Source organism: Ferruginibacter sp., from assembly GCF_049840995.1.
In the GTDB taxonomy this organism is placed as follows: Bacteria; Bacteroidota; Bacteroidia; order Chitinophagales; family Chitinophagaceae; genus Ferruginibacter.
On sequence record NZ_JASGIP010000006.1, the window covers coordinates 692,058 to 749,728 of the forward strand.

42 protein-coding genes and 1 riboswitch (2 of these 43 cut by a window edge) are annotated in these 57,671 nt (G+C 42.6%); of the genes, 31 read left to right on the forward strand and 11 right to left on the reverse strand.

The genetic code is table 11. The features are described from left to right. Positions 1-1,537, reverse strand: partial view of a preprotein translocase subunit SecA gene (gene secA, locus QM738_RS18105; RefSeq protein WP_462278141.1) — the 5' end (the start) only. It extends 1,790 nt beyond the left edge of the window; 1,537 of the gene's 3,327 nt are visible here — the first part of the coding sequence; it begins with the start codon at positions 1,535-1,537; the stop codon falls past the left edge of the window. Positions 1,538-1,787: 250 nt separating this feature from the next. On the opposite strand from secA, the gene QM738_RS18110 reads away from it, so the two are divergent. After that, entirely contained in the window at positions 1,788-2,492 is a 705-nt protein-coding gene (locus QM738_RS18110) for a hypothetical protein (protein WP_462278142.1), read from the forward strand. A 95-nt stretch (positions 2,493-2,587) separates the two neighbouring features. On the opposite strand, the gene QM738_RS18115 is transcribed toward QM738_RS18110, so the two are convergent. From QM738_RS18115 to QM738_RS18130, 4 genes are read right to left on the reverse strand one after another with little or no spacing between them, the layout of a single operon-like run. Next, positions 2,588-3,550, reverse strand: coding sequence for an MFS transporter (locus QM738_RS18115; protein WP_462278143.1), 963 nt, complete (start codon positions 3,548-3,550; stop codon positions 2,588-2,590). 2 nt (positions 3,551-3,552) lie between these two features. Further along, entirely contained in the window at positions 3,553-3,864 is a 312-nt protein-coding gene (locus QM738_RS18120; protein WP_462278144.1) for a hypothetical protein, read from the reverse strand. Beyond that, a complete protein-coding gene (locus QM738_RS18125) occupies positions 3,864-4,004 on the reverse strand; it encodes a hypothetical protein (RefSeq protein ID WP_462278145.1) in 141 nt (46 codons plus the stop codon). The genes QM738_RS18120 and QM738_RS18125 overlap by 1 nt, the downstream gene beginning before the upstream one ends. Then, positions 3,994-4,173, reverse strand: coding sequence for a hypothetical protein (locus tag QM738_RS18130; RefSeq protein ID WP_462278146.1), 180 nt, complete (start codon positions 4,171-4,173; stop codon positions 3,994-3,996). Before QM738_RS18130 ends, QM738_RS18125 begins: the two co-directional genes overlap by 11 nt. A gap of 188 nt (positions 4,174-4,361) precedes the next feature. Between QM738_RS18130 and QM738_RS18135 the strand changes: the two genes are divergently transcribed. From QM738_RS18135 to QM738_RS18210, 16 genes are all read left to right on the forward strand, one after another. Continuing rightward, the gene (locus QM738_RS18135; RefSeq protein ID WP_462278147.1) at positions 4,362-7,235 is read left to right on the forward strand and encodes an outer membrane beta-barrel protein; all 2,874 of its coding nucleotides are present in this window, start codon (positions 4,362-4,364) and stop codon (positions 7,233-7,235) included. Positions 7,236-7,680: 445 nt separating this feature from the next. After that, a complete protein-coding gene (atpG, locus tag QM738_RS18140) occupies positions 7,681-8,562 on the forward strand; it encodes an ATP synthase F1 subunit gamma (protein WP_462278148.1) in 882 nt (293 codons plus the stop codon). A 98-nt stretch (positions 8,563-8,660) separates the two neighbouring features. Continuing rightward, on the forward strand, positions 8,661-9,425 hold the full coding sequence (gene scpB, locus QM738_RS18145) for an SMC-Scp complex subunit ScpB (protein WP_462278149.1): 765 nt from the start codon (positions 8,661-8,663) through the stop codon (positions 9,423-9,425). 113 nt (positions 9,426-9,538) lie between these two features. Then, positions 9,539-10,747, forward strand: coding sequence for a diaminopimelate decarboxylase (lysA, locus tag QM738_RS18150; RefSeq protein WP_462278150.1), 1,209 nt, complete (start codon positions 9,539-9,541; stop codon positions 10,745-10,747). 102 nt (positions 10,748-10,849) lie between these two features. Next, a complete protein-coding gene (locus QM738_RS18155; RefSeq protein WP_462278151.1) occupies positions 10,850-11,245 on the forward strand; it encodes a hypothetical protein in 396 nt (131 codons plus the stop codon). 167 nt (positions 11,246-11,412) lie between these two features. Continuing rightward, positions 11,413-17,010 (forward strand): alpha-2-macroglobulin family protein, encoded by a 5,598-nt coding sequence (locus QM738_RS18160; RefSeq protein WP_462278152.1) that lies wholly within the window; start codon positions 11,413-11,415, stop codon positions 17,008-17,010. A 119-nt stretch (positions 17,011-17,129) separates the two neighbouring features. After that, complete coding sequence (gene pbpC / locus QM738_RS18165; protein ID WP_462278153.1) at positions 17,130-19,523, forward strand: penicillin-binding protein 1C; 2,394 nt, start codon at positions 17,130-17,132, stop codon at positions 19,521-19,523. A gap of 88 nt (positions 19,524-19,611) precedes the next feature. Continuing rightward, positions 19,612-21,405 carry a tetratricopeptide repeat protein gene (locus tag QM738_RS18170; RefSeq protein WP_462278154.1) on the forward strand — a complete coding sequence of 598 codons (1,794 nt, stop codon included), beginning with the start codon at positions 19,612-19,614 and terminating at the stop codon, positions 21,403-21,405. A gap of 131 nt (positions 21,406-21,536) precedes the next feature. Beyond that, positions 21,537-23,132, forward strand: a complete 1,596-nt coding sequence (locus QM738_RS18175; RefSeq protein WP_462278155.1) for a C1 family peptidase — start codon at positions 21,537-21,539, stop codon at positions 23,130-23,132. Between the two features lie 66 nt (positions 23,133-23,198). Then, positions 23,199-23,489: a hypothetical protein gene (locus tag QM738_RS18180; protein ID WP_462278156.1), complete on the forward strand. Its 291-nt coding sequence runs from the start codon at positions 23,199-23,201 to the stop codon at positions 23,487-23,489. Continuing rightward, positions 23,440-23,697, forward strand: a complete 258-nt coding sequence (locus QM738_RS18185) for a hypothetical protein (protein ID WP_462278157.1) — start codon at positions 23,440-23,442, stop codon at positions 23,695-23,697. Before QM738_RS18180 ends, QM738_RS18185 begins: the two co-directional genes overlap by 50 nt. 242 nt (positions 23,698-23,939) lie before the next feature. Next, positions 23,940-24,428: a PaaI family thioesterase gene (locus tag QM738_RS18190; protein WP_462278158.1), complete on the forward strand. Its 489-nt coding sequence runs from the start codon at positions 23,940-23,942 to the stop codon at positions 24,426-24,428. A 287-nt stretch (positions 24,429-24,715) separates the two neighbouring features. Further along, a complete protein-coding gene (locus tag QM738_RS18195) occupies positions 24,716-24,904 on the forward strand; it encodes a hypothetical protein (RefSeq protein ID WP_462278159.1) in 189 nt (62 codons plus the stop codon). A 150-nt stretch (positions 24,905-25,054) separates the two neighbouring features. Further along, positions 25,055-27,409 (forward strand): NADP-dependent malic enzyme, encoded by a 2,355-nt coding sequence (locus tag QM738_RS18200; protein ID WP_462278160.1) that lies wholly within the window; start codon positions 25,055-25,057, stop codon positions 27,407-27,409. A gap of 110 nt (positions 27,410-27,519) precedes the next feature. Beyond that, entirely contained in the window at positions 27,520-28,257 is a 738-nt protein-coding gene (locus QM738_RS18205; protein ID WP_462278161.1) for an MlaE family ABC transporter permease, read from the forward strand. A gap of 111 nt (positions 28,258-28,368) precedes the next feature. After that, complete coding sequence (locus tag QM738_RS18210; RefSeq protein WP_462278162.1) at positions 28,369-29,178, forward strand: ABC transporter ATP-binding protein; 810 nt, start codon at positions 28,369-28,371, stop codon at positions 29,176-29,178. A 12-nt stretch (positions 29,179-29,190) separates the two neighbouring features. On the opposite strand, the gene QM738_RS18215 is transcribed toward QM738_RS18210, so the two are convergent. The 3 genes from QM738_RS18215 to QM738_RS18225 all read right to left on the reverse strand — a co-directional run bounded on the left by QM738_RS18215 (position 29,191) and on the right by QM738_RS18225 (position 30,465). Further along, entirely contained in the window at positions 29,191-29,364 is a 174-nt protein-coding gene (locus QM738_RS18215) for a hypothetical protein (protein ID WP_462278163.1), read from the reverse strand. A 164-nt stretch (positions 29,365-29,528) separates the two neighbouring features. Beyond that, a complete protein-coding gene (locus tag QM738_RS18220; RefSeq protein ID WP_462278164.1) occupies positions 29,529-29,951 on the reverse strand; it encodes a hypothetical protein in 423 nt (140 codons plus the stop codon). 43 nt (positions 29,952-29,994) lie between these two features. Beyond that, positions 29,995-30,465 (reverse strand): hypothetical protein, encoded by a 471-nt coding sequence (locus tag QM738_RS18225; protein ID WP_462278165.1) that lies wholly within the window; start codon positions 30,463-30,465, stop codon positions 29,995-29,997. Between the two features lie 217 nt (positions 30,466-30,682). On the opposite strand from QM738_RS18225, the gene sucD reads away from it, so the two are divergent. Next, complete coding sequence (gene sucD / locus QM738_RS18230; RefSeq protein ID WP_462278166.1) at positions 30,683-31,558, forward strand: succinate--CoA ligase subunit alpha; 876 nt, start codon at positions 30,683-30,685, stop codon at positions 31,556-31,558. An 89-nt stretch (positions 31,559-31,647) separates the two neighbouring features. On the opposite strand, the gene QM738_RS18235 is transcribed toward sucD, so the two are convergent. After that, a complete protein-coding gene (locus QM738_RS18235) occupies positions 31,648-32,133 on the reverse strand; it encodes a hypothetical protein (protein WP_462278167.1) in 486 nt (161 codons plus the stop codon). A 241-nt stretch (positions 32,134-32,374) separates the two neighbouring features. Between QM738_RS18235 and QM738_RS18240 the strand changes: the two genes are divergently transcribed. Then, positions 32,375-38,548, forward strand: coding sequence for an alpha-2-macroglobulin family protein (locus QM738_RS18240; protein ID WP_462278168.1), 6,174 nt, complete (start codon positions 32,375-32,377; stop codon positions 38,546-38,548). 86 nt (positions 38,549-38,634) lie between these two features. Continuing rightward, positions 38,635-39,033, forward strand: coding sequence for a hypothetical protein (locus QM738_RS18245; RefSeq protein WP_462278169.1), 399 nt, complete (start codon positions 38,635-38,637; stop codon positions 39,031-39,033). A 32-nt stretch (positions 39,034-39,065) separates the two neighbouring features. Here the strand turns inward: QM738_RS18245 and QM738_RS18250 are convergent, their stop codons facing one another. After that, on the reverse strand, positions 39,066-42,815 hold the full coding sequence (locus QM738_RS18250; RefSeq protein WP_462278170.1) for a DUF3857 domain-containing protein: 3,750 nt from the start codon (positions 42,813-42,815) through the stop codon (positions 39,066-39,068). A 176-nt stretch (positions 42,816-42,991) separates the two neighbouring features. Between QM738_RS18250 and aspS the strand changes: the two genes are divergently transcribed. The 9 genes from aspS to QM738_RS18295 all read left to right on the forward strand — a co-directional run bounded on the left by aspS (position 42,992) and on the right by QM738_RS18295 (position 51,802). Next, the gene (gene aspS, locus QM738_RS18255) at positions 42,992-44,821 is read left to right on the forward strand and encodes an aspartate--tRNA ligase (RefSeq protein ID WP_462278171.1); all 1,830 of its coding nucleotides are present in this window, start codon (positions 42,992-42,994) and stop codon (positions 44,819-44,821) included. 105 nt (positions 44,822-44,926) lie between these two features. Continuing rightward, positions 44,927-45,394 (forward strand): hypothetical protein, encoded by a 468-nt coding sequence (locus QM738_RS18260; RefSeq protein ID WP_462278172.1) that lies wholly within the window; start codon positions 44,927-44,929, stop codon positions 45,392-45,394. A 164-nt stretch (positions 45,395-45,558) separates the two neighbouring features. Further along, positions 45,559-46,050, forward strand: coding sequence for a hypothetical protein (locus QM738_RS18265; RefSeq protein ID WP_462278173.1), 492 nt, complete (start codon positions 45,559-45,561; stop codon positions 46,048-46,050). A gap of 68 nt (positions 46,051-46,118) precedes the next feature. Continuing rightward, positions 46,119-47,024, forward strand: coding sequence for an alpha/beta hydrolase fold domain-containing protein (locus QM738_RS18270; RefSeq protein WP_462278174.1), 906 nt, complete (start codon positions 46,119-46,121; stop codon positions 47,022-47,024). A 91-nt stretch (positions 47,025-47,115) separates the two neighbouring features. Beyond that, complete coding sequence (locus tag QM738_RS18275; protein ID WP_462278175.1) at positions 47,116-48,375, forward strand: replication-associated recombination protein A; 1,260 nt, start codon at positions 47,116-47,118, stop codon at positions 48,373-48,375. Between the two features lie 23 nt (positions 48,376-48,398). Then, complete coding sequence (locus QM738_RS18280) at positions 48,399-49,691, forward strand: hypothetical protein (RefSeq protein ID WP_462278176.1); 1,293 nt, start codon at positions 48,399-48,401, stop codon at positions 49,689-49,691. A gap of 6 nt (positions 49,692-49,697) precedes the next feature. After that, complete coding sequence (locus QM738_RS18285) at positions 49,698-50,090, forward strand: group III truncated hemoglobin (RefSeq protein ID WP_462278177.1); 393 nt, start codon at positions 49,698-49,700, stop codon at positions 50,088-50,090. A gap of 119 nt (positions 50,091-50,209) precedes the next feature. Continuing rightward, positions 50,210-50,659, forward strand: coding sequence for a GNAT family N-acetyltransferase (locus QM738_RS18290; protein WP_462278178.1), 450 nt, complete (start codon positions 50,210-50,212; stop codon positions 50,657-50,659). A 144-nt stretch (positions 50,660-50,803) separates the two neighbouring features. Beyond that, positions 50,804-51,802 carry a hypothetical protein gene (locus QM738_RS18295; protein ID WP_462278179.1) on the forward strand — a complete coding sequence of 333 codons (999 nt, stop codon included), beginning with the start codon at positions 50,804-50,806 and terminating at the stop codon, positions 51,800-51,802. Positions 51,803-52,354: 552 nt separating this feature from the next. On the opposite strand, the gene uvrA is transcribed toward QM738_RS18295, so the two are convergent. Then, positions 52,355-55,222: an excinuclease ABC subunit UvrA gene (gene uvrA / locus QM738_RS18300; RefSeq protein ID WP_462278180.1), complete on the reverse strand. Its 2,868-nt coding sequence runs from the start codon at positions 55,220-55,222 to the stop codon at positions 52,355-52,357. A gap of 380 nt (positions 55,223-55,602) precedes the next feature. On the opposite strand from uvrA, the gene QM738_RS18305 reads away from it, so the two are divergent. Together QM738_RS18305 and QM738_RS18310 are read left to right on the forward strand one after the other, a co-directional pair. Then, positions 55,603-56,160: a hypothetical protein gene (locus tag QM738_RS18305; protein ID WP_462278181.1), complete on the forward strand. Its 558-nt coding sequence runs from the start codon at positions 55,603-55,605 to the stop codon at positions 56,158-56,160. A 67-nt stretch (positions 56,161-56,227) separates the two neighbouring features. Beyond that, positions 56,228-56,341: riboswitch (SAM riboswitch) on the forward strand. A 151-nt stretch (positions 56,342-56,492) separates the two neighbouring features. Continuing rightward, on the forward strand, positions 56,493-57,671 hold the 5' portion of the coding sequence (locus QM738_RS18310; protein WP_462278182.1) for a homoserine dehydrogenase. Its footprint extends 75 nt past the window's final position; only the first 1,179 of its 1,254 coding nucleotides appear in the window; it begins with the start codon at positions 56,493-56,495; its stop codon lies off the right edge, out of view.

Consider the following 57,671-nt stretch of genomic DNA (forward strand, 5'->3'; position numbering starts at 1 on the left):
TGATCACGTACTCCACATCCTTATCAAATAAAGTATAGGCTTTTAATAATTGCTGTACGGTATGTATCCTGTCTACTTTTAAAGCGTAATCGCTCAGTAGTATTTCTTTTTCATGTAATTTATCCTCGGCGCCCAAACTGCTTTTTTCTATATCCGACAATTTGGTGGCAATATCAGGAACGATGAAGAAATTAGGATCTTCACCCGCCCTTGTGATCAGCTGGATACCTTTATCCGTAAGATCCACCTGGTTGTTCTTTTCATCTATATTAAAGAACAATTCCGCATCCACTTTCGGCATTTCTTTCTGCTGATCGGCTAAATAATAATTCTCGCTCTTCTGCAGTTTTACCCTGATACCCGGTTCGCTCAGGAATTTGATCAAAGCGCCGTTCTTGGGCAAACCACGATGGGCACGCATTAAAGCAAGGCCGCCATCTTTTGGATCATCGTTGCCTTCTGCAATTTTCTTTTTTGCTTCTATCAGGTATTGGTTCACGGCTTTGCGTTGTGCATCCACCAGTTTTTCAATACGTGGTTTCAGGTCGAAGAACTGTTGTGTATTATCACTGTGTCCCACCGGTCCGCTGATGATCAACGGCGTACGGGCATCATCAATCAATACGCTATCCACCTCATCCACCATGGCAAAATGCGGCTTGCGCTGCACCATTTCGTCGGGTGAATGCACCATATTATCCCTCAGGTAATCAAAACCAAATTCGTTGTTGGTACCATAAGTAATATCTGCGTTGTAGGCATTGCGGCGGGCATCGCTGTTGGGTTCGTGTTTATCAATACAATCCACTCTTAAACCCAGCCATTCAAATATGGGTCCGTTCCATTCGCTATCCCTGCGTGCCAGGTAATCATTCACCGTAACCACGTGCACCCCTTCGCCTGCTAGTGCATTCAGGTAAGCGGGTAAGGTACTCACCAGGGTCTTACCTTCACCGGTTGCCATCTCGGCAATTTTACCGGAGTGCAGTACGGTACCACCTATCAACTGTACATCGTAATGCACCATGTTCCAGGTCACTGTTCCGCCGGCTGCCGTCCAGCTGTTCTTATAAATGGAGTTATCGCCGTCGATGGTGATATGATCTTTTTTAACCGCCAGTGTTCTGTCCAGTTCGGTGGCAGTGCTCACCATTGTTTCATTTTCTTTAAAGCGGCGGCTGGTTTCTTTTACCACGGCAAATGCTTCGGGTAAGATCTGTTCCAGTATCTCTTCAATTTTTTTATCCCTGCTCTTCTTCAGTTCATCCACTTCTTTATAAAGCACATCACGATTGCTGATATCCGCAACAGGCAGATCTTCTGCCGCCTGTTTTTTATCCGCTATCTCTTTATCAATGGCGTTAAGATGCGTAGCAATACGTTGTTTGAACTCAGCAGTTTTGCCCCGCAATGCATCATTGCTTAAAGACTGGTATTGGGCAAAGAACTGATTGATCTTTTCTACCTGCGGTGATATCTTCTTCACATCCTTCTCGCTCTTGCTGCCGCCAAATAGTTTTGAAATAATGCCTAACATAGATTCAGTGTTGTTGGGTATTGTATAAATAATTAATAATAAAGACTATTGTGTTGTCAAATATGGTGCTGAAAACCTGTTTAGAGCCAAATTGACAGCATCGATCACCCCCTTTTACCGGGTTGGCAAAGGTAGGCAATAGTTGGGAGTAATTTGGAGGGAGTTTGGCACCGGAAAGGAACCGGATAAAGCTTTAGGTTTTAGTTAACTAACCTTTGGCCATCAATGGTATAAAGTAAAAACCCATTATATGCTCAAAAGCAAATCAGCACTGGTTTTAATAGTTGCAGCAAGCAGTATTACAGCCTGTTCCAGCAACGAGATCGGCAATAGTAAAGACGTGGCCCAGGATAAGATTTACCAGCATTACAGCTTTAGTTACAACGAAGGCGATGCAAATGCCGAACTGTACTGCCAGTTCCGTTTTGCCGGAAAGAATGGCACAACCCTGGTGTTGAACAGCCCCGCCGGGGTGCAATTTGACGGCAGCAATTTACCGGTCGACAGCAGTAAATACGGCGGCGCCTATTACCGGAAGTATGTTGAAGCCAATAAGATCTATGGAAGTCACAGCATTGTTTTTAATACCATCGAAAATAAAAAACTGGAGAACAGTTTCTCTTTTGAACATTTTACATTGACAGGGGTGCCCGCTGCCGCCGCTAAAAGCAAGCCACTGGTGATAAATTTTGAAACAGCAGCGTTGAAGGATAATGATTATATAGAATTATCGACCAATAACAGCGACAGCAGTTTTACTGTTACCCATACTGCATCGGATAAAGGCAACTTCATCACAGTACCGGCAAAAGAACTGCAAAGGCAGAAAGGCAAAGTACTGGAACTGTCGGCCACTTTGTACCGCACCATCCCGCTGCAGCAAAATACCAGCGAAGGCGGCGATATATCAGTAAGGCATACACTAAAAACGGTCAACTTACCTTTAACGCAATAATGTTTTGCGCAGCAGCAACCTGTCTGCCAGCAACCAGCATACAAGCAACACTATAAAGACGATTGCAGTAAGCCAGTTGTTATTGAAGCCGTCTGTTAAAATTCTTTTTCGCTGACCAGGTAAACCGGCAGGCCTGCAAATACTATGGAAGTGCCCAGGCTTAAAGCTGTTGCGGTGGCGGGATACAAAGGCAGGCTCCTGCTCATTAATAATAAAGTGATGGGCACACTGCTTTGCAGGCAGGCAATACCGAATGCGAGGGCGTAAATATTTTCCTTACCAAACTGGAACAACAGTAATGCAATAGGCAGGCTGATGTATACAAATTTTTTCCAGCCGATCTTATCTGCAACAAAACCACCGATAATTTTTCCTGCAAAAGCGCTGATACCAATGATGGCAATACCATTTTCGTAATTGTAAGCTACCTGATTAATGATATCAAAAACAAAAGAGCGGAAACACATCAGCAGTAATATGCCCAGCATGATAAGATCGTGTGCATCCAGTTCGCTTGTTTTTTTGGCAGGAGACTGATAAGCGGGCAACTCATTTTTAAGAATGAGTACTGCGACAATTACTGTAGCAATAACAGCCATCCACAAATTGATGATGGAGAACCTGCCCAGCAAGCCGCCCAGCGTTAAACCCAGTACGCCCGGTGCAGTAAATAGTGCCAGCGGACCGGTTTTATTTTCATGTACCTGTAAACATACTGCGCCACCGGTTACATGCACCAATGCGGATGCGATGCCGGAAATAATGATCGCCGTTTCGGCATGGATAAAAAACAAAAGGATCGATAATGGTAATAAAGTAACGGCTGCCATTGCAAAAGGCTGCAATTGTTTTTTGTTATCTAACCACAAGCCAACGGGCAATTGCCCACCAAAACCAATGATCGAGTAAATAACAATGAATAAAAAGCTGCTGTTATTATCGTGGTGATAAGTATAATGGGCCAGCATAAAGCCGGCTGCAAAATCGTTTATGCCGTGCAGTAAGCCCCAGAGAAGGGGTTGAAGGTTGAAGGTTGATGGTTGATGGTTTTGACGCACTTTTAGATATAGTTGTTTAGAATTAAACCGATGCCATAGCTAAGGGCGTTGGCGATAAAACCCAGTGCCAGCGCTTTTTTCCAGTTGCATTGCATTAAAAGATAAAACCCGATACTTTCTGTTATGGCCACACCCAGCTCTAAAATATTTACATTGATACCAGTATAAAAAAGCAGGATATTCAGCAGCGGCCATGTAAATAAATTCAGTAAAAAACCGATCAGCAATGCATACTTCCATCTTTCTTTAAAGAAAACGCATACCACCGGCAACTCGATGATCAATGTAAGCAAAAAATAAAACCACACCGGCATCAGGGTTTCCTGTTTTTGTTTTTAAGAAAAAAATGTATCAATAATAACAAGGTCAGTATCACTACTGCAAAAAATACCAGGCCGATCGCTGTGCCCAATTCTTCGGGAATACCATCCAGTAAAATGGTATTAAACACCACTGCTCCGCTTTTTTCTTTTTTTCATCCATATAAAAATACCGATTATCGCCGCAAGCGCCGCCAATGCCATTACGGATAAAATTATAATATCCCTGCCGTGTTCAACGATCCATGGTTCGTCCACTACATCCAGTAAATGGTCCATCCTGCTATTCAATAATGATTGCATTCCTTAAAATTTTAAGTGAATATAACGCTATGCACTGCCGTAAGCAATACCCAATTATACGTAATTCAACCCCGAAAAAAATTGTTAATCATTCTTTAAACCCTTTACCATCCGTAAAAAAAATACGGTAAATAAATATCCGCACATTATTTTTACACGAAATTTTTCGTAATACCATAACTTCTTTTATGAGAAAACTTGTACTGGGCCTGCTTTTTATCGTATCCGTATTTGCTGCAAAAGCGCAGGTAAAGGGAACCGTTATTGATTCCGCAACAAAAAAGCCGATCGACAAAGCGGTGGTGGGCCTGGTGGTTAAAAGCAATACTGCCGATACCACTTATGGATTCACGAATGAAAAAGGTGAATTTAGTTTTGATATAGTTCCTGCTTCCAATTTTTCTGTAATAATCACTAACAGCGGTTTTTCGCCCGTTGCCAAATTTGTTCCTGTAAAGCAACAGGAAAAGACCATTAATATTGGCACCGTTATTTTAGCCAGCCGTGCAACATTACTGGATGAAGTGGTGGTGGAAAGCGCTCCTATTATTGTAAAAGAAGATACCGTGGAATACCGTGCAGATGCGTTTAAAACCAAAGAAGGCGCCGTGGTGGAAGACCTGTTGAAAAAACTGCCGGGCATTGATGTAGATAAAGATGGTAATGTAAAAGCGCAGGGCAAAAGTGTGACAAGGGTAAAAGTAAATGGCAAGGATTTTTTTGGCGGCGATGTTAAAACAGCCACGAAAGAATTGCCTGCTAATATTGTAGATAAGATACAGGTGATAGATGATTATGGCGACCAGGCTACCGTGAGTGGCATCAAGGATGGCGATCCCGATAAAGTGATCAACATTCAGCTGAAGAAAGATAAGAACAAAGGTTTTTTTGGAAGGGCTACCGTAGGTGCGGGTACGGAAGACCGTTACCAGGCTTCTTTTAACGGCAACTATTTTAATAATAACAAACAACTTTCGCTGGTTGCCAACAGTAATAATACCAATGCTTCGCTGTTCAACTTTAGTGGTGGTGGCAACCGCGGCATGAGTAGTATGATGAGCACCGGCATGAGCATAATGAGTGATGCCGGCGGCGCAGGCAACCTGCGTGCACTGGGCGATATCAGCCAGTTTAACGGCAGCTCTGCCGGTATCAGCAGCACCAATTCTTTAGGCCTTAACTTCCGCGATCAATGGGGCAAGCGCATCAGCGTTTATGGCAGCTATTCGTACAGCCATAAAAACACCAGCCAGCTGCAGAATACTTCCACACAAAATTTTTATCAAACCAATAGTTTCATCAATAACCAGGATCAGAATGCGCTGAGCATTGGCGATAACCACCGTGCCACTTTTAATATGGAGTACCAGGTGGATTCTTTTAATTATTTAAAGATCACGCCGAATATCAGTATTGGCAACAGCGATGGTAATAATTATTCTGTGTTTGATTACACACAGGTAGGAGCCGGTAAAACCAGTGATGGTAGTACCAAAACAGTAAAAGATTCCAAAGCGCCGAACTATAGTGTGAATGTTTTATACAATCACAAATTCAGAAAGAGAGGGCGTAATTTTTCTGCCAGCGCCAGCCTGGGCAATTCCGAAAGTAATTCCACCCAGGATATTACTAACCTGAATTACCAGTACGTGGCACCGGGTATTGGTCCGCATAATACGTTCCAGTACATCGATCAACAGAATGACAACCGCAACTATGGTGTAAGATTTACTTATTCCGAACCGATCGATAAATTTCGCAGCCTCGATTTTTCTGCATCGCACAATTTCAGCTATGCCCGCAATGATAAAAAAACCTACAACGTAGATTCTTTAACGCAGGCAAAAACAATGAATAGTTTTTTAAGCAACGATTACGAAAATAATTTTTACAACGATCGTGTGGGGGTATCGTTAAGAACCACCATGAAGAAATACAACTACACGCTCGGTATTAGTGTGCAGCCGGTAAACCTGCGTGGTAAATCACTTACCAAGGACAGCGCTTACAGCCCCATTACCAGGGCCAATGTATTCCCTATTGCAAGAGGTACCTATAATTTCAGCCGTACCAAATCGCTGAACATGAGCTATAGCGGCAATGCCACACAGCCTTCTTTCACCCAGCTGCAACCGGTGGTAGATCAGAGCAACCCGCAATACGTTACTTCGGGTAACCCTGACCTTAAGCCTTCCATTACCCACAACATTAACCTGTCGTACAATAATTTCAACATGATCACTGGTAAGGTGTTATTCAGTAATATCACTTTCAGCACTATCAGGAACCAGATCATTTCCAAAACAGCCCGTTTGAACAATACCGGCGCTTCTGCCAGTATTCCTGAGAACGTGAATGGTTATTATAATGTAATGGGCTTTTATACTTTCAGCAAGCCTTATAAGAACAGGAAATTTGTGCTGAACTTTAATGGTTCGGCCAACTATAACCATAATGTGAACCTTACCGACAGCGTTAATTTTACCGGCACCAGTTTAAAGGACAACCTGAACATCCAGAAAGTTACGGGCAGCAACTGGGTATTGAGCCAAGGCGTAGTGTTTGAATTCAATTATAAAGAATGGCTGCAGTTGAGTACCGGTGTTACTTACAGCATCAACGATAACAAATACAAAAATGCTTCCGGCGCTGCCTCCAGCTCTTTCCAGAATACTTCCAGCAATGCATGGACCTTCAGTCACACAATTAATGTTGACCTTACCAAAAGGCTGGTGCTGAAATATGATATTGATTACACGGTGAACCATGGCCTGGCCAGTTCGGTAAGCCAGAACCCTGTTTTAATGAACGGTTCGCTGGAACAGCAATTATTTAAAAAGAAGAATGGTATCATCCGCTTTGCGGCTTATGACCTGTTCAAACAAAATACCAACATCAACCGCACGGTAAGCGGTACATCTATCATTGATACCCGTACCAATAAGCTTACCCGGTATTTTATGCTGAGCTTTACCTACCGCATCCAGAAATTTGCCGGCCAGGCTGTACAGGGCGGCGGTATGAATATGGGCGGCGGCAACAGGCAGATACGAATGTTCTAACCACAAGTACGAGCCACGGATTACACGAATTGACACGGATAAAAGACAAAATCAGTGAAAATCAGTGCAATCCGTGGCTAAAAACGAAAATAATCCGTGAAAATCTGTGCAATCCGTGGCTAAAACCTGCGCCAGCAGGCATATAGTGGCGGCAACAGGCAAATAGAACGTTCTAATCACAAATACGAGCCACGGATTACACGAATTGGCACGGATAAAAGACAAAATCGGTGAGAATCCGTGTAATCTGTGGCTAAAACCAAAATAAATCCGTGAAAATCCGTGTAATCCGTGGCCAAAACCTCCCGCCTTCAGGCGGAAAAAGCATGCAATCCGCAGCCTAAATCGCGGTTTTCCACAGTTTATAAGAGTACTTGAATTTTAGGCTGTTTTGCCCTACCTTTGCCCCCCGAAATCGAAGCATTAATTTTCTAATAATTTTAATATGTCAGGTGCATTAAAAGAGGTACGTAACAGAATTAAGAGTGTGCAAAGCACGCAGCAGATCACTAAAGCCATGAAAATGGTAAGTGCTGCCAAGCTGCGCCGTGCACAGGATGCCATTACACAAATGCGTCCTTATGCTCAAAAACTGCAGGAAATGCTGAGTAATATCGTCAGCAACAGCGATGGCGATGTAAAAATGGCGTTGGCTGCAGAAAGGCCCGTGGAAAAAGTACTGATCATTCTTGTTACCAGCGACAGGGGTTTGTGCGGTGGTTATAACAGTAACCTGATAAAATTAACCAAGCAGACCATCAAGGAAAAATATGCGGCCCAGAATGCAAAGGGTAATGTGCAGATACTGCCGATCGGCAAAAAAGGATACGAGCATTTTGCAAAAAATGGTTTTAATGTAGTGGATAAATACTGGGATATTTTTACCGGCCTCAGCTTTGATAAAGTACAGGCTGCTGCAAAATATGCTATGGATGCTTTTGCCAATAAAGAAGTGGATGCCGTGGAACTGGTGTTCAGCGAATTTAAGAATGCCGCTACCCAGCGCTTTATTGCAGAACAATTCTTACCGGTACAAAAGGTGGAAAAATCTGCCGGACAGAAAAATGCCGATTTTATTTTTGAACCCAGCAAGGATGTTTTGATCGCCGAGCTGATGCCAAAGATCCTGAACACCCAATTATACAAAGCCGTACTGGATGGTAATGCCAGCGAACATGGCGCCAGGATGACCGCGATGGATAAAGCCAGCGATAATGCCAATGAACTGCTGAAAGGATTAAAGATCAGTTACAACAGGGCAAGGCAGGCGGCTATTACTACCGAGCTTACGGAGATTGTAAGTGGTGCGGCGGCGTTAAACGGGTAAAACGATTTGGAAATAAATTGATTTGGAAATTTGAAGATCGGGTATTCGTTATAATCAAATTTTCACATCACCAAATTATCACATCATCAAATTATCAAATGGAGCTTTCTCAGATCATACCTCATATTGAAGCACTGGTATTTGCCAGCGACAAACCTTTAACAAGGCTGGAGCTGACTGACTTGGTGAACAATGCTTTGGGCTTTATTGAAGACAGGGCCACGCCGGAACAGGTGGATGCTGCCCTGGACGGCATTAAAGAAAAGTACAGCGCTGAATTCTATTCATTTGAATTAAGGGAGATCGGGGGCGGTTTGCAGTTTTTGACCAAGAAAGAATATTATAAAACCGTTGCCTTGCTGAATGGCGATAAGTTCTTAAAACGCTTATCCACCGCTTCGCTGGAAACGCTGGCCATCATTGCTTATAAACAGCCCATCACCAAAAGCGAAATGGAAGCCATCCGCGGCGTTAACTGCGATTACGCGGTACAGAAATTACTGGAAAAAGACCTGGTGGTGATCTCCGGCAGAAAGGAAGAAGCCGTTGGTCAGCCGCTGCTCTACTCTACTTCAAAATCTTTTATGGATTATTTTGGCATCAATAGTGCCGATGACCTGCCAAAGATCAGCGAAGTGATGATGGAAGAACTGGTGAACGCCACCAATGTGATGGAGGCCAAAGCCCAGCAGGAAGCAGAAGCACAACAACAGGAGGAACAGGAAACAGAGAACGGTGCAGATGAGATCGTGATCGAACAAACCGAAGGCGAACAAAAAATTCTCACTGTAACTGCCGAAGGCGAATTGCAGGAGGAAGACCAGCCCAACAACAGCGATAACGAAGAAGAAAAAGAAGCATAAAAAAAGCTTAGATAATATTTAAAAAAGGCATGAAATATTTCATGCCTTTTTTATTTCGTTCATAATACAGCCCAACCATCCATCTTGTTCCTATTCCTTCGTACATTCGCAAAATGTCGCAACAGTTATCCAACGAGCAATTAATTTCCCTGGCGATGCAATATGGAACGCCGCTTTACGTGTATGATGCAGATCATATCACTGCCCAGTATCAAAAACTTACTGCAGCATTTGCACATACTGATACCAGGTTCTTTTACGCCTGCAAGGCACTTACCAATGTAAATATTCTGAAGCATATTAAAAGCATTGGCGGCAATGTGGACTGCAGTTCCGTTAACGAAGCCAAGCTGGCGCTGCTGGCGGGTTTTGATCCTGCCAATGTATTGTATACTTCCAATGGTATTCATTTCAGCGAAATTGAAGAAGCGCAGAGCCTCGGTATCCATATCAATATCGACAGCCTGAGTAACCTGGAAAAATTCGGCAAAAAATTCGGTCACAGTTATCCCGTGGGCATTCGTTTAAGGCCCAATATCATGGCGGGCGGCAATATCAAAATTTCCACCGGGCACGATAAAAGTAAATTCGGTATACCGGTTGATCAACTGGATAAGATATTGACAATAATAGCCAAGTACAATTTGGCTATACAAAACCTGCATATCCATACCGGGAGCGATATTAAGGACGTGGATGTTTTTGTAAAAGGCATTGATGTACTGTTCGATATCATACCGCATTTTAAAGAATTGAAGTCGGTGGACCTGGGTGGTGGTTTTAAAGTGCCGTATAAAAAAGGCGATGGCGAAACCGATATTCCTTTGCTGGCGCAAAAAGTAAAAGAAGCTTTTGACAATCATCCCAACCCCAATGGCAATCCTTTGCAGGTATGGTTTGAACCCGGCAAATTCCTGGTAAGTGCAGCCGGTTATTTTATTACCGAAGTAAATGTGCTGAAGGAAACTGCCAATACTGTTTTTGCAGGCGTTAACAGCGGATTCAATCATTTGATACGCCCCATGTTCTACGATGCCTATCACCAGATAGAAAATATCAGCAACCCCGAGGGCAGAGAAGAACATTATACCATTACCGGTAATATTTGCGAAACAGACACTTTTGCCTGGGACAGGAAATTGCCCGAGATAAAGGAAGGCGACTTCCTGGTCTTTAAAAATGCAGGTGCCTATGGTTTTGAAATGTCTTCTAATTTCAACAGCCGCTATAAACCAGCCGAAGTAATGGTAAAGAACGGCAATGCAACGTTGATAAGGAGAAGGGACACTTTTGACGATCTGATACGGAACCAGGTGCTGTAGTAATGAATAATGAAGTAGTGAATAATGAATAATTTTTCCGGCCTGAACATGCTTAACATAATTAAAGAGTTAACAGGCTTATCTTCACTATAAATAACTGCCATGCCATTAAAGCTCATTATAACCTGGTGCTTTTTTTTATGCGGTTTTACTGCCGTTGCGCAAACAGTGGATTGCTTTAAATTCAAAGAAGGCAAATTCCGTATTGCCGATACCCATACCGGCGTTATCACCATTGCCGACCGCAGGGGCGGTTATCAAACCGAATCGAGCGAATCTTTAAAAGCCGTGGTGCGTTTTAAAGTTAACTGGCTGGATGATTGTTCCTATACTTTAAAACTTGATAAAGTGATCAGGAATGAGAACAGGATCGATTTTCCATCCAACCTGGAGATACGGATAAAGATCATTAGCACCAGCGGCCAGTCGTATACACAGCAGGTAACTTCTTCCCTCACCAACAGCACCTATACTGTTGAAGTTACCAGGCTTAACTGACCCATTTCGTTAGCAGCAACCGTTAGCTAGTTTTAAATATCCTTTAACTAAAAATAGTTATCCACCCCCTTGTACAATTCAAAAATTCTTATAACATTTACGTCATCAAAACAAAAACAGTAAAGCCGTCCTGGTTTTGCTGAACAACAAAATTCAACTTTAAATTTATGGATCACGATCGTGTTCCCCTTCCTGAAAAGTTCAGTGCAACTTTTAGGAAATTGCTGTGCATTGCAGCAATCCTTTCCCTGTTTTCGGCCTGCAGTAAAAAAGAAAAATGGATCGATGTAGACCCTGCTTTCAGTAAGTACATTGATGCATACACTACAGGTATTGTTTCAAAAACTTCCACCATCCGCATCCAGCTGGCAACTGATGCCAACACCACGCATGCAGTGGGGGAAGAAGTAAAAGAAGCCTTATTTGATTTTTCTCCTGCTATAAAAGGAAAAGCTTTTTGGCTGGATGCAAGAACTGTTGAATTTAAACCTGAGAGCTGGCTGAACAGTAACCAGCTGTACACCGTTTCATTCAGGCTGGGTAAAGTAACCAAGGTGCCCGAAAAATATGCTGATTTTAAATTCAGCATGCAAACGGTAAAACCATCCTTTAAAGTAAGCGACGAAGGGCTGCGCAGCAGTGGCGTAAAAAACAAAATGACGCTGGGCGGCGAGCTGGAAACTGCCGACGTGGAAAAAGGCGCTGAAATAGAAAAATTATTATCGGCAACACAGGCCGGTAAAGCATTAAAGATAAACTGGCAACACAATGATGCGGCTAAATCGCATCATTTTACCATTGATAATATTGAAAGGGCATCCACCGTAAATAATGTGGAACTGAAATGGAGTGGCGCTGCAATGGGCATGGATGTAAAGGGAGAAAACGCTATTGCCGTTCCGGCAGCGGGCGATTTTAAGGTACTGGATGTGGTGGCCATAAACGATGCACAGCAATATGCTTCTGTACAGTTCAGCGATCCCATTGCTGTTGGGCAGGATCTTACCGGTTTGATCAATATCAGTGGTCAATCCGATATTTCTTATACTATCAACGGCAGCGAGGTAAAGGTTTTTGGCAATGGTAAGCTGGATGGCAATTACACAGTCAATATCAATTCGGGTGTAAAGAACACCTGGGGCGATGTGCTGGATAAAGGCTTTACGGCCAATATCAATTTCCAGAACCGTATGCCTTCGGTAAAAATTCATGGCAAGGGTAATATATTGCCTAACAGCGGTAGGTTGGTATTGCCTTTTGAATCCATCAACCTGAATGCGGTGGATATCAGCATTATTAAAATTTTTGAGAATAATGTACCACAGTTCTTACAGGAAAACGACCTGAGCGGCAACAGTGAATTGAGAAGAGTAGCCAAGCCGATTGTGCAAAAAACTTTGCGCCTGGATGATGATAAAACACTGGACCTGCATAAAAAACAACATTTTTCTTTAGACATTGATAAATTCTTAAAAACAGAACAGGGCGCTATTTATCGTGTAACCATTGGGTTTAGGCCAGAATATTCTTTATACCAAAGCACGGATACCGCCACTAACAAAACAGCCGATGAGGAAGAAGGCAGTGATGAAGGATATGACAGCTACAGCAGGAACGGGCTGGATGATGACGACGAATTCTGGGACCGCTACGACCAGTATTATCCGTATGGTTATAACTGGGAAAGAAGGGATGATCCCACCAGTAAATCGTATTATAACAAAGACCGCTGGGCCACCAGGAATATACTGGCCAGCAATATCGGCCTTACTGCCAAACGTGGTAACGACAACAGCATTAAAGTAGCGGTTACCAATATACTCACTACCGAACCCATGGGTGATGTGGAGCTGGAAATAATGGATTACCAGCAAACCATTGTGGGTAAAGCTAAAAGCAGCAGCGATGGTTTTGCAGACGTGGATCTTAAAAGGAAACCCTATTTATTGATCGCTAAAAAAGGCGCTGAAAGAGGTTATTTAAAACTGGATGATGGCAACTCGCTTGCATTGAGCCGTTTTGATGTAAGTGGTGAAGAAGTGAAGAATGGCATCAAGGGTTTCATTTTTGGTGAAAGAGGTGTATGGCGCCCCGGCGATACCATGTATCTCAATTTTATCGTGGAAGATAAAGAAGGAAAATTGCCTAAAGATCATCCTGTAGAGTTCAGTTTGTTCACGCCGAACGGGCAGTTGTACAAACATGCGGTGCAGAGTGATGCGGAGGATGGCTTCTATCTTTTCAAGACCAACACCGATGCTTCCTCTCCCACCGGTAACTGGCTGGCAAAAGTAAAAGTGGGCGGCGCCAGTTTTGAAAAAAGGATCAAGGTGGAAACGGTAATGCCTAACCGCTTAAAAATAAACGTTGATTTTGGAAAAGATGCGGTGCTGGGCCAGGGCAATACTGCCGCCGGTACTATCAATGCCAAATGGTTGTTTGGTGCACCAGGTAAAAATTTAAAAGCAAAGATCGATGCATCGCTCTATGCTAAAACAACCAGTTTCCCCAAATTCGCAGGTTTTGATTTTGATAATCCTACTTCCAATTACTCCACCCTGCAAAAAACCATTTACGATGGTACGCTGGATGCAGAGGGTAATGCCGGTATTAAACCCGACTTCCAGGTGGATGGCGCTGCACCGGGCATGCTGAATGCGAATCTTGTGATAAAGGTGTTTGAACCGGGCGGTACTTTCAGTATCGATAATATGAGCATTCCTTACAGCCCCTATGCAAGCTATGTTGGTTTAAAATTACCGGATGGTGAAAAACCATTTGATTATTTGCTGGCTGGTAAAAATCATACCATGCAGATAGTAAATGTAGACAGCAAAGGAAATTTACTGGGCGGCAGCAATGATGTAGAAGTGGAATTTTATCGTATACAATGGCGCTGGTGGTGGGATGACAACGGCGATAACCTGAGCAATTTTACACAGGATGAATACAATAAATTACTGAAGAAAGAAACCGTGCATTTAACCAATGGCCGCGGTAACTGGACCTTTGGTACTTCGGAAAATGAATGGGGCCGCTACCTGGTATTAGTAAAAGACCTGAAGAGCGGGCATACTTCCGGTTCTACCTTATACATTGATGAACCGGGCTGGCAAAGCCGCAGCGGTGATGATGACCAGACCGCAGCATCGATGTTATCATTTACTGCCAGCAAGGAAAAATACAATGTAGGTGATGAAGTTGCTTTAACCATCCCCAGCAGCAAGGGCGGCAGGGTATTGGTAAGTATTGAAAACGGCAGCAGGGTGTTGAAATCCTTCTGGCAGGAAACCGTGCAGGGACAAACACTCGTTAAATTCAAGGCAGACAAAACCATGTCGCCGAATGTATATGCTACGGTAAGTTTACTGCAGCCGCATTCGCAAACCATCAACGATCTGCCCATCAGGATGTATGGCTCCATTCCCATTTTTGTGGAAGACAAGAATACCATACTGAAACCGGTGATCAATATGCCTAACAGCATACGGCCAGAACAGAACGTATCCTTTACCGTTAGTGAACAGAATGGTAAGGAAATGACCTATTGTGTTGCGGTGGTGGACGAAGGTCTATTGGATCTTACAAGATTTAAAACACCCGATCCGCATGAAGCATTTTATGCAAGGGAAGCGTTGGGTGTAAAAAGCTTTGATATGTTTGATTACGTGATCGGTGCATGGGGCGGTGATTTGGAAAGGATCCTCACCATTGGTGGTGATGCGGATGCAGCGGGCGGTAAACAAAAAACGGCCAACCGCTTTAAACCCGTGGTAAAATTTTTAGGGCCATTCCACAGCAATGGTGGTGCACAAAAACAATCTTTCACACTCCCCTCCTATATTGGTTCGGTAAGGGTGATGGTAGTTGCTGCACATGAAGGCAGCTATGGCGCTGCCGAAAAAACAGTGGCCGTTAAAAAACCATTGATGTTGTTGGCAACCATGCCCCGTGTGTTAGGTCCCGGCGAAACTATCAAACTGCCCGTTACCGTTTTTGCAATGGAGAACAATATCAAAAACGTAAATCTTTCATTGCAATCCAATCCGTTTTTAGAAGTGGTGGGTGGTAATGCACAAACCGTAAGCTTTAGCCAGACCGGTGAGCAGATGGCTTATTTTGACGTAAAGGTAAAACCTAATGTAGGTATTGGTAAAGTGAAACTATTGGCATCCAGCGCTGGCGAAAAAGCAGATTACGAAGTGGAACTGGATATACGCAATCCTAATCCGCCGGTCACCAGCATCAGTGAAATAACATTGTCGCCGGGACAACAATGGAAAACAACTGCTTCGCCCATTGGTGTTGCAGCCACCAGTACTGCCACGGTTGAAATTTCCAGTGTGCCTTCGATGAACTTACAGAAACGGTTAGACTATTTAATTGAATACCCACATGGTTGTATCGAACAGACCACTTCTGCTGTTTTCCCGCAACTGGTATTAAATCAACTGACCGACCTGGATGATTATAAAAAAGCACAGGTGGATAAAAATGTAAAAGCAGGAATTGGAAAATTACAAAACTTTCAGCGTCCTGATGGTGGCTTCAGTTACTGGCCTGGTATGGCCGAGAGTGATGAATGGGGCAGTAATTATGCCGGGCACTTTTTAGTAGAGGCACAGGCCAATGGTTATTTTGTAAGCGACTACATGCTGCAGCAATGGAAGAATTACCAGCGTGGCAAAGCCAACAGCTGGGTACCTTCCACTACTAATTTTTATGGTGGCGACCTGTCGCAGTCTTACCGCTTGTACACGTTGGCGTTAGCAAAAGCTCCTGAACTCGGTGCGATGAACCGCTTAAAGGAATTTAAATATTTATCTCCCGAAGCAAAATGGCGTTTGGCAGCTGCGTATAAATTAGCAGGACAGGATAATACTGCACTCGACCTGATCAGCGGTTTATCCACCACCTTCGATGTAAGAAGCAATCCTGGTTTTACTTATGGTTCTAATATAAGGGATGAAGCAATGGTACTGGAAACACTTACCCTGCTGGGCAAAAAAGCTAAGGCAGAAGAACTGATGCGTTTGATAGCAGCCAATCTTGCACAGAATTACTGGTACAGCACACAAACCACTGCTTACAGTTTAATTGCTATTGCAAAATTCTGTGGTAAAAACCCGAGTGGCGCCAAGATCGTTTCTGTTGCCAATATTGATGGCAAACAAACGGATATCAATTCAGCCACTTATATACGCCAGTTACCAGTGGTATTCAAAGACCAGGGCAGCAGCAATGTTACGATCACTAATAAAGGCAGCAATACTTTGTATGTACGCATGATCACAAAAGGGCAGCCACTGGCAGGTGATAGTTTGAAGGTGAACAATAATCCTGCTGTGCTTGCCATGAGTGTAAGTTATCAATCGCAGGATGGCAAAGCGATCGATGTTACCAAATTATCGCAGGGCAGCGATTTTGTTGCCAAAGTGGTATTGAAAAACCCCGGTGGCCGTGGTTATTATTCGCAGATGGCTTTATCGCAAATATTCCCGAGCGGTTGGGAAATACTCAATGCAAGAATGCTGGGTGGCGAAGGCGCTTTCAAATCATCTTTCTCTACCTACCAGGATATACGGGATGACAGGGTGTACACCTATTTCAACATCAACTCCGGTGAAACGCTTACGTATTATGTGCAGCTGAATGCTTCTTATTTAGGCAGGTATTTCCTGCCCGGCACCTTCTGCGAAGCGATGTATGATAATACTATTTCCGCAGGTGTGAATGGCAAGTGGGTGGAAGTGGTGAACCAGTAACAGCTTGAACACGGATGGCACAGGTGGATGGATCAATCAGATCATGATCCGTTTTATCAGTGCCATCCGTGTTTTATTTTTTTTGAACTTTATGTGGTTTTAAATCAACAGTCATTTTTTTGAAAAATATATTCTCCAGGATAAAGTCCCTCCGCCTTGCAACCAAAATAAAACTACTGGTTGTAGCAGGCCTTATCATTTGGTTCTATTTTTCCTTACCCAAAAAATTATTCCATACCCCCACCAGTTATGTAATAGAAGATAAAGATGGCAACTTATTAAACGCTACCATCGCATCCGATGGGCAATGGCGTTTTCCTTACAATAAAAATGTACCGCAAAAATTTATCGATTGCATTACAACGTTTGAGGATAGACGCTTTTTTAAACACCCCGGCGTGGACCCTGTTTCCATCGGCAGGGCAATTGTAAAGAACATCAAGAACAAGGGTGTGGTGCAGGGCGGCAGCACACTTACCATGCAGGTGATCCGCCTGGCGGAAGGCAATGATGAGCGCAGCATCTGGAATAAGCTAAAGGAAAGCATACTGGCATTAAGACTCGAACTGTCGTATTCCAAAAAAGAGATCATTGCACTATACGCCAGCAATGCGCCTTTTGGCAGCAACGTGGTGGGTCTGGATGCAGCTGCCTGGCGCTATTATGGCCGCAGCGCCGATAAATTAAGCTGGGGCGAAATGGCAACACTGGCCGTTTTACCCAATGCGCCTTCGTTGGTACACCCGGGTAAGAACAGGGATGTATTACTGAAAAAAAGAAATGCGTTGTTGGATAAACTGGTAGATGCCGGCAAGATAGATCAAAGCAGTGGCGAACTGGCCAAGATGGAACCATTGCCCGGCAACCCACTCAACCTGCCGCAGTTCTCCCCACACCTGTTGCAGCGTTTTATTAAAGACAATAAAACACGGAATGGCATTACAAGAATTAAAACAACACTGGATGGCAACCTGCAAAAAAGTGTAGCGGCTATTGTGCAACAGCACCAATCGGTATTAAAAGGTAATGGCATCAACAATGCCTGTGCGCTGGTGCTGGATGTGGAGACCGGTAATACATTGGCTTATGTGGGTAATATCTATGCTCCGCTGAATAAAGAAATGGAAAGCGATGTGGATGTAGTGGCGGCGCCCCGCAGCCCGGGCAGTGCATTAAAGCCCGTGCTGTATGCAGCAGCATTAAGTGATGGTTATATTTTACCGCAATCCATATTACCGGATATTCCCACGCAGATCGGCAGCTATGCACCGCAAAACTTCGACCTTACTTATGATGGTGCTGTGCCTGCAGATAAAGCACTGGCAAGAAGCCTGAACATTCCTGCAGTAAAATTATTACAGCAATATAAATACCAGCGTTTTTACGAAACACTGCAGCAATGCGGCATCACTACCTTGAACCGCAATGCCGATGCGTATGGCTTAAGCCTTATACTGGGTGGCTGCGAAGTAACCATGTGGGATATTGCCGGTGTATATGCCAGTATGGCCCGTGCACTCAATCATCAAAATAAAGAGCATGGCAAATTAGATCCTGCAGATTTCCACGCTCCTAACTATATAGCAGGCAAAACATTCAACATTGAACATTCAACATCTACCATTGCTCTTGACGCCACCTCCATCTATTTCGCCTTCCAGGCCATGCAGGAAGTAATGCGCCCCGGCGAAGAAGGTTTATGGCAGCAGTTCTCTTCATCGCAAAAAATTGCGTGGAAAACGGGCACCAGTTTTGGTTTCCGCGATGGCTGGGCCATTGGTATTACACCTAAGCACGTAGTGGCAGTATGGGTGGGCAATACCGATGGCGAAGGAAGGCCGGGTTTAATAGGCGTGCAGACAGCTGCGCCAATATTGTTTGATATATTTCGTCTATTGCCAAACGTTAGCTGGTTTGAAAAACCCCGCTATAATTACTCCTACATTCCGGTGTGCCGGCAAAGCGGTTACCGTGCCAATATTGATTGTCCGGAAGTGGATACTTTATTCTTACCACCCAATGCCGGCAAAGCGCCACTTTGTCCTTATCATAAGATCATTCACCTGGATGCAACCGGCAATTTCCGTGTAACAGAACAATGCGAAAGTCCTTCTTCTATGCAGCATAAAAGCTGGTTTGTGCTTACACCTGCTATGGAATATTATTACAAACAAAAGAATGCCGATTATAAAATATTACCTCCTTTTAAAGCGGGCTGCGAATTTGCAGAGACGGGCAAAGTAATGGAGATCATCTATCCGCAGCCGGATGCAAAAATTTATGTGCCGCTGGAAGTAAGCGGCGAAAGAGGTAAAACTGTTTTTACTGCTGCGCACCGCAGGAATGGCGCAAAAATATTCTGGAGCCTGGACGATAATTTTATCGGCACCACGCAAAACTTTCACCAGATGGCATTGAACCCTTCTCCCGGCCTGCACATCATTACACTGGTGGATGAAAACGGCTTAAGCGTAAGCAGGCAGTTCGAGATACTGGAAAAAGAAAAAAATTAAAAGGCTTCAGTCGTTCATAAAATATTTTACACGCTGCAATAAAATGATTTGTAGCTTTAAGATCAATTATACCTGGAAACTAATGACCATGCTTAAAAAGAAATATACCCTCTCCTTTATTTTATTGATCTTTTCCATTGCAGTATCTGCACAACAGGAAGACAAAGATTTTAACACAGCTGATTCATTGATAAAAGTAAACCAGTTTGAAAAAAGCATTGCTTTACTGGACAAACTCATCAGCACTTACGGAGAAAAGGAAAAATACCTTACCAACAGGGGATTTGCTTACATGCAGCTGAATGATGTTGAAAAAGCAAAATTAAATTACGAAAGAGCCATTGCATTAAATCCCGGTTGTACCAAATGTATGGGCAACCTGGGCATCATTGAAAGTGGTAATAATAATTATGAAAAAGCAACAGGTTATTTTAACCAGTATATAAAACTGGAACCTGCAAAACCGCTCGGTTATATAAAAAGAGGAGAAATAGAATCCCAACTGGGCCAATATGAAGCCGCACTTACTGATCTGAACAAAGCATTGGAACTGGATGTCAACTCTCCTTATATCTATTTATGGCTGGCCATTACAAAGCTTTCGATGGGCGATACCAAGGCTGCATTGGAAGACATTAACCGATCGATACAAATTCAGCCCAATGTAGAATATGCCTATTTTGTAAGAAGCAAATGTTATATATCGTTAGGGCAAAACCAGGCGGCATGGACCGACCTTGTCAGTTGTTTAAAAAAGAATCCCACTTTCAGCGAATACCATACTTATGCCGGCATAGTATTGTACAGGCTTAATGAATTTGATAAAGCCTCACAGGCCTTCAACGAATCCATTCGCCTGGATGCAGGTAGCTACATGGCCTACCAGCAACGTTCTTATCTTTTATTTGATAGGGGTAAATTTGAAGAGGCCTGTTCCGATAAAGCAACAGCAAAAGCGCTGCTTGGAAAAGAGTCTTTCGAAAACGCGGCAGTAAAAGAGATCACAGAAGATATCAATAAATACTGCAACAACAGCCATGCAGGTTTTTATCTTTCAAGAGGCAATACCTTATTTGCACTCGGTCAATATGAAAAAGCCGGGCAGGTACTGGATGAAGGCATCGCAAAATTCAACAACGATCCGTCTTTGTATAATGCCAGGGGCAATAGTTGTATTGCAATGGGAAAGTCAAGAAATGCACTGGACTATTATGCTACCTGTCTTGTAAATATTAATAAACTGGACGAAACAGCAATTATCACTAAAGAAAACCCGGACAAAAAAACTGCAAAGGCTTTCTTCGTATCTGAATTATACAACAGCATCGCTTATGCACATGCCAACCTGCTTAATTTCGATTCGGCCATTATTAATTTAAGTCAATCAATTAAAATACTTATTGATAACCCCTCCATAAACGATCAACCACTTATCCTTTCTGAATATACTGCCAAGCGGGCCGCTTTTTATTCCTTCCAGGAAAAATACGATGCAGCAAATAAAGACATTGCCGAAGCGCTGCGTATCAATCCCCAATGCGTAACGGCATTGCTTAACCGGGCTGTTATGCTGCTCAATAAAAATACCATCGAGCAAAGCAAGAGCAATAATATGGCTGCTATAGCTCCTCCCGCCGCTCCGCCTCCCTATTTTTTTACCACTACAACCGTAAAGAACCTGAACCGGCAGGAAATTATAAATGCAGTTAAAGACTGCGATGAAGCTATTAAGTATCAACCTGCCAATGCAATGGCCTACCTGCGCCGGGCACAAGCCAATATTATTCTCAAAAACAATCACTATTGCGCCGATATCAGTACCGCAAGATCATTAGGCGTTAAAGATGCTGCTGCAATGCTGGGTGTTACCTGTACAGAATAATATTATTACAGCTTGTTGCCTATACCGTTGCAACCAAAATCGCCCTGCAACTATCTATGTTTAAAACTATTTGAACACCCATAGCAGTTTAAAAAAAATCTGCTTACATTTAACTCATAAAAACTTTTGTTATGCCAATAAGAATGGTTGATGACCAGGATAACCAGGATGATTATAACCCGCAGAATGACAACTCCGGCAGTGGAGGTGGTGGTTTTAACACCGGCGGTGGTGGCGGTGGCGGATTAATGAGTTTTTTACCCCTGATATTCTCTTTGTTTGGCGGAGGAGGTGGTGGTAAAAAGATCATACTCCTGCTGGTGATCGCTGCTGCAGCATTTTTTTTAATGCGCAATGGTTCCTGCTCCGGTGGCAGTGGTGGTTTATCAGACGTGATCGCAAAATTTGCTACGGGAGGTAAACTGGATCCCAATCAATTTAAAAAAGCCAGCGTATACGAAGGTTTAAGTGATGATGATGCCAAGAACCCGCTTCCCGAAGCAGTTTCACTGGCACGTTATGCACCCGACCGCGGCGACCAGGGTCACCAGGGCAGTTGCGTGGCATGGAGCAGCGCTTATGCGGCCCGTACTATTTTACAAAGTGTGAGTACACACCAGGATCCCAATGCAATTAAATACAGCCCTTCTTTCCTGTACAATAATATCGGCCTGGATGGTTGCGAAGGTTCTTACATCATCCGTGCAATGGAATTCATGCAGCAAAAGGGCGCTGTGCCTTTAGCACAATTTCCTTACAACGATCAAAGCTGCAGCGACCAGGGGCAATCATTGATGGGGCTTGCAGCCAGCAATAAGATACATGGCTTTAACCGCTTAACAGATGATGATGGCGTAAGTGTGTTGAACTTCCGCGCTATTAAAGAACACCTGGCAAAAGATGCACCGGTGGTGATCGGTATGATGGTGGGCGGCAGTTTTATGCAGGATATGATGGGACAAAAAGTATGGCACCCCACTCAGGATGATTATACCATGCAGGGCTTTGGTGGCCATGCCATGTGTGTAATAGGTTATGATGACCGTGTGGAAGGCGGCGCTTTCCAGATCATGAACAGCTGGGGACCTAAATGGGGAGATAACGGTATCGGCTATGTGCGGTACAGCGATTTCAGGAGGTTTGTGCGGGAAGCTTATGGTGTTGATCCATTACCCAAAAGCGGTGCTGCGTTGAATGTGGATTTTGAATGCAACATTGGGTTAGTGAACAATACCACCAAACAATATATTCCTTTACGTGCAGGCAGCGGTAATGTATTTACAACTACAAGCCCAATAACCAAAGGCACCCGCTTTAAACTGGAATTGAAAAATGCGCTGGAATGTTATGCCTATATTTTCGGGCAGGAAACAGACGGCAGCAGTTATGTACTGTTTCCTTATAAACCCATTCATTCGCCTTATTTTGGTGTAACAGGTTACCGTTTGTTCCCCCGTAAAGAATCGATGATGGCAGACAGCATCGGCAATAAAGATTTTATGGCGATAGTGGTAAGTAAACAACCATTGGATTATACAGCATTGAATACCGCCATTAGTAAAAGCACACAAGCTACTTATGCCGGTAAATTGAATGAAGCCATCAGCAGCATGGCCATCAGTAACGTAAAGTTCAGCAACAACAGTTCGGGCAATATTTATTTTAAAGCCGATGCATCCGAACAGAAAACCGTGGTGGGATGCGTGGTTGAAATTGACAAGCAGTAAAACCTCGTAAAGCTTAGAAGAGGGATTAAATTATGGAGGAGATTAGATGTATATAAACCTTATTAAATGAATTACATTAAAAAAATATTTTTTTCAGTGTTGGTGATGTTTGCAACAATTACCGTGTTGGCACAGGAAAAAAAATTATACGATCCCACTGCCGATGCAGAAAAAGATATTGCAGCAGCAGTAAAAAAAGCGAAAGCAGAAAACAAATATGTACTGCTGCAGGGTGGTGGCAACTGGTGCAGTTGGTGTATTGAATTTGCAAGATTTGCCAAAGCTGATAAAAAGAATCGACTCGGTAATGAACAGCGCCTTTATATGGTACCATTTAAACTGGAGCAAGGAGAATGAGAACAAAAAGATCTTTGCAAAATATGGCTATGCACAACGTTTCGGTTTTCCTGTATTCATTATTTTAGATGGTAATGGCAACCGCATCCATACGCAAAACAGCGAATACCTGGAAGACGGCAAAAAAAGTTACGACCATAATAAAGTACAGGCCTTTTTAGAAATGTGGAGCCCGAATGCGCTGAACCCCAAAATGTATGGGGAATAAGATTGTAGATTTTAGATTGGCGATTTTAGATTTATAAGTATTTCACGAATTGAAGCCAATCGGCAATCTAAAATCTAAAATTCAAATTAAATGGCCTTGCATTTATAAATTATGTTTCGATCTAAACAAAATCCGAAATCGCCAATCTAAAATCTAAAATAAAAACCAAATAACCTGGCATTTATAAAACACATTACAAACCAAAAAAAATCTGCAATCGGCAATCTAAAATCTAAAATAAAATGCCTGCCGCTAACAAATTTCTTCAACTCATCAACAACCGTTTCAAGTTCGCACTATACGCATTCCTCAAAGTGCCCAGTGCGTTCTTTGCCGGCGTGCGGGTGCGTTTTGCAGATGAAGATAAATGTGTTGTTACGGTTCCTTACAAATGGTTCAGCCAAAATCCTTTTAAGAGCACTTATTTTGCCTGCCTCAGCATGGCTGCCGAAATGAGCACCGGCACACTTTGCCTGGCGCATATTTATAAAAGAACACCGGCGATAAGCATGCTGGTGGTGAATATCAGCGGTACTTTTATTAAAAAAGCAGTGGGCCGCACCACGTTTACCTGCAGCGATGGCCCCGCCATTAAACAAATAATTGAAGCCGCCATTGCCAGCGGCGAAGGAAAGACCATCACCACCAAAAGCACCGGTGTAAACAATGCCGGCGAAGTAGTGGCAGAGTTTTTGGTGACCTGGAGTTTTAAAGCAAAACGTGTTGCTTAATGAACCTCTCAATTCCTTTGAATACGGTTTTGATAATTTTGTGTTTTGCTGTTTTTTTTATTGTTTTCTTTTTTTATACGCAAAAAATATACAACAGTTACTTAAAACAATTCCTGGTTATTACAATTGTCCTTTCCCTTGCATTTATAACCTGTTCGCTATTGTTACTGCAAAAACAGTTTTTTTCTTCCGCCTGTTATAGCAGCATCTTTGCTATATATGCTGCGCTTTTAAAAACACTGCAAGTGTATTATAAAAAACTCAACGCATTTTTCATCCATAAAAAAATGGTAGCAGAAAAATATATCAATAAAGATTTTACGTTTGTGGCTTGGGGCGACTGGGACATTTTTTGGGATAAAAAAAGGGCTGTTGCTCCTTCATGGTTGGATGAACTATTATCTTTCCTTTTGGGGATCTTACCCATATTGCTTGTTGCCCTCTTCTATTCACTTATTACCGCTTTTTCAGAATAGGCTATCTGTCCTTCAATTTTCCTAACTTGCACCCTCAAAGTTCAATAACCCGGCAAATTGGGATAAAAGTATCAGCCGCACAATACGAAAGCTTGATGAATCATCACTGCTTTTTATTGATCACGAACGATGAACCATTAACCATGTTTTATGCAAAAAGATGAATTACGCAAACAACAGGCCCTGGAATATCATGCTAAAGGCAGGCCTGGAAAAATAGAAGTTGTACCTACCAAGGAAGCCAAAACACAAAGAGATCTTTCCTTAGCATATTCCCCCGGCGTTGCTTCCCCCTGTTTAGAGATCGCCGCCAATCCCGAAGATGTATATAAATACACCGCCAAAGGCAATTTAGTAGGTGTTATCAGCAATGGTACAGCTGTACTCGGTTTGGGCAACATTGGTCCCGAAGCCGGCAAGCCGGTGATGGAAGGTAAAGGGGTATTGTTTAAAATATTTGCCGATATCGATGTATTTGATATCGAGATCAACGAAACCGATCCCGAAAAATTTGTGCAGATTGTACAGGCATTGGAACCAACATTCGGCGGTATCAATTTAGAAGATATCAAAGCGCCGGAGTGTTTTTATATTGAGCAGGAATTAAAAAAACGCTGCAAGATCCCCATCATGCACGATGATCAGCATGGTACGGCCATCATCAGCGCGGCTGCCCTGCTGAATGCATTGGATCTGCAGAAAAAGAAAATTGAAAAAGTACGTTTTGTTGTGAATGGCGCCGGTGCGGCTGCGATGGCCTGCATTAAATTATACGTTTCATTAGGCGCCAAGCCCGAACATTTTATGATGTTCGACCGGAAAGGTATTTTATACAAAGGCCGTCCCGATGTGGAAGAACAGAAGCTGGAATTTTGCGTGGATGAAAAATACAAGGACTATGACCTGGCCAAAGCCTTTAAAGATTCGGATGTATTTATTGGTTTAAGCGCCGGTAATACCGTAAGCCCCGAAATGGTGAAGAGCATGGCAAAAAATCCTATTGTATTTGCCATGGCCAATCCCGATCCTGAAATTTCTTACGAAGCGGCCACTGCTGCCCGTAAGGATATCATTATGGCCACCGGCCGCAGCGATTATCCCAACCAGGTGAATAATGTACTGGGTTTCCCTTATATCTTCCGCGGTGCGCTGGATGTACGTGCCACTACCATCAACGAAGCCATGAAACTGGCCGCCGTAAAGGCTTTGGCCGAACTGACAAAAGCACCCGTACCCGATATTGTGAACCTGGCGTATAACGAAAAGACCATTTCATTCGGTCCTGACTATATCATCCCTAAACCGGTTGACCCCAGGTTGTTATCCACCGTAGCTCCTGCTGTTGCAAAAGCGGCTATGGAAAGCGGCGTGGCAAAATATCCTATTAATAACTGGGAGGAATATGAACTGCAGCTGAATAAAAGGCTGGGACTGGATAACCAGTTGAGCCGTGTAATTGGCAATAAAGCAAGAAAAGATCCTAAACGGGTGGTATTTGCGGATGCTGAAAATCCCAAGGTATTAAAAGTGGCGCAACTGGTGCAGGAAGAAGGTGTGGGCTACCCGATATTACTGGGCGATGAAACAAGGATAAAGAAACTGGCACTGGATAATGCGGTGGATATTGAAGGCATGCCCATCATCAATCCTAAAGATGATGCGTATGAAGAATGGCGCAAAAAAATGGGCGATATCTTTTTTGAAAAACGCCAGCGCCGCGGTATGAACAAATATGAAGCCTACAAGGCGATGAAGGACCGCAATTATTTCGGTTGCATGCTGGTGGAAACAGGCGATGCAGATTGTATGATCAGCGGTTTAAGCAGGAATTATCCTGATACCATTAAACCCGCCTTGCAGGTGATCGGCACCGAAGATGGTGTAAAAAAGATCGCCGGCATGTATATCATGTTCACCAAGCGGGGACCTTTATTTTTGGCCGATACCACTATCAACTTCAACCCCACCGCCGAAGAACTGGCGGAGATAACCCTGCTGGTAGCCAAAGAGGTAAGGCAGTTCAATATCACACCCCGTGTGGCCATGCTCTCCTACTCCAACTTTGGCAGCAGCGATGGCGAAGAAGCACACCTGGTACGTAAGGCAAGGGAGATCGTAAAAGAAAAAGACCCTACGCTTATCTGTGATGGCGAGGTGCAGGGTATACTCGCTTTTAATAAAGAGATATTAAAGGAAAATTATCCGTTTACCGAACTGGTGAATGGGGAAACCAATACCCTTATTTTCCCCAACCTGTCAGCCGGTAATATTGCTTATAATTTATTGCAGGAAGTAGGCGGGGCGGACTCTATAGGGCCTGTTCTGTTAGGCCTCAAAAAACCGGTACACGTATTGCAACTGGGTAGTTCAATAAGGTCTATATTCAACATGGTATTGATAGCAGTAGTGGATGCACAGTTGAAATGTAAGACCACCGATACACAGGATGCAGTTACAAAAAGCAAATGGTGGAAGAGGTTCAAGAAAACCAGCCACGACATGTAATTTTGGATTTCGGATTTTAGATTTTAGATTTGCCTGAACCATCAAAGCATTTTGGGCGACAGAATCTAAATAATCAATCTGAAATCTGAAATCGCCAATCTAAATTCAGTATGACTTTTTTCACCCATTTCGGCCGTTACTTACTGATGTTAAAGGGCATGATCAGCAAGCCCGAGAACATGAAGATGTACTGGAAAGAATTCATGCACCAGTGCGTGGAAATAGGCATTGGCGCCCTCGGCATCGTGGTCATCATTTCTGTTTTTATGGGTGCGGTAAGTGCTGTGCAAACAGCTTACCAGCTGGTAAGCCCTATCATCCCTAAATCCACTATTGCACAAATTGTACGCGACACCGTTATACTGGAGTTTGCTCCTACCTTGGTTTGTATCGTACTGGCCGGTGTTATCGGCAGTAAAATTGCCAGCGAACTGGGTAATATGCGGGTAAGCGAACAGATCGATGCGCTGGAAATAATGGGTATCAATACCAGGGCATACCTGATCATGCCAAAGATAGCCGCAGCATTGATCACTATTCCATTGCTCGTTATTCTTGCAATGGCTTTAGGCATCTGGGGAGGCAGGCTGGCGGGTACGGCTTCGGGTATACTTTCTACTGATACCTACGACCGTGGTTTGATAGAAAATTTTATGCCCTTCAACGTACGGTTTGCAATGTATAAGGCCATTACTTTTGCCTTTATCATCAGCAGCATTCCTGCGTATTATGGATATTATGTAAAGGGCGGCGCTTTGGAGATCGGTCGCAGCAGCACGAAGAGTGTGGTGGTAAGTTGTGTGATGATATTGTTTGCCGATTATATTTTGGCAGCGTTGTTCCTGTAGCCCCCTCCGCCCCCTAAAGGGGGAACTTGGGGCTCACGAATATGTAGTAACTTGTATTAAATAAAACACTCTCAACCGGCAGAGTATAAAAGCCCCTTTAGGGGTTGGGGTATGATCGAATTTAAGAATATAAAAAAATCCTTCGGCGATAAAGTGGTATTGAATGATGTGAGTCATACAATGCAGACCGGTATGTGCAACCTTATTATCGGCACCAGTGGTAGTGGTAAAACGGTGCTGCAAAAATGCCTGGTAGGATTGTTTGAGCCGGATGAAGGAGAAATTATTTATGATGGCGTAAGCTTTACAGATATGACCGAGGAGCACCGCAAAGAACTGCGCCAGCAGATCGGGATGCTGTTCCAGGGCAGCGCTTTATTTGACAGTATGACGGTGGAACAGAACGTGATGTTTCCTTTAGACATGTTCTCCGGCATGAGTACCAGCGAAAAACATAAACGGGTAGACGAAGTACTGGCCAGGGTGAACCTGGTGGATGCCCATAAAAAATACCCTGCCGAGATCAGTGGTGGTATGAAAAAAAGGGTAGGTATTGCAAGGGCCATTGTGCTCAATCCGAAATACTTATTCTGCGATGAACCCAATTCCGGGCTGGATCCGCAGACCAGCATGGTGATCGACAAACTCATTTACGAGATCACCAAGGAATTCAACATGACCACGGTGATCAACACACACGATATGAACAGTGTGATGGAGATCGGCGAGAACATCCTCTACATGTACCAGGGCCAGAAGGAATGGGCGGGTAATAACAAGGAAATTATTTTCTCTAAAAATGAACGCCTGAACAGTTTCATTTTTGCTTCTGAATTTTTGCAGGATGCAAAAGATATGCGTATGCTGGAAGCAAAAGGAAAAATTGATAATGACAGGAATATGGATGAGTTGCTGAAGTAAGAAGCTGCACGGCTAAGCTTTAATAGTCGTGTGTTTTTTACCTCTTTTCGCGACAGATTTTACCGGCACCCTACCGGTTTTCTTATAATCAGCAATGATAGCGCTGATCATTTTTTTGTCTGCCGGAGTTAATGATGAAGGCCCTACTACCAAATCAACTCCTTTAGGTTCTCTTATTAGTCCCATAATTTATTTTTCAAAGTATTTTATCATTATGCTTAATGAAGCATACTGAATACTTCCGTGGTATCACGATTATCCCAAAACACTGTGTCATTTTTTATTACACCCATTTTCGGAAGCTTTATATCATTACCGTAATTTGACTCCAGTATCCTGATAGTATCTCCCTATTTTGAAAATGCCCCATAATAAAGTTTCGAGGACATTCCCTCTCCCTCAATCAACCTGAATTTCTTATTCTCTTTAAATTCAAACCTCCGTATTGTATTGGCGTTGGAATGGCCGGAGACCATCAACAATAAATCAGCCTCATCAGTCAATGCACGTTGTATAAGTGGTATGCCGATGATGATACAAAATAAGGCTGCAATTGCAGTCATCATAAATTCCTTTAGCTTTTTACTGGTAAAATAATAGTGTTGTTCAATAAGAAAAGCAATGATGCCTAAAGCAACGAGGATGTAAAACACATAATAATCCATCCAGTCGTCCATAAAAGTTATTACATGCCGGTCATAGGTGGTTTTAATTGCAACAGCACCAAAAAAAATTATCAGTACCAGTATTGTAATCCTTATTATTTTCTTCACAAAGCTTTTTTTGTAAAAATAGGGGCGTTTATCGCAGCTTTACTCATTTACAATCATACCTGGTTACTTTTTCATAGTATGAAGCTTTTTGTTGTCGCTCATAATCTTCGAAACCTTTCTTGCTTGCTACTGCTTGAGGGAAATATTTTTTTACCTCTTTGATCATATCATTATAATCCTTCCGTGAAACAGATTTTAAATGAAACCTGTTATCTATATTTTCATACACCAACCTGTTATTGGCCTTATAAGTTATTCCATTATTGACCATTGAATCGGTTGTGAGCATCAGGTCGTTTTTATTCATTTTCCATTTGCCGTAAAATATTCGTGAAGAATCGAAACCATTTGTGGCCATAGAATAAGTAGCATTGCAATTCAATTTTAACGTAACAGCGTATAGCGAGCTATCAGGCATCGCCTGGGTCATTTTATATTCACCTGCAAATGACGACTGGCCTTTAACCGTTGTAAGGAGGGCTGCAAAAAACAAAGAGGTTATCAATATTCTCATATAATTAGATTGGGCGATTACCAGGTAGTTAAATTTAAACACCCCTTTCTAAAATCCACTTTTATAAAAGCCAAATTGATGCTAAAATGCTGAACGGAGCGTCGCCAATGCCGCTCCATCAAGGCTGTAAAGCCCGTTTCAAAATATCCTTTCTATAATAACCCGTCTGCCCTATCTTTGCGCCACATTTTTAACCAAATTAACTCTTGATCGAACCATGTCAGTTCTCGTTAACAAAAGCTCCAAAGTAATTGTGCAGGGTTTTACCGGTACAGAAGGCACTTTTCATGCCACTCAAATGATCGAATACGGCACCAATCTGGTGGGCGGTGTTACCCCGGGCAAGGGCGGCAGCAGCCACCTGGATAAGCCGGTTTTTAATACAGTAGCCGATGCGGTTAAGACCACCGGAGCTGATGTGAGCATCATTTTTGTACCCCCGGCATTTGCAGCCGATGCCATTATGGAAGCAGCAGAAGCCGGTATTGCCCTGGTGGTTTGTATCACCGAAGGCATTCCCGTACAGGATATGGTAAAGGTTAAAAATTATTTACAGGGCAAAACCACCCGCCTGATAGGCCCTAACTGCCCCGGCGTTATTACCGCCGAAGAGTGCAAAGTGGGCATTATGCCGGGCTTTATCTTTAAAAAAGGCAGGATCGGTATCGTATCCAAATCTGGTACTTTGACCTACGAAGCGGCTGACCAGGTGGCCAAGGCCGGACTGGGCATTTCAACCGCTATCGGTATTGGCGGCGACCCCATCATTGGTACCACCACTAAAGAAGCCGTGGAATTGTTTATGAACGACCCTGAAACGGATGCCATTGTAATGATCGGCGAAATTGGCGGCGGTATGGAAGCGGAAGCCGCGAATTATATTAAAAGCACGGGTAACAAAAAACCGGTGGTAGGCTTTATTGCCGGGCAAACAGCGCCTCCGGGCCGCCGTATGGGCCACGCAGGTGCAATTGTAGGTGGTGCCGACGATACAGCTGCTGCTAAAATGAAGATCATGGCAGAATGCGGTATCCATGTAGTGGCAAGCCCGGCTGATATTGGTAAAACAATGGCAGCTGCTGTAAAGAAATAATAAAATAACGACCCGGTTCGCCGGTGTAAAAAATAAAAGCCTCCCCAATCGGGGAGGTCTTTTTTATGTAGCATCCAAAGGGAAATCGCTTAATGATGTCCGTCGTTATCCCATCTCCTGTCCTTATCCCTCCAGTCGTCGTTACGGCCATAGCCACTATTCTGGAAAATTGGCTTTTCGCCAATATTTACCCTGCCGTTGTTTCCGATACTGATCGATGTTTCAACACCGGGTTTAAAGAACAGGGTAGAGCAATATATCTCTCTCTGTTTTTGTTTACCCCAAAAGCTATTCCTGCTTTCGTAAACAGTGATACTGTGTTTACCGGGTGCCAGCGATGCAATGTTGATGAAGTTATCAAACCTGCGATTGCTGTTGCTGCCGTTCAGTTCGTACAGCATGTTGTCAACCATTACGGTTAAACGCTTTTCGGTGTAAGCGCTCAATACCAAAGCGCTGCTGCGGTAGCTGGCTATCCGTTCGCCATATCTTGGGCCACGGTCGCCATTCTGCATTTGTGCAAAGCCAGATGAAACAATTGCCATCACGGCTAAGAAAGTAAAGATTCTTTTCATTGTAGTAAAATTTTAAAGTGATAAATACATGCGCAGATTTTATTTTTTGCCTGCTTGACCTGTATTATTCAAACGCTGTGCCGCATGCCAAAAAACGGCTTAAGAAAACGTTAAAGAAAAAACCCGCTTTTATTTATGAAAAAAAACCACACTCTACATCAGTTAGTGTAATTCTCACAATTCGTGCAATTAGTATAATTCGTGTTCTTAATATTGTATATTGTAATTAAAATAAGTTCCTATGTTTCTTAAAAAAATATTGCTGGTCATCCTTACCGGTATCACATTCACCACTATGGCACAAACTAATAATGAATATTTAAAGAACTGGAACCAGGTTGCTTTCCTGGAAGAGAAAGGGCTTACAAAATCTGCTTTGAAAGAAGTGATCGCCATTTATAACCTGGCGGTAAAAGATAATAATGATGCACAGCAGATAAAAAGCTGTATGTACCAGGTCAAATACCGCAATACTTTGGAAGAAGATGGTGACGAGAGCAATATTTTCTTTGTGGACACTTTGATAGCTAAAGCAAAATCGCCGGCAAAGAATATTTTACAAAGCATGCAGGCCGAAATGTTCTGGTATTACCTGCAACATGAACGCTGGCAATTTTACGACCGCACAGCGTTCAAAGAAGAAAAAAGCAAAGATATCAGCACCTGGAGCATTGATAAGCTGAACAATACCATCGCAAAACTCTACAAAGCTTCTTTAAAAAATGAAACGCTTTTAAAAACCACCAAACTGGATGCATTTTTACCAATAATAGTTAAAGGCGAAAATACAGATCAGTTACTGCCTACATTATATGATTTTCTTGCACATCGTGCTTTAGCTTATTTTAAAACAGGCGAAGACCAGGTAACCAAACCAGCTTACGAATTTAAAATAAACGATCCCATAGCATTTGCACCGGCCGCTGAATTTGTAAATGCTTCTTTTAAAACAGCGGATACTGCATCGCTGCAGTATAATACCTTGCTGATATTGCAGGATGTTTTAAAATTTCATTTAAACGATACAAAGGCTGATGCATTGCTTGATGCTGACCTTCTACGACTGAATTTTGTATATAATTATACTGTACTTGATGACAAAGAAAAACGTTATGAAGAAGCTTTGAAAGATATAGAAACGAGGTTTCAGGATAATCCTTTGGTAGCGCAGGCTGTTTATTCAAGAGCCCTTATCTATTATCGCCGTGGCGAACAATACGAAGCCAACACAAGGCCAATCCACCAATATGAATTAAAAAGGGCGAAAGAATTATGTGATGCAGCGATAAAAAAATTTCCGAAAAGTGAAGGTGCCATCAATTGCAGGAATCTTGTTGCTTTAATAACAAAACCTTCTTTAAGTATCGGAACGGAAGAGGTAAATACGATCAACGATCCATTCCGTTCGCTGGTAAGGTACAAGAATATCTCTAAAGTTTATTTCCGCATTATAAAGACATCAACTGATGAACTTAAAAATTTAGATCGCAGTAACTACGAAAAGATGTGGTCAGGCTTTGTAGCGCTGAAACCATTTAAAAGCTGGAGTTCCACTTTGCCTGACCTGAACGATTTTCAGCAACATAGTACTGAAGTAAAGGTAGATGGACTGGGTGGCGGCATTTACTTACTGCTTGCAAGCATAGAAGAAAATTTTGCACTCGCAAAGAACATTATCACCAGCCAGGTGATTTATGTAAGCAATATCAGTTACATCCGCAACAGCAACAATGAATATTATGTACTGCACCGCGATAATGGTCAACCAATCGCTAATGCACAGGTACAGGTATGGGACAGGAACTACAGCTCCCAAAGCAGCAGGTGGGACAAAGAAAAAGCAGAAAAATACAGCACAGATAAGAACGGGATGTTTAAAATGAGGCTTAGCAGTAGTTACAGGAATTTTTCATTACAGGTAAGTTATAATAACGATGAATTATTTTTAGATGATACAGATGGTTATAATGTTTATAACGATTACGAAGCGCCAAAAACCACGCCTCGTATATTTTTATTTACAGACCGCAGCATTTACCGCCCCGGGCAAACAATGTATTTTAAAGGCATTGCTGTAAAACCCGAGAAAGATGCCGGCAAAAGCGCTGTGATACCCGGGTATAAAACAAAGATCGTTTTACGCAATGCCAATGATGAAAAAACAGCTGAACTATCCGTTACAGGTAATGACTTCGGCAGTTTTAAAGGATCGTTTAAATTGCCCGAAGGAGTATTGAATGGTAACTTCAGCCTCTTCGATTCTGTTACCAATAGTTATGCATACTTCAGTGTGGAAGAATACAAACGGCCGAAATTTTTTACCGAGATAGAAAAACCGAAAGGCACCTACCGGCTGAATGACAGTATAAAAATTACTGGTACTGCAAAAGCATACGCCGGTAATAATATTGATGACGCCAAAGTAAAATACCGGGTGGTACGTAAAGTGCGTTACCCCATCTGGTGGCAATGGGGTTATATCTCCAGCAGGGGCCGTAGTAAATCTTTTTACACTGGCAACGATCAAACAGAAATTACCAATGGCGAAGTTACAACCGATAGCAAAGGTGGCTTCACTATTACCTTTAAAGCATTACCTGACGAAAGTGTGAGCAAAGAAAGCCAACCCGTTTTTAATTACGAGGTCAGTGCAGATGTTACAGACATCAATGGCGAAACAAGAAGCGGCAGCACATCTGTTGCTGTTGCTTACCAAATGCTGCAACTGAATATTGATATGGCTGAAAAAATAACGGCTGACAGTCTGAAAAAACTACAGATCAGCAGCACTAACCTGAATGATATTTTTGAAAAAGCCAGCGTTCATGTTACCATCACACAATTAAGATCGCCGGGAAAAATTTACCGCGAGCGCTACTGGGATATGCCCGACCAGTTTGTGATGAGTAAAGATGAATTCTCCTCTTATTTTCCCTATGATATTTATAAAGATGAAGACAAAAAGAGCAGCTGGCCTTTAGGTGATAAAGTAGTTGAAGCTACCGATAGCACTTCCGAAAATTCGATATTCAATATTCCCCGTTCATCATTCACCGCAGGCTGGTACAAGATCGTTGCAGCCACGAAAGATAAATATGGTGAGACAGTAAAGGCAGAAAAATATGTACAGCTCATCGATAGTAAGCAACAGGCCGGCAGCGGGGAGGCAATTACGATCGATGCACGAAAGCAATCCTATCAACCGGGAGAAAATATTGAATACAACGTATCAACAGGATTTGATAATGTATGGATGATACATACTATGAGTACGGTCAATCAAAATCCGGGTATATCTTATCATACGGTTCAAAAAAATATGCCGCAGCATTTTTCTTATGTAGTTACAGAAGACAGGCGTGGCGGCATGGCTGTAAATTATGTTTTTGTACAGCATAACAGGGTGTATAAGGAAGAGCAGGAATTCAGTATTCCCTGGAGCAATAAAGAGTTGAATATTGCTTACAGTACTTTCCGGGATAAATTATTGCCTGGCGCCAATGAAAAATGGACAGTAAAGATCACCGGTAATAAAGGCGAAAAAGTAGCAGCAGAAATGCTGGCCGGTATGTACGATGCCTCACTCGACCAGTTTAAACAACATAGCTGGAGCAGGATCAATATCTGGCCCTATTATTTTAATACCCTCAATTGGATTGAAAAAGGTTTTACACAAGTGTATGCTGAAACCTATAATAAAATGGAAACATACAACCCGGGGATATTTAAAAAAACCTATGATAAGCTGGCTTATTTTGGTGGTGTAGCTTACGGGGATTATGATTGGGATTACTTTGTTAGCAGAAATTTTCAGCACGACCTGAATCCCGATGCACGGTACAATGGCGGATTTGATTTTGCTGCACCTGCTTCAATGGCATTGCAGGGCAAGGTAGCTGGATTGAATGTTGGCAATAGTGAAAATAACAGGAAGATGAAAGTTCCAAAACCGGCAGCACCAAACCTTGAAGTGGTTACTACAGCAGTTCCTTTTTTAAGAGTAGGAGGAGATGCACAAAGTGGCTCACAAAACAACGACGCCGTACAGGTGCGCAAGAACTTCAACGAAACCGCTTTCTTCTTCCCCGACCTGAGAACAGATGCGGAAGGCAATGTAAGTTTTGAATTTACTATTCCGGAAGCATTGACCAAATGGAAACTGATGACCCTGGCGCATACCAAAGACCTGGCCAGCGGTTACAGCGAAGCTACCACCATCACCCAAAAACCATTGATGGTGCAACCCAATGCGCCGCGTTTTTTACGCGAAGGTGATGCCATGGAATTCACTGCTAAAATTGTGAACCTGGGTGATAGTGAAGTTACCGGCACTGCACAACTGGAGTTATTAGATGCTGCCACCAACAAACCGGTGGACGGCTGGTTCAAGAATGTTTTTCCTACGCAATATTTTACAGCTGCGGCCGGGCAAAGCACCGTTGTAAAATTCCCGATGGAGGTGCCGTTCAATTTCAACAGCGCCATGAGCTACCGCATTGTGGCTAAAACAAACAATGCCAGCGATGGCGAGGAAATGGCCTTGCCTGTATTAACCAACCGCATGCTGGTAACAGAATCCATGCCGCTGAATATGCGCAAACAAACCAGTAAAACTTTTACATTCGATAAACTGATCAACAGCGAAAAAAGTTCGACTATAAAAAATCACGCACTAACGGTGGAGTATACCAGCAATCCTGCCTGGTATGCGGTGCAGGCACTCCCCTATTTAATGGAATATCCTTACGAATGTGCCGAGCAAACCTTTAACCGTTACTATGCTAACGTACTGGCCACTTACATCAGTAACAGCACGCCCAAAATAAAAGCGGTGTTTGAAAAATGGAAGACCGTGGATACAGCTGCATTATTATCGAACCTGCAGAAGAATGAAGAACTGAAATCAGTATTGCTGCAGGAAACACCCTGGGTGCTGGAAGCAAAGAATGAGCAACAGCAAAAGAAAAATATCGCGTTGCTGTTCGACATGGTAAAAATGAGCAGCGAGACCAGCAAGGCATTCAATGCATTAAAGGATATGCAAGGTAACGATGGTGGTTTTGTTTGGTTCAAAGGCGGTCCTGATAACCGGTATATCACGCAATACATCATTACCGGTATTGGCCATTTAAGAAAATTAAAAGCACTGGGTGGTGATGCGTATCAAAAACTAAAACCAGTTGTAGACAGGGGTATTGCTTATCTCGACCAAAAAATAAAAGAGGATTTTGATAACCTGGTACGTTATAAGGCAAAGTTGTCCAATAACAATCTTAGCGATATACAGGTGCAATACCTGTACCTGCGCAGCTTTTTCCCGGAATACAAAATCCAGGATCCATTCCTTACTGCCTATAATTATTACCGTGGTCAATCACAAAAATTCTGGTTGAAGCAAAGTAAATATACACAGGCTATGATCGCATTGAGCTTATACCGTACCAAAGACGAGGTTACACCAAAAGCCATTATTAAATCACTGAAAGAAAATGCGATCATAAAAGAAGAAATGGGCATGTACTGGAAAGAATGGACCACTGGCGGGTATTACTGGTACCAGGCACCTATCGAAAGCCAGGCCATGATGATAGAAGCATTTACAGATATTGATAAGAACAATGCTACGATTGACGACCTGAAAACATGGTTGTTGAAACAAAAACAAACGCAGAACTGGAAGACCACCAAGGCCACAGCTGAAGCATGCTATGCATTATTACTGAATGGCAGCAACTGGTTGAGTGAAGAAAAAGAAGTAACGATACAATTGGGTAATACCACCGTAAAAAGTACCGATGCCGCAACCGAAGCCGGCACCGGTTATTTCAAAAAAACCATCGAAGCCGACAAAATAAAACCGGCAATGGGAAACATAGTAGTAACCACAAATTCTAAAAGTGCTTCACAAGTCCCCCTCCAGGGGGATTTAGGGGGTTGGGGCTCCGTCTACTGGCAATACTTCGAAGACCTCGATAAGATCACGCCATCCGAAACACCGTTGAAATTAAAGAAGCAATTGTTTGTAGAAAGAAATACCGATAAAGGCCCGGTGCTGGAAGCGCTGTCTGATGGCGCTGTATTAAAAGTAGGTGATAAAGTAAAAGTGCGTATTGTATTAAAAGTGGATCGTGATATGGAATATGTACACATGAAAGATATGCGGGCGGCCTGCATGGAACCGGTAAATGTATTGAGCGAATACAAATACCAGGGCGGACTCGGTTATTACGAAAGCACCAAAGATGCCAGTACCAATTTCTTTTTTGGATGGCTGAACCGCGGCACCTATGTTTTTGAGTATCCTTTATTTGTTACACATACAGGCAATTTCAGCAATGGTATTACCAGTATACAATGTATGTATGCACCGGAGTTTACCAGTCATAGTGAAGGTACCAGGGTAAACGTAGAATGATGGGTTATGAATGATGAGTTATGAATTTTGCTGATTGTTTTTGTATTTTTAACTCATAACTCATCATTCATAATTTATAACTGCTCATGTCTTCCAACCAAAACTATTCCATTCCATTAAAGTTCCGTAAAATGGAAAACCTCCATATCGTATTCTGGCTGTTCAAAGATATCAGCTGGTGCATGGTATGGCGGCCGCTGGGTATCATCATGATCATTCCCACACTCGTGATCGCTATCTGGATCGCTTTTAAAAACAAAAAGTTCATAAGCGAAGTGTGCCACAATTTTGCCATCGTATTCTGGATAAGCGCCAACAGCTTCTGGATGATCAGTGAGTTTTTTAAGTTTGATGAAAAGATATTATTGTTTGGATTGACCGGCAAGCAAAGCGCCATGATACCATTCTGTATCGGCCTGCTTTTTCTCATCTATTATTATTGCATCTGGCGCCCACGGCATAAAGATGCCGTGGAGACCATGTAATGCTTATACACTGCAATAATTATTGCAGCTTATTATTTAAACGCAATGAACTTCTGTTCTGCCTTTACGATCTTTTCAAAAAAGCTTTTAAAGGCAGGATATTCATCTGCAGTAAGGTTTTGCCTGTTGCAGGAATAGGTTCTTACCACCGTTAATTTATCCGGCGCTTTTAAAGTATACTTAATACTGAATTTCATATCGCGGAAACCAAATGATTCACTCTGCGGCAGCTCAACAAATTTTTTACCTGCAGGTGCCGTGATCGTAACAGTTGTTTCATAAGCATCCGCATCTTCGTACGACCAGTACTCAACAGGATAGGAACGGGTATCAGAAGAAAAATTATCCAGTGAAGCCACCACATCGGGGTACACCATTTTAAAGGTCTTCAATGTTCCTATTTCGGATACTTCATCCTTTACACGATAATTATATTCATACACCACCGAATCATTCAGTTTATCGAGGTCGTAAAACTGAACTTTCGAAAGTTTTACATTATTCTTATAAGATCCGGCGATCACTTTTTCCAGTTCTGTTACCTGCTTTTCATTTTCCAGCGATCCGTAGTTACTTCTGGTACTTGATGATTGCCGTCCGTATTTAATGGTCTTTTCGGCAATATTCAGATTATCACCATCGGTCTTGATATCCATAAAACGTTTCACCATATCCTTTGTCCTGTTCTCCGCTTTCAGCAATTTCAGTTCTGCATTGCTGGTAACCGACCTGTAAGGTATCTCCAGTATGATGGCGCTGTTAAGATCGTTGGGTATACTTGCAAAAGGCAGGTAGTTATCCGTCAGTTCTATATAATAAGGTTTATTGTCCAGTGTTGTTTTTACAATACAGTGATTGAATTCAATACCCGGCAGAATGATATCTTTCTGCCCATTGTCCCTTGTATCCACCAGCACCATCTGCGCCTTGATACCGGCCATTTGTGCCAGTGTAACAAACAGGCTCGAAAGATCTTTACAATCACCCAGCCTGGTGGTCAACGTTACCGAAGCACGCTGTGGTACATAATTACTCTGCCTGAAGGAAACAGAACTGTACCTGATATTGGACTCAATGTAATTGTATATCTTCTTTGCTTTTGCAAATTCATTGAGTTTGCTGTCAGCATCAGTAAATATTTTTTTATACACTTTCTGTACCTCAAAATCCTCGTCGGCTTTATTATTGGTGATATCACTGTACCAGTTGGCAATTTCGCTCCAGTTGGTCAAAGTGGTTATATGCAGTACACTGCCCACATCCGAAGTAACGGGCATCAGCTGTTCACTTTTCAGCGGCTGTATCTTTGACTGGCTCCAGCTGTATTTTTTAAAATTCTCCACCTCTGTTACCACTGGTTTGATATCCGAATTAAAGAACTCGTATTTAATAGCCTGGTTGGCTGGTACCAGTATATTATAACTGGTCAACCCCGAATAAATATGGCTGGTAAAATAGAACTTATCCCAGAACTCTTTGGCAAACCTGCCATACGCAAAGGTTTGAAGCCTGTATTTAAAAACGATCACATCTCCCGCTTCCAGGTTGGTGAACACAATTTCGTTGCCGCTGCGTTCCCCGTCTATCTTGGCGCCATTCTTTTTTACCACTTCCGATTTATCGATCAACAGGTCCTGGTTATTATTATAGCCGATAGATGATTCTTTATAAGCATCCACTCCTTTTTCATTTACGATCTTAATGACGAGGGTGCAATATTCTTCTGTTGCACCACCGGGGTATAAAAGCGCATTCTTTTCATTCAGTATATAATAATACCCATAGTCCGTATTTTTTACATCCGCAGGATTATCTGCTGCAATATATTTATACGGGTCCGTTTCGGGAAACAGTTTATACAGTTCCGACTTACCATCCAGTTTGCGCACTTTATTGATCAGGTTGTACTGGTTGGGATCGTATTTAAGCGAATTCACATAAGCGTCCATTGCTCCCTTGGTATTCTTTTTTTCGTTTTCAATATCCCCCAGTTCTTCCAGGTAATTTTCGTTATAGGGAGAAAGCGCCAATGCTTTCTGAACAGCTTCTTTTGCATTATCATAATCTTTTACCCCGTAATAATATCTCGACAGGTTATAAAACCCTCCCGGGTCATAAGGAAAATAATTGGCCAGCTTCTGCCTTATTTCCAAAGCCTTTTTGGTATTACCGGATTCCGACAGTGCATCTGCATAATCGGTATAAGCGCTGTAATCGTAATTGGTCTTAAAAAAATCGTCGTATACTTTTAATGCTGCCTTCTGATCCTTGTATACTTCTTTTTTAATAGCATACATCATTTTAAGCAGTTTGGAATTGCCGGGATATTTTTCAAACATCCTTTCGGCATCCTTTACCATCTGGTCAAATTTCTTTTCCTTCACCAGCAGTAAAAGCGAATAGCTGGCTGTATTCTCATCTTCGCCAAACAGTTCAATTCTTTTTTTCAGTACTTCAGCCACATCCTCGTATTTTTCACTTTCCAAAAGTTCCTTGATCTTCAGTTCCAGCACTACAAGGCTTTCAGGATCTGCTTTCTTTATTTCTTCCGTTTCTTCCAGCATCGAAGTGCGGTTATTTTCTTTTATAAGTACTTCCAGTAATTTCATACGCAACAGCGAATTACCCGGGCTCTTTGAAAGCGCCTTTGTGATCAGCTCCCTTGCCTCTTTTACTTTTTTACTGCGCATATACGTATCTGTTAGCAACAGGTAGTTCACCAGGTTATCAGGCTCCGCTGCTATCTTTTCTAAAAAGAACACTTCTGCAAAATGCGGTATGGCAGTATATTTTTGTGGATTGGTAACTTTTGGATAAGGAGCGTATACAGCCGATCCCTTTATATCGGGCAACGGGTGATAACGGGCATCCGTAAAGCGCAGGTTAAAGTTGGGATAGTCCAGCCTTGAAAAGCCCAGCTGTACCAGCACCCGGTTAGTACCTTTTTTTAAATTGGCTTTTACAGTGTACGTATCCAGTTCGGTAACCCTTTCATTGGGTTCGCTGATCACCAGCTCATCATTGATCCATACTTTGATAGAGCCGCTCACACCCACATTACAAAACACCGTTTGATCGGAAGGAGATGTAACAAAATTCTGTGCATACACCACGGCTGTACCCCTGTTGAACTGGTAAATGGCCGGCGTCCAGCCATCTTTGATCTCGTAGGCAGGAGTAAACCATTTAACATCGGCATTGGAGAGTGATTTAAATACAGCATCCGGTCCGGGATTTTCCAGCGGTCCATAACTTTTAAAGAAACCGCTTTCAGAAAGATTCTCGAAAGGTCCTACATATTGCCAGTTCTGTATATTGTTGATACCGCTGTAATAATTATTCGCTTTATTGATCTCGTTGGAATAGATATAGTGCATGCCCATCTGGTAGTCGGCGCCGGCCAGTAATGTACCGGGTGCTTTATCATCCGACAGTAATTTATTCAGCAGTTCCAGCTGAAAAGGTTTCTTTTTGCTGTAGCTCCCCGCAACAGCATCATTGAACCAAAGCGAATAAATATAAGGATAGGCATTTTCGTACTTATTGTAAAAATCATTGGTAAAGCTGGTGGGGCTGATCTTTGAATCATAAAAATCAAGATACAGGTTGGTGATATAGGCATCCTGGCTGCTCTTGCTATCCTTCATGGCATCGGCCAATAAGGTTCTTGCCGTGGCCCGGTCATTTTTTCCAAGAGCGGCCCAGGCGGCCTCATATTTAGATGTTTGTGCAAAAGAAATACAGCTGATTGCTGTAAAAAGGGTGATCAGTAAGAGTTTCATCGAGCTGGTTTTAGTAGATGCAAAATAAGTTTTTCTGTTAATACCATAAAATCAGGACGATAACTAAACGGAATTTTAGTGGTTGATAGTATCCATTGCAGGCAGGAACGCCTTATATTAAAGTTTTTAAGCCCCTTGTTAAATTTGTATATTTGCCGCTCAATTTTATAAATTATATGTACAGAACTCACACCTGTGGCGAATTAAGACTGGCCGATGTAAGCAAAACCGTAACCCTTGCCGGATGGGTACAGACCGTAAGAAAATTCGGCAGCATCACTTTTGTTGACCTGAGGGACCGCTATGGTATCACGCAATTATTATTTTCCGAATCATTAAATACACAACTGGAAGCCAATCCCTTAGGAAGGGAATTTGTATTGCAGGTAAACGGCGCCGTTAACGAGCGCAGCAGCAAGAACGCCAATATCCCAACCGGCGATATTGAGATCACGGTAACATCTTTTAAGATCCTCAATAAATCAGCCGTGCCACCCTTTTCCATACAGGATGATACTGATGGCGGCGATGAGCTGAGGATGAAATACCGCTACCTGGACCTGCGCAGGAATATCGTAAAAAAGAACCTGGAACTGCGTTATGCCGTAGGCAGAAGCACCAGGAATTACCTGCACGAAAATAATTTCATGGATATTGAAACGCCCTTCCTGATCAAAAGTACACCGGAAGGCGCCAGGGATTTTGTGGTGCCCAGCAGGATGAATGCAGGACAATTTTATGCACTGCCGCAGAGCCCGCAAACCTTTAAGCAATTATTAATGGTGAGCGGCTACGACCGTTACTACCAGATCGTAAAATGCTTTCGGGATGAAGACCTGCGTGCCGACAGGCAGCCGGAGTTTACACAGATAGATTGCGAAATGTGTTTTGTGGAGCAGGAAGATATTTTGAACATGTTTGAAGGCCTGGTGAAACGCATTTTTAAAGACGTAAAGAATATTGATTATTCCGAAACAGTACAGCGCACCACCTGGGAAGAAGCGATGTGGAACTATGGTAATGACAAACCGGATATCCGTTTTGAGATAAAGATCTGCAACCTTAAATTTCCGGCACATACATTCCCGACAAAGCAACACCAGTCAGCATTGATCGATGGCGCGAATTTTGGTGTGTTTGATGATGCTGAAACCGTGGTGGCCATTGCCGTACCCGGTTGCAGCGAATATACCCGCAAGCAAACGGATGAATTAACAGAATGGGTAAAACGTCCGCAGATCGGCATGAAAGGCCTCGTGTTTATTAAATGCAATGCAGACGGCACTTTTAAAAGCAGCGTGGACAAATTCTACAGCGAAGAAAAATTAAAAGCCATTGCCGAAGCGGCTGCTGCAAAAGCAGGCGATCTTATTTTGATACTGGCAGGTGCGGAAGAAAGAACAAGAAAAGCCATCAGCGATCTTCGTATGTACATGGCCGATAGGTTAGGCATGCGTAAGCCGGATGAGTTTAAATTATTGTGGGTGCTCGACTTCCCGCTTTTTGAATATGCAGAAGAAGAGAACCGCTGGGTGGCCCGCCATCATCCTTTTACAAGTCCTAAGCCATCGCAGATAGCAGAAATGATCAACAACAGCCCTGTGATTGATAACCCGGCTGAATATTTAAAACATCCTTATGCCAATATCAAGGCCAATGCGTACGACCTGGTGCTGAATGGTAATGAAGTGGGCGGAGGTTCTATCAGGATATTTGAAAGGGAGCTGCAGGAAAAAATGTTTGCTGCACTGGGCATGGACAAGGAAGAGCAGCAGCATAAATTTGGATTTTTGCTGGGCGCATTTGAATACGGCGCTCCGCCACACGGTGGTATTGCCTTTGGCTTCGACCGCCTATGTTCTATTATCGGCGGCAGCGAAACCATCCGCGATTTTATCGCCTTCCCCAAAAACAACAGTGGCCGCGATGTGATGATAGATGCACCAAGCACCATTGATGATAAGCAGTTTGATGAGTTGCAGATAAAATTAAATCTTAAAAATTAGTAGCAATGCCGGAGCCGAAATACTCCGGCATTTTTTATAAGGGGTCAAAGAAATTGTGAAAGTATCTTGTGACAGTATTTTATTATATACGCAAAGCAGGCATTTATGCTAAGACCGGTTTACAGGTGGTTATGTTTTCTCGGCATATTGCTGCTGATCTCCATTGGATGCTGCGAATTTCTTGTAGCCGATGATAAAAGCGGGCTCAATTTAGATTTTGGAATAGGGATCGCTATCTTCTTTATCGCATACTACTTATTGATGTTCGTGTTTTTTATACTGGCGCTGTATTATCTAAAGTTCCCCAAAATAAAATTACTTGTTGCTGTTGTCATTTTTGGATTATTTGCAAGTGTATTACCAGCCATCGGTTTTTGGGAAGAGATCTCAAGATGGTTAAAATTAAAGGAGGTAATTTTTTCTACCGATTATGATCTGTTTAAAACATCAGCATTAAGAAAGACGGTCAACAGTATTGAAAAAATAATCTTTTTACTGTTGTTTCCTTGCCAACTGCTTGTCCTGCTGCTGTCCTTTAAAATAAGAAAATCATTCACTCCCGCTGGAAAATAATTTTGCTATAACGGTTACACTTTTTCTTCTTACCTTTTCGTTATCAAAAAAACTGCAAGTATGAAGTCCCGTAAACTGCACTCCCTTTTTTTAATTACTTCTTTCTGTGCTAAGTACAACTGACTATAAGCAGTTTGATGAACTATACGTAAAATTACCTTTCGGTGAAAAACAAAAGATTATTCGGCATAGTAAATACTGTGAATATTGCATTGTGGATTGCTTTTATGATTAATAGGTTATGGGATTTTTTTGGTATCGCTTACGTTAGTTTTGAACAAGACTGGAGTGTATTTATATTTTTCGGAATAACGCTCATCATTGTTTTTTCATTCTCCTTTTTTTGTTATAAACTCATTAAAGCACTCAAGTATGGGCTTCCGTTATCGGATAGCTCAAGGCTTATCGGGCCAATTTTTGCTGTCATCGTTACGTTATTTACAATTTTCCTGATCTGGCTTTCTATTGATCAGATAAAGAATTATTTTACTTATAGATTTCCTGCACTTAATAGAGGGATAGTAACAGACCTGATTATTATGGCTATATGCATAACTTCAAGCTATCTGTGCATTGCCTATTGGGTCATTCGAAACCAGGTTAAAAAACAACTTACCGGTATCATTGCTGATTTAGGAAAAAATGAAAACAGTTAAATAAAAGCACTGGCTTTTTATTTTTACACTATTCTTCTTATCTTTTCGTTATCAAAAAAACTGCATGTATGAAATCACGTAAACTGCTCCCCCTCGTTGTAGTTATTTCATTTTTTTCTTCCTGTAGTAAACCTAAAGTGGATGACGGTGGAGGTACCAGCCCTACTCCCGCCACTGCACAAACACTCCCCGATGTAAGTTATGGATCGGATGCTGCGCAAAAGATGGATATCTATTTGCCCGCAGGCCGCACTACCGCCAGTACCAAAGTAATAGTATTGATACATGGCGGCGCCTGGAGCGGTGGCGATAAAAAAGACCTGAGCACTTTGCAGTATGGCATGATCATCACCGATACTTTAAAAACACGTTTTCCCGGTTATGCAATTTTCAATATCAATTATCGGCTTTCCACCGGCACGGCCAATCTTTTTCCCACGCAGGAAAATGATATAAAAACGGCGGTACAGTTCATTTACGATCATGCGGCCACTTATCTTATCGGCGACAAATATATTTTTATTGGCGAAAGCGCCGGCGCACACCTGGCCATGTTGCAGGGTTACAAATACGCCACACCATTAAAACCCAAAGCCATCGTATCGCTGTTTGGTCCAAGCGATCTTACAGATATGTACAATAATCCTGTAGGCCCCAGCCCCACTGTTACACAGCTGGTGCTGGCGCAAACCATTGGTGCCACACCCACCAGCAATGCAGCGATCTATACCAGCTCCAGTCCTGTAAACTTTATTGTGGCAGGCTCGGCCCCCACCATTTTATTGCATGGCAGTAACGATCCGCTGGTAAGTCCCACACAATCGGTGGCTGTAAAAAATAAATTAACAGCTGTGGGCACGGTCAATCAATATGTATTGTATCCCGGCAAAGGCCATGGCGACGACTGGGGCGATGCGATCTACAAAGATGCCTTTAATAATATACAGGCATTCATTACTGCGAATGTGCCTTGATATTTTACTATACTGGTAAAATTGTTATAACATTTATTGCTTCCCTACATAACTTATCGTGCTGTCATCTATTTTACGGTAAATTTGCAGCATGAATCTTCCCCCACTTGCCGAACGCTTACGCCCCACATCGCTGGATGAACTGACGGGGCAGCAACACCTTACCGGTAAGGGAAGTATTTTACGCAAAGCAATAGAGGCCGGCAAAGTACCCAGCATGATATTATGGGGACCACCGGGCGTGGGCAAGACCACCATCGCCAATATTATTGCCAACACATTACAAGTTCCTTTTTATACATTAAGCGCCATCAGCAGTGGTGTAAAAGAAGTGCGGGAAGTAATTGACCTGGCAAAAAAACAAAGCAATGTCATCCTGTTCATTGATGAGATACACCGCTTTAATAAAGGCCAGCAGGATGCATTGCTGGGCGCTGTTGAAAAAGGCATCATTACATTGATCGGTGCCACCACCGAAAACCCTTCATTTGAAGTGAACAGCGCATTGCTGAGCAGAACGCAGGTGTATATTTTAAAAGCACTGGATGAAAAAGACCTGGTGGCTTTGTTACAGCATGCCATTAAAACTGACGAGGTTTTACAAACAAAAAAAATTGAATTAAAAGAAACCGAAGCATTGATCAATATTTCGGGTGGTGATGCAAGAAAACTATTGAACCTTTTTGAACTGGTGACCGATACACTCGGCAATAAAGCAGTGATAACAGATGATGTGGTAATGGAAATTGCGCAACAGCGTATAGCCCTCTACGATAAAAAAGGCGAACAGCATTATGATATCATTTCGGCATTCATAAAATCCATCAGGGGCAGCGACCCGAATGCGGCAGTATACTGGCTGGCCCGCATGATTGAAGGTGGCGAAGATGTAAAATTCATTGCAAGGCGCATGCTGATACTGGCCAGTGAAGACATTGGCAATGCCAACGCCAATGCACTGTTACTGGCTAATGCAACATTTGACGCCGTAAATAAAATTGGCTATCCCGAAAGTCAATTGATACTATCGCAGTGCGCCATTTATTTAGCCTCCAGTGCAAAAAGCAATTCTGCTACGGTAGCCATTGGCGCCGCTATGAGTGCAGTAAAACAAAATGGGGATCTGCCCGTGCCACTGCACATCCGCAATGCACCCACTAAGCTGATGAAGAAAGAAGGCTATGGAAAAGGTTATGAATATTCGCACAACTACGAAAACAATTTTTCGCCACAGGAATATTTACCCGATGATATCAAAGGCACAGCATTCTACGATCCCGGCGCCAATGCAAGAGAGGAAGAACTGAGAAAGCATTTGAGATCATTATGGAAAAACAAATACGGCTATTAAACCCAACACGTTACTTTGTATTAATGAAATTATTACCACTTAATATAGTTTGTTTATTGCTGGCAATAACAATAACTGGTACTGCGCAAACCGGCCCGGTACCTGTATTTAAAGGGGGCATCAAAGCAAACAGGGAAAAAGCGTACAACAGTACTCTAAAGTATTCCATCATTGAAAATTTATCGGTGCCATTAAGCGACAGTACAGAAGCGTACTGGGAAGATGCTTTTGACGCTATGGAACTGATCGGTTATAAGCAGCCCTGGGTGAATGAGAAGATCAAAACTGCTTTTACAAATATTGAAAAAAGAAGCGGTGGTTTTCAGCAGGCATTGATGCAGTTGCTGTATACCAATTACACTACCGAATTCAGGGACAACATTAATACCTTGTTTTTAAAAACACGCAATGCAAAAGTATTTGCCATTTGTGCGAATTATTTATTAAGAGCAGATGGATCGTTGAAAAATCTTGACAGGATCGTTTCAATAATTTACAAAGCACCTATTGATAGTTTTGAAAACCCGGTGATGGCATCTTTTATACAATACGAAACGCTATGGCCAATGATGCAGAAAGTAGAAAAAGAATACGCTAAAATAAAACTTAAACCCGGACAATTACTGAATAAAGATTTTCTGAAAAACAATATTGTAGTATTCAGCATACAGCGGAAGAACCGCAATTATCCCGGGCTGGTTATTGTAAGGGACAGAAATGGCAATTTTATAAAGAATGCGAACGATAGCTTTTTTGCAGTGCCCCAACTGGCAAGAAGCATCACCAATATGCCGGGTTATATCACCAACGGCAACACACCGCAGGGCATTTTCAGGATGTATGGATTTGCAGTAAGTAAAAGCGCCGCACTGGGTCCTACTGAAAATTTACAATTGACCATGCCTTACGAAACATCAGTACAGCATTTTTTAAAAGACAGCACTATTAAAGATTCTGCGTGGACACCTGAACGATACCTGCAGTTACTTCCGGAGGCGTTACAAAAATACCATCCGCTTACAGGCACTTATTATGCCAGCGCTATTGGCCGTACCGAGATCATTGCGCATGGTACCACGGTGGACCCTGATTATTACAAAGGCCAAACCTATTATCCTTATACGCCAACCGCCGGTTGTTTATGCACCAGAGAAATATGGAGCGGCATTGATGGAACAAGAACCATCAGCGATCAGCAGTTGCTGGTAGATGCGGTAAAAAAAGCGGGCGGCGCCGATGGCTATGTGGTGGTATTTGAAATAGATGATCAGCAAAAACCGGTAAGCCTTAAAGAGGTACTGCCTTATTTAAAATAATATGCAATGAGAGATATTGAGAGCAGGGCGGATATAGAACAACTGATCATTCAGTTTTATGAAAAGGTAAAACAGGATGCTACTATTGGTTTTATTTTTACCGACGTAGTGCAGATGGACTGGTCGCATCATATACCTGTGATCGTTGATTTTTGGGAAACCATTTTGCTCGACAATCCTGTATATAAAAAGAACGCGATGGAAGTGCATTATGATCTGAATAAAAAAGTACCGTTGCAGCAGCAACATTTCAGCAGCTGGCTGCAATTATTCAACAGCACCATTGATGAACTATTTGCAGGTAAAACTGCAACACTTGCAAAAACCAGGGCAAAGGGCATAGCAGATATCATGCTGCTGAAAATGAATAAAGAAAATGATAAACATTCTGTGCTGTAGTTTCCACGCAAAGGCGCTAAGAAAGAAATAAAGAAACGAAAGAAGAAATCGAATTGAATAGTATATCTATTTATTAATAACCTAACAAACTAAGTTCCCCTTTAGGGGACAGGGGCACTATGCAACTAAACTGGCAACTTAAAAAATTTGAGGAACTCACCACGGCAGAACTCTACGCCATTTTACAATTGCGCAACGAAGTTTTTGTGCTGGAACAGAATTGCCCCTACCAGGATGCTGATAATAAAGATCAGAAAAGTTTACATTTCATGGGATGGAGCGGAACTGACCTTGCCGCGTACACTCGTATAATTCCGCAGGGAATTTCCTATGCCGAAGCCAGCATCGGTCGTGTTGTTACGTCACCCAGGTATCGTGGTGGCGGTGCCGGCCGGCAACTGATGGAATTAAGCATTGCACATACTTTTCAACAATTCAATTGTAATAACATAAAGATCGGCGCCCAGCTGTACCTGAAAAAATTCTACGAAAGCCTTGGTTTTGTGCAGTGCAGCGAAGAATACCTCGAAGATAATATCCCCCACATTGAGATGTTGTTGACAAAATAATTCTAACAGCCCTAACAATATTTAACAAAAGCCTCCGTTAATATTCAGTCAGGTGGCAATTTTATTCGTACGCATTCATTTGCAGGCTTATAAAACACCATCTCCCGATCCAAATCTGTAGAAAAACACAAAATCTGAATTCTGATGAAACCAAGTTTACCCAAATTTGCTGCTAAAGCTGCACTGCTTTTAATGACTTGCACTGCTCTCTCCAGCAGGTCAAACGCCCAGGGCATTATCTTCGGCAACGAAAAGATAAAATGGGAAGTTGGCGTAAATTTCGGCCCCAGTTTCTTCTTAGGCGACCTCGGTGGTAACGCCGGTAAGGGTACCAACAACTTAAAAGACCTTAATTTAGAATTTACCAAATTAATGAAGGGTGCATATATAACTATGTATCCCAATAAATGGGTGGGCTTAAGACTGGCTGCCAGCTTAACTTACCTGGAAGGTGATGACGCTTCGATCAATACCACCGGTATCAACGAATTGTGGCGTAAACAACGTAACCTCGACTTCCGTACTAATGTTACCGAACTGAATGGTTCACTGGAAGTTTATCCAACCATGATCTTCAGCAACGACCCGGAGAACGAACCAAGGTTAAGGCCTTATGGTTTGATCGGTGCCGGCATGTTCCACTTTAATCCACAAGGCTCTTTAACTGCAGCCAATGGCAATAAAACATGGTATTACCTGCACCCATTGAGGACAGAAGGTGAAGGCATGGTGGAATATCCTTACAGCAAACCTTACCAGCTTACACAATTGAATGTATTGTATGGTGGTGGTTTAAAATTCTTTGTATCAGACAGGGTAAATATCGGTGCTGAGTTTTTATACCGTAAAACATTCACTGATTATATTGATGATGTGAGCAAGAAATATGTAGATCCCAAGAACTTTGCAAAATATATGCCTGCGCAAACAGCTTCTTTAGCAACTAAGTTATATGATAAGACCATCGGTATCATTTACCCTGGTATGACAAGGTGGCCCGAAGGTTCACAGCGTGGTGACCTGAAGAATAACGATACTTATTTTTCAGTGGTGTTGAAAGTAGGATTCAGGTTAGGACCCATTTATGAAAGCTCATTTGCAAGAAGTGCAGCAAGGCAGACAAGGTGTCCATCGGTTTACTAAGCGTATAACAGCGTCTTAATATCAATATCCATAAAAACCAATATTATGAACAACAATTTACACATCAACCCGGTAACATTAAAAGCAGCATTTATTTTCGCAACCTGCATGTTTTTGATCTTACACTACGTAAAATTATAAAGATCGCGATCTAAAGAGTATGTAGTACAAAGTGATACAACAGAAGTCAGCCCCCGAGGATACCAAGGAAGATATTTATTTTCTTTGCTACCCCTGAAACCACAATCTTAAAGATTTCGTTACTATCCTTTGAACTAATTTTCTGTGCTTGTAATCATTTCTCATAAAGAATCCATGCCTGTGCGTGGATTTTTTATTTTATAAATAATTCACTTCGTGAATTCAGTTGGCCACGGATTACACAGATTAACACGGATTATAATACTGTCAGTGCAAATTCCTTTCAATAAAGAACTATACATTCACTTTGCGAATTAAAACAGCCACGGATTGCATGAATTAACACTGATTAAAATACCATCCGTGAAAATCCGTGTAATCCGTGGCCACAAAAAAGCTACGCAGTAGCTATTACTTTAATTCCGGCGCTAAAAATTTTCCGGTAAAACTTTCTTTTACTTTTATCAATCCTTCGGGTACGCCTTCGTACAAAACTTTTCCGCCGCCATCACCACCTTCGGGGCCGATATCAATAATATGATCCGCTACTTTTATCACATCCATATTATGTTCTATCACTAATACGGTATTACCTCTGTCCACCAGTTTATACAATACTTCCAGCAAATGCTGTATGTCCTGGAAATGTAAACCGGTTGTAGGTTCATCCAGTATATAAAATGTTTTACCCGTATCTTTTTTACCTAACTCAGTAGACAGTTTTACACGCTGTGCTTCTCCCCCACTGAGTGTTACAGCGCTTTGGCCTAAAGTGATATAACCCAATCCCACTTCCTGCAGCACTTTTATCTTTCGGTAGATATATGGCACTGCCTGGAAAAATTCCACCGCTTCATCCACCGTCATATCCAATACATCGCTGATGCTTTTTCCCTTATAGCGTATCTCCAGTGTTTCGCGGTTGTATCTTTTGCCATTGCATTTTTCGCAATGCACATATACATCGGGTAAAAAATTCATTTCTATTACCCGCATGCCGCCGCCTTCGCACACATCGCAACGGCCGGTTTTTACATTAAAAGAAAAACGGCCGGCATTATAGCCACGGATCTTTGCTTCGGGCACCGTTGCAAATAATGTTCTTATATCAGTAAAGAAACCACAGTAAGTAGCAGGATTACTCCTTGGCGTACGCCCAATCGGCGATTGATCGATCTCTATCACTTTATCGATCTCCTCCATACCCTTTATAGATTTATAAGGCATGGGGTTGGCTTTTGAATTATAACAATACTTGCTCAGTAATGGATACAACGTTTCATTGATCAAGGTAGATTTTCCGCTGCCGCTCACGCCCGTAACCAGCACCAGTTTACCCAATGGAAATTTTACCGACACATTGCGCAGGTTATTACCCGTTACACCATTCAGCTCAATGAATTTTCCATTACCCTTTCTCCGCTCCTTAGGTATCTCGATATTTTTTTTACCGCTTAAGTATTGCGCTGTATCCGAATTGGATCTTACTACAAATTCAGGACTACCCTCGCTTACGATCTGACCCCCATGCTTACCCGCTTTCGGCCCGATATCCACCAGGTAATCCGCCGCCAGCATAATATCCTTATCATGCTCCACCACCAGCACGCTGTTGCCAATATCCCGCAGGTTCTGCAGTGCAGTAATTAATCGTTGATTATCTCTTTGGTGCAAACCAATACTCGGCTCATCCAAAATATAGGTAATGCCCTGCAGCTGCGAGCCTATCTGTGTGGCCAGGCGTATACGCTGCGATTCGCCGCCACTCAATGTTCTGGAAGCACGGCCCAAAGTAAGATAGGTCAATCCTACATCCAGTAAAAATTGTAACCGCTCTCTTATTTCCTTCAGCACATCTTTGGCAATGGCATTTTGTTTATTGCTTAAGCGCAATTCAATACCATCAAACCAAGCGGCTAAATTATCCAGGTTCATATCGCTCAGTTCGGCAATATTGCGGTTATCCACTTTAAACCAAAGGCTTTCTTTCTTTAATCGTGTACCCCCGCACGTTGTGCAGGTGGCCAATTGCATATATCCTTCCACCCATGCCCGCAGTCCTTCATTACTGCTGGGCGATGAGAACCATCTTTTCAGCATCGGGATAATGCCCTCGTAACTGCCGGTATATTCCATCGGCACGGTCTCATCACTAAGATCCAGGCTCAGGTCGCCGTTAATACCCTGGTCGCCGTATAATAACAGGTCCACCTGCGATTGCGGCAGATCCTTTAAAGGTTTATCTAAATTTATCTTATGCTTTTTGGCAAACTGCACCACCTGCTGAAATACACTGGCTTCCCTTTCTTCACCCAACGGTACAATGGCGCCATCCTTTACACTCTTGCTTTTATCGGGCAGCACTTCATCCATATCAATGGTGTACACATTGCCCAATCCCTTGCAGGTAGGGCAGGCGCCATAAGGACTGTTGAATGAAAAAGCATTGGGCGAAGGTTCTTCATAACTGATGCCGGTATCGATACACATCAGTTGTTTACTGAACTGTACCACTTTATCACTGCCTTCTATTAATAAAAACAAAAGATCTTTACCCAGTTGCAAAGTTTTTTGTACGCTCTGGCTCAGGCGCACCCGCATATCATCATTCACCGGCAGGCGGTCCACCACCAGTTCAATATCATGTATCTTATAACGGTCCACCTGCATTTTGGGCACCAGGTCCTTCACTTCACCATCCACCCGCACTTTTAAAAATCCTTTTTTGCGCATCTCTTCAAACAACTCCCGGTAATGTCCTTTTCTTCCTCTTACCAGCGGCGCCAGTAAGTTTATTTTTTTATTGCTGTATTTATCAAAAATGGCCGTTACAATTTCTTCTTCACTGAACTTCACCATTTTTTTGCCCGTGTTATAACTAAAGGCTTCTCCCACCCTTGCATATAACAGGCGCAGAAAATCGTAGATCTCTGTAACCGTACCCACCGTACTGCGGGGATTTTTATTGGTGGTCTTCTGTTCAATGGAAATAACCGGCGAAAGCCCGGTGATCTTATCCACATCGGGCCGTTCCATATCGCCTACAAACTGCCTTGCATAGGCACTGAAACTTTCCATATACCGGCGCTGCCCTTCGTTGTACACGGTATCAAAAGCCAGTGATGATTTACCACTGCCGCTTACACCGGTAAACACTACCAGTTGGTTCTTGGGAATTTTGATATCAATATCCTTCAGGTTATGTTCCCTTGCACCAAAAACCTCTATAAAATCGTTGCTGATCGCTTCCGGAACGGAAGTCTTTTCTTTTTTCGCCATTTGTACTTACTTGCTGTAAAGATATACAAAAAACTAAACAATTTAGTTTTTATTGATAGTACAAAAATCGGGTGTTTTATTACAGCAGCCGGTATAAGCATTATTTATTCACCTGTACAGCTATTTTACTTCAATCCTACCTGCTACTTACCTTGTAGTTACACCGTGGATGTGTCGTAGTTACGCCCTAGATGAAGCAAAGCAACCGTACACCAACTCCTTCCTTCTCCCGCACATCCTTCGGACTTCCTTCGGATAGCTTCCGGTTAGTTGCCCCTTATACATTATTATCATAACCCCTCCCCTGCCCTTGCAACTTAGTTTAATAGCCACTCATCCTGCTGCCATTGTTTTAGTAACTTGCGCTTCAAATCAACAGCATGTTATTCAATTTATTTGGCAAGAAGGAAGACGAAGCACCGGACAGCATTTTTACCGACAGGACCTATATGACCACCGCAGCAAAGATCAAAGCCTGCGCAGCATTGGCGAAGGAGCAGCCCGGCACCATCTTTCTTTGCTGGTTTGCAGACACCTTAAAAAAATTCCGCGAAGCATTTCAGCAGCAGGGGCTTGATGAATTGAAAGTGATGGATGTAAAGAATTTTCACAGCGCTATGCTGGGCGATCATTTACCCGTGTTTACCGAGCATTTTCCTATGCACAGCAAGGAGCTGGCGCTGGTGGAACACTGGCCGGTAAAAAAAATAGTGGTATACAGCGCTATGGACGAACCCTTGTTCAAACATTTTGGCAGCGAAAAAATGCTGCCACTGATGAAAATGCTGGGCATGAAGGAAGATGAAGTGATAGAGCACAGCCTGGTAACCAAATCGATCATCAAAGGGCAAAACAAAATTGCTGCAGCAGTAACGATGGAATTGTCCGCCGCCTCGCAACAGGAGTGGCTGGATAAGAACCTGAAAAGCAATGACTGATGTTTTAGCAATATTTTATTTGACGATCTTACACCGTCGTCGTATCTTTGCAACAGTTCTTTAAATATTCTTATCAAGAAAGGCAGAGGGTAATGGCCCGATGAAGCCTTGACAACCTCTTCACATCTATGGTGTGAAAAAGGTGCCAATTCCATCTCGCCCCAGGCGAGACAGATAAGTCAGATATACAGCCTAAATATCTTCATCAAAATATTAAAAGCTCATCTGATTTACGGATGAGCTTTTTTGTTTTACGGGCCTACAGCACGCAGCAACTCCTTTCTTGATAATTGCAAAAACAATTTATCAATCAAACAATTCAACAATTCAGGATGTCAACCAATCAATTAAACATCGGCCTCTTTGGCTTTGGCGTGGTAGGGAAAGGATTATATGATGTATTGCACAGCACGCCTACGCTGCAATCGTCCATTAAAAAGATCTGCATTAAAAATGCAGATAAAAAAAGAAGTATTGCAGCAGAACATTTTACCACCGATGCACAAGTGTTGCTGAACGATACGGATATTAACGTGATAGTGGAACTGATAGATGATTCTGCCGCCGCATTTGAAATTGTAAAGACAGCTTTGCAAAATGGCAAGGCCGTGGTAAGCGCCAATAAAAAAATGATCGCCGAACATTTTGAAGAATTATTGCAGCTACAGGAACAATACAACACGCCATTTTTATACGAAGCCAGTTGCTGCGCCAGTATGCCCATCATCCGCAACCTGGAAGAATATTATGATAACGACCTGCTGCAATCCATCAGGGGTATCATCAATGGTTCCACCAATTTTATTTTAAGCAAGATATTCGACGAGCAGCTGGAATTTGATGCAGCATTGTTACTGGCACAGCAGCTGGGCTTTGCCGAAAGCAATCCCAAGCTGGATATCGGTGGTTTTGATGCCGCCAATAAACTGGCCATTCTTCTGGCGCACTCTTTTGGTGTGGTAACCAAGCCGGAAGCATTCATCTTTAATGGTATTGAAAATATCTCTTTGAATGATGCTATCGTTGCCAAAGAAAAAAATTATGCCATCAAGCTGGTGGCCAATGCACAAAAACTAAGCAATGGCAAGCTGGCTGCATTTTTACTGCCACAGTTCGTGGCCAATACGGATGACCTGTATCATGTAAAGAATGAGTTTAACGCAGTAACAACGGAAAGCACTTTTTCGGATAAGCATTTCTTTAAAGGCAAGGGTGCAGGCGCCTTCCCTACTGCCTCTGCAGTATTGAGTGATATATCTGCCCTGCGGTACGATTATAAATATGAGTATAAAAAGATACACCACCAGACAGACACACAATTAAGCAATGATTTTTATTTAAAAGTATTTGTAAGCGTGGATGCTATTGCTAAACTGAACAAAGATGCTTTTGAATGGATAGAAGAATGGCACAACGAATTCAAGTTCAGCTGGCTTACCGGCGTGATACATGCAACTAAATTATTTGAAACCGACTGGTGGAAACAGGCCGGCGTTTCGTTGATACTCTAC

What these genes read in the sequence shown, in the direction of transcription:
- QM738_RS18170 (WP_462278154.1), top strand. Translation starts at nt 19,612, where the DNA reads ATGCTTAAAAAGAAATATACCCTCTCCTTTATTTTATTGATCTTTTCC.
- uvrA (WP_462278180.1), bottom strand. Translation starts at nt 55,222, where the DNA reads ATGGCGAAAAAAGAAAAGACTTCCGTTCCGGAAGCGATCAGCAACGAT.
- lysA (WP_462278150.1), top strand. Translation starts at nt 9,539, where the DNA reads ATGTCGCAACAGTTATCCAACGAGCAATTAATTTCCCTGGCGATGCAA.
- QM738_RS18190 (WP_462278158.1), top strand. Translation starts at nt 23,940, where the DNA reads ATGCCTGCCGCTAACAAATTTCTTCAACTCATCAACAACCGTTTCAAG.
- QM738_RS18135 (WP_462278147.1), top strand. Translation starts at nt 4,362, where the DNA reads ATGAGAAAACTTGTACTGGGCCTGCTTTTTATCGTATCCGTATTTGCT.
- scpB (WP_462278149.1), top strand. Translation starts at nt 8,661, where the DNA reads ATGGAGCTTTCTCAGATCATACCTCATATTGAAGCACTGGTATTTGCC.
- aspS (WP_462278171.1), top strand. Translation starts at nt 42,992, where the DNA reads ATGTACAGAACTCACACCTGTGGCGAATTAAGACTGGCCGATGTAAGC.
- sucD (WP_462278166.1), top strand. Translation starts at nt 30,683, where the DNA reads ATGTCAGTTCTCGTTAACAAAAGCTCCAAAGTAATTGTGCAGGGTTTT.
- QM738_RS18235 (WP_462278167.1), bottom strand. Translation starts at nt 32,133, where the DNA reads ATGAAAAGAATCTTTACTTTCTTAGCCGTGATGGCAATTGTTTCATCT.
- QM738_RS18285 (WP_462278177.1), top strand. Translation starts at nt 49,698, where the DNA reads ATGAGAGATATTGAGAGCAGGGCGGATATAGAACAACTGATCATTCAG.
- QM738_RS18275 (WP_462278175.1), top strand. Translation starts at nt 47,116, where the DNA reads ATGAATCTTCCCCCACTTGCCGAACGCTTACGCCCCACATCGCTGGAT.
- QM738_RS18210 (WP_462278162.1), top strand. Translation starts at nt 28,369, where the DNA reads ATGATCGAATTTAAGAATATAAAAAAATCCTTCGGCGATAAAGTGGTA.
- QM738_RS18225 (WP_462278165.1), bottom strand. Translation starts at nt 30,465, where the DNA reads ATGAGAATATTGATAACCTCTTTGTTTTTTGCAGCCCTCCTTACAACG.
- QM738_RS18270 (WP_462278174.1), top strand. Translation starts at nt 46,119, where the DNA reads ATGAAATCACGTAAACTGCTCCCCCTCGTTGTAGTTATTTCATTTTTT.
- QM738_RS18120 (WP_462278144.1), bottom strand. Translation starts at nt 3,864, where the DNA reads ATGCCGGTGTGGTTTTATTTTTTGCTTACATTGATCATCGAGTTGCCG.
- QM738_RS18290 (WP_462278178.1), top strand. Translation starts at nt 50,210, where the DNA reads ATGCAACTAAACTGGCAACTTAAAAAATTTGAGGAACTCACCACGGCA.
- QM738_RS18185 (WP_462278157.1), top strand. Translation starts at nt 23,440, where the DNA reads ATGAACAGCGCCTTTATATGGTACCATTTAAACTGGAGCAAGGAGAAT.
- QM738_RS18110 (WP_462278142.1), top strand. Translation starts at nt 1,788, where the DNA reads ATGCTCAAAAGCAAATCAGCACTGGTTTTAATAGTTGCAGCAAGCAGT.
- QM738_RS18175 (WP_462278155.1), top strand. Translation starts at nt 21,537, where the DNA reads ATGCCAATAAGAATGGTTGATGACCAGGATAACCAGGATGATTATAAC.
- QM738_RS18130 (WP_462278146.1), bottom strand. Translation starts at nt 4,173, where the DNA reads ATGCAATCATTATTGAATAGCAGGATGGACCATTTACTGGATGTAGTG.
- QM738_RS18295 (WP_462278179.1), top strand. Translation starts at nt 50,804, where the DNA reads ATGAAACCAAGTTTACCCAAATTTGCTGCTAAAGCTGCACTGCTTTTA.
- QM738_RS18245 (WP_462278169.1), top strand. Translation starts at nt 38,635, where the DNA reads ATGTCTTCCAACCAAAACTATTCCATTCCATTAAAGTTCCGTAAAATG.
- QM738_RS18200 (WP_462278160.1), top strand. Translation starts at nt 25,055, where the DNA reads ATGCAAAAAGATGAATTACGCAAACAACAGGCCCTGGAATATCATGCT.
- atpG (WP_462278148.1), top strand. Translation starts at nt 7,681, where the DNA reads ATGTCAGGTGCATTAAAAGAGGTACGTAACAGAATTAAGAGTGTGCAA.
- QM738_RS18215 (WP_462278163.1), bottom strand. Translation starts at nt 29,364, where the DNA reads ATGGGACTAATAAGAGAACCTAAAGGAGTTGATTTGGTAGTAGGGCCT.
- QM738_RS18180 (WP_462278156.1), top strand. Translation starts at nt 23,199, where the DNA reads ATGAATTACATTAAAAAAATATTTTTTTCAGTGTTGGTGATGTTTGCA.
- QM738_RS18195 (WP_462278159.1), top strand. Translation starts at nt 24,716, where the DNA reads ATGGTAGCAGAAAAATATATCAATAAAGATTTTACGTTTGTGGCTTGG.
- QM738_RS18250 (WP_462278170.1), bottom strand. Translation starts at nt 42,815, where the DNA reads ATGAAACTCTTACTGATCACCCTTTTTACAGCAATCAGCTGTATTTCT.
- QM738_RS18155 (WP_462278151.1), top strand. Translation starts at nt 10,850, where the DNA reads ATGCCATTAAAGCTCATTATAACCTGGTGCTTTTTTTTATGCGGTTTT.
- QM738_RS18205 (WP_462278161.1), top strand. Translation starts at nt 27,520, where the DNA reads ATGACTTTTTTCACCCATTTCGGCCGTTACTTACTGATGTTAAAGGGC.
- QM738_RS18280 (WP_462278176.1), top strand. Translation starts at nt 48,399, where the DNA reads ATGAAATTATTACCACTTAATATAGTTTGTTTATTGCTGGCAATAACA.
- QM738_RS18260 (WP_462278172.1), top strand. Translation starts at nt 44,927, where the DNA reads ATGCTAAGACCGGTTTACAGGTGGTTATGTTTTCTCGGCATATTGCTG.
- QM738_RS18240 (WP_462278168.1), top strand. Translation starts at nt 32,375, where the DNA reads ATGTTTCTTAAAAAAATATTGCTGGTCATCCTTACCGGTATCACATTC.
- QM738_RS18305 (WP_462278181.1), top strand. Translation starts at nt 55,603, where the DNA reads ATGTTATTCAATTTATTTGGCAAGAAGGAAGACGAAGCACCGGACAGC.
- QM738_RS18160 (WP_462278152.1), top strand. Translation starts at nt 11,413, where the DNA reads ATGGATCACGATCGTGTTCCCCTTCCTGAAAAGTTCAGTGCAACTTTT.